We start from the raw sequence: 56,634 nt of genomic DNA, 5'->3' as shown, positions 1-56,634 counted from the left end.
ATCTTGATAATGTTTGATTTCAATAGGCTTTTTCTCAGCTTTCTTCTCAACCTTTTTCAATTGCTCATTTGGTTTTTCATTCTGTTTCTTACGGCCATTGCTACGTCTATCCATATAAGCAGTGGCAGCACTAATCGCGGCTCCACCAAGTGGTCCAGCATAAGCAGTAGCGGCGGCTGTAGCGGCCGAACCAACTGCCGATCCTTTATTTCCACCATTTGATGATTGCGGTTGTCGATTTCTTCTGATATTTTGAATTTTCTTCTGTGCAAAGTTTCCAGCATTTGAAACTACGCTTCCTGTGAATGCGGCCGTTTGCTTGGCCACTACAGCGGCTGGCTTTTCAACTTTCGTTTTATACTGTCTATACATTTGCTGTGGCATTCCGGCATCTACTGTAGTTACGCGGCCGGCTGTAACGAATGAAATAATTTGATCGCGTTTTACAATCACCAGGATCGTAGCTACTGCAGTTAAAAGTACATTTATAAAGTAAGCAGTCGATGATGTTAAAGGGATAAGTGCCTGGATGATTCTCGTAATTAAGAAAGTGAAAAGCATGATCAAACCGGTGAAAGCCTTCATTCCGAATAGTCCAAACATCTTACCAAATACGTTATATGCGCTATTTGAAAGCGCTGGAAGCATTGAAAGCACACAAGCTACTGGAAGGAAGATTGAAAGCCCGATGATAGCAACTTGAATAATGAAATTGAACAATGCCACGAGAAGGAGGGGTGCTCCTAGTATTAAGACGAAAAACATACTCATAAACGCGGTTCCAATGTTGGCAGCTATATTAGCTGTAGTCATGTTTTCATTTTTCAGCTTTTCAACTTCGTTCTGAACGATTTCTTTCTTTTTCTCGTAACCTTCTTTTGAATTTTTAAGAGCTAAAAGCTCATCAATTCGGTTCCGGCTGTCCTTTTTAACATTTTGCTTTTTGTTGATCGTTTTTTCGTTTGTTGTACCGTAATTCATTAAAAGGTAAGGGCGGTATACTGCAAGATCAAAGAAGTTATTTCTCAAAAGAGTAACTGAACCTTCAAGCTCTTTTCCTGGCTTAATATCGGCATCTGCAAGCGGCGTTCCTGTTTTCATAATAACGACTTGGCTTGCATCACTTAATGAGTTCATAGCTTTTAGATAAAAACCAGCGTTTCCAAACCAAACTGCGGCAATGATAGAAACTGTAATCAATTTTAAAGTCATTTTTCCGGCTCTAGAGCCGTTTCTTTGACCAACATAGATTGCAAATATCTGAATGACTGCAATCGTCAGGAACGCGGCTCCAAAGTTGTCTAAAAGCGCCTCCCATAAACTATTACTCACATTGCTGATCTTATCGGATACTGTACTCAAGATATCCAAGCTATAAAGCATCCCTAAACCATCTTCAATCCAGTTTGTAAGGAGCTTTGTTACGCCGAAGAAAGTATTTGCAAGGCTTAGAAGGCCCTTGTCGATTTCTTCACCACTAAAGGGGTTCCAGGACTCTTCTACAAAAGCCACGACTTCGTAATGCGTTAAACTGTATTTTTTACTTTCTAACTTAACGCCACCAACTTCCACTGTTTTCGGTTTATCGTATACTTCGTCTTTTTTCTCGTCAGCAACGGCGATTGTGAAGGGGATAAAAAGAAGAAGTAGGATGGAGACAACAAAAATAATTTTTTTCCAGGGTTTCATAGGCTCACTCCTTGACTATATCTTCGTTTTCAATGTAATCAGCTTCTTTATTATCAAAGTGCTCTGATCCGGCGAATTTCAAAGAGCCATCTTTTAACTTCTGATAACCCTCGGTAATAAAGTCGTTGTCTCTAATTTCATATGTGATGCGGATAAATTGACCTTTATCAAAAATTTCAATCTTAGCATCCGATCGTTCTAATTTATCGATATCTTTTTCAACGCCTGGAGCTTCCAGATCCTCGTTTTCTAATTTAATAGCTTGATTGATTTCATCCGTATATTTAGTGCCATTTCTATAAATTGCGTAGCTACTCAGCAGAGCAAAAGTAGCTACGAAAATAAGAATGAGTGGCAATAACCTCTTTACCATGTAAATTCCTCCTCGGCTTTAGCGGAGTGCGATTTCTCAACCGTTTTGAATGCTTCTTTCCATTCATCGAATAAGCAATCAATAGCGAGCTTCCCTGTACGGCCATAAAAGTCTCGGAATAAGCACTGTCCTTTGGTCATGTTGGACAGTAGATTTATATTATCTTCGGTCTTTTCAAGGCCCATATATTGAAGGATATCGTTACGTTCCGCATCTTCATCAAAAGCAAATCGTGCTCCAAAGTTCCCTTTATCGTCCTCACTTTGAACATCGCCAACTGACTGCGTTACTAGGTACAACTGGTTTTTGTATGAGCGGCCGATCTTACGCATTGATTTGATCAGCTTTTTTCCTCCTCGTGCGTTGGTAAGCATCCAAGCTTCATCAAAAATGATGCTGGTATTGTCATGGCGGCTTTGGCGGCCAAACTTCTCACAGAACTTTGCTAAAGGAATCATTAAGCAAAGGCTTTTTCGTTCGCCATCCTCGTAGTAATGAGGATCGTCATCTTCTTTCGGTAAATCTAAGCCTTCTAATTGTAGGATGTTAACCTTTCCATTTAGTTCAACTGCTTTTGTATTTCCATAGCTGAAAATAAGCTGAAGCACTGAGTTTTGAATCATTTGAGCAAGTAGTTCACCACAACTTTTAATGCTTTGTTCGCTGTGAGCTTGCAAGCGTTCAATTACATGCATGAATCCTACTTTTTCACCTTTTGCTCTTTCTTCAATAACTGCTGTTAAAGCCTTAAGAATTGCTGTTTTCACATCATCTTTACCGTCTAAAGAGTAGATTTGCTCAATAACTGCTTGAGCTGTTTGGTTGGCTTCATATCCTTTTAAGAAAACGATCGGATCAAGTACACCCCAGTTTTCTTTGTTAGAAGGATCAAGTGTAATGTAGTTGAAAGATTCGATTAGTTCTACGAAGCCCGGATATTGCTCTCTAACTGAGGCATCCTCAATAGCTTTTTTAAACCATTCTTCAATTTCATTTTTAGGATCAGTCATTAAAACTTTCGTATCTAAGAATGTTAGATACATAAGGATTAATTTTACTAAGAAGGACTTTCCTTTTCCGGTTTGGCCAGTAATTGCTATATGCGGCGAGTCTGAGTTAGCGCCGGCAATTCCTTCATTCGCAATGAATGGGTGGAATAAAACAATATCTCGACTGGCAGCTATCGCATGATCTAACTGCACTTTATCAATTGTGCGGTCAACCCGGCCCATATAGAAACCGATCTTACTTCCTAATTGATTACCTACTGCAAACAAGTTTTCTGCAAATCCAGCGTGTCCTGTCTCTTGCACCCAGTTCTTTTCAAGCATTAGCGGTTGGCCATGTAAGAATTTATAGAATAACTGCAGCTGGTCGGCCATCGGCCGGACACAATATATCTCAGCACTTTTCAAGCTACGAATAACAGCGTTGGCGCGGCTTCGACATTCTTCTTTGGTTTGGCCAGTAACTACAAATGCGGCAATCCATTTTAGATAAACAATACCTTCATTTCGTAATCCGTTTTGCAGGCGGTTTAGCATGAAACGGTTAGTTGATAATGCATCGTCCTCATCTGCGCCGGCCTGAGCCATTTCTTCATCTGTAACTTTGAATCGTTGTTTTGCCATCGCCACCCGGCGAAGCATAGCGTCTTTTTCTTGGAATTGAGCTTTGATATGACATTCTACTGGAAAAGGGAAGTGTTGAGCTTTTTGGAATAAGTGCGTGTTGGTCATATCTCGCGGCATTTCATCTACGACTATGAAACTTGAGTAAACCTGACCTTCAGGCGTTTGGAGCTTTAAGAAACCCACATGGCTTGAAGGATCGATGATGGTGTTTGTGATATTTGAAACGCCTCGGTTTGTTCTTTCTTCGTTAATTGCATGTTGTAAGTCGCGCATAAAGTTAAAGCGGTTAAGGTAGTAGACCTGATCTTCTTTTAATCGTCTAGCTCCTGGCAGAACGCTTATTTTATCGAATAGCTCCTGCTCATGTTCAATGAATCTATCAAAGAAATCGCTTTGTACTTCTCGCTCGAGTCCTAGCAAACTAACCAGGGTGTCCGTTACTGAAGAAAAAGCATTAGATACGACATCCTTCATTTCAGCGCTTCCTTCAAGCAACTTGCCTTTTAATCTAATAACCATTACAAATTCGTATTCTGTGACAGCGCCTAATTCATCTTCCAGCATCCGGATCGTTTCACCATTGTAGTATTGGCCGATATGCTTTGTTTTTTCGCTGAAATCCTTCTCCATAAGGCTAAAACGGCTGTTTAGATCCATTTGGCGAGGAACCATCTGTAGGTGGATATCCTTGTAAGGAGCTATATCTGACAGAAGATTTTGAAAATTATTCTTACTTTGAATCATCTTGTTATGGTTGGAGGATGCAATCATTTCTGCATCCACCCCATAAAAAGCGTATATATCACCCGACTTTGTTAGCATTAAATTCTCGTTCAACGTTTTGATAGGCGTTTTCAATCTCATTTGCTTCACCATCGCTTTCTTCTTCTTTTGGGTTAACAATTACATCTTCAAAAGTAACTGCTTTTTCGGTATCGTACATGACCTCTTCATCGTTGGAGAATTTCTTTTTCGGAATGTAGATGGTGAAGAAGTACACGCATAAGTCGTATAGATAAAAGTGAAGTTTTTTCCCTTGTGGATCTCTTCTTAATAGAAAGTGAGATACCACAAAGGGAAGGCCCAGGAATACAACTATATTCAAACCGGGCATAAAACCACTTATTGCTAGAAAAAATCCTCTAAACAAAATCATTAAGCCAAGAACCAAGATATAAATAATCAGTCGCATTAACCCTATTCCGAAGGGGAGGCTGTACTCCCCAAAGGAATATATCGTAATCGGATCGTTAAACGTCTTTTTAAAATTATAAGGTTCCATATTAACCTCCGATGATTTTATTTCCGATACCTGAGAATACTGAAAGGATGCGGTCTGGACTTCCGATTGTGAAGAAAACAAGCCCGGCAAGTAATAGGAAGCCGATCAATTTCCCCCAAGATTGTCTAATTGCATACATGATACTGAAAAGAACCAGGACAATAGTAAGTGCGTTACCGCCCTCTGTTTGAATCCATTGACTAACTCCGTTTAAAGTTGGCATTCCTGCACCTAAAGAAGAACCTGCGATCGCTTTTAAAATAAGATTATTCATATTATTTTCCTCCTAATGTATGGGTTAATTTTTTTACAAAGAATTTATTATCAGAGTCTTGCAAAACAATGGTGAAGTTTTCTTTTTGTCTTATATCAAGCTCTTTTTCTTTGAAACTAGCTTCAACCTTTGCAATGTACTCGTTTTTAGTTTTACTTGGATACACCTTGATTGACTCAATTCCCAAAAACTCCTGAACACCGTTTAAGGCTTGTGGCTCATCCATCATGTACATCATTTCGGATTTTGTTTCATTTGCGTATTTTGGGAAAAAGCTTTCTGTTAGCCACTTTTGAATCTTATCGCTTTTATTAATATCAATCAGTTTTTCATCGCTGTAAGGGTTGGCAACGGCGGCCACTTTCTTTCCAGTTAAGTCCGGAATGGCTGAGAAGTAAGGACTTTCAATAACGATGTAGCCATTTTTTACAGCTTTTACAGGGATATTAAGCAGTGCTTCTTTATCCGTTTTCTGTTCTGCTGCTGGTTGCGGCTTATCTTCTTTGTTTTCCTCATCCTTATTTTCTTCTTTGTTTTCCTCCGGTTTAGGTTGCTCGCCCATCGCTACGTTTGTATATGAAACGTGATATTGTAAGATGGCTTTATCAGCCTCGTTTACGGTATTAAATAACTCGTAACCTCTTAAATCGCGGCGGCCTTGAAAATCTCCAAACTCAGGAACCGGAACATCTTCAGCATAGTGTTTTCCAAGTTCGGCCATTTGCTTTGTTCGATCATCGCCGTTTTGAGAAATAGGTACATATGCTTTTACAACTTCGTTTCCGAATCGAATCAACTTAGGACTGCTGTAATCCGATTGGCCTTGGTTTGGATTCTCTTTCATTTCCTTAACAGCGGCTTGAGCTTCTTTGCTTTTATGCAAAGCGTTCTGCGCCCTGGCGAATCCAAGTGCTCCAGTTAAACAAATACATCCAATGATTGCCCATACAACAAAACGAATGCGTTTTACATTCTTTTGTGCTTGAGGTAATGATCTGTTCATCTTTTTCGATCGTTTTATCTTGTTCTCGGCAGTTACAGAGCGGAAAATGGCTTTCACATTATCTGCGAGCTTGTTTTTCATTTTACCCTCCCGTTATAGACTTTTAAGGGTATCGGGTTTCTTAAGCGATCGATAAACATCGCCGTATGGATTTTTAAGTAAGTCGTCTTTAGAAGCGGCTAATATTGGTTTTTCAGATTTTTGACCTTTTAATTGGGTTAAAATACGTTTCCCCATTGATTCGGTATTTCCGATAAATAACACTCGCCAATCTAAGACTGGATGTTCTAATCCAACATCGGCATCAAATTTTTTCATTCGTTCATCGTGCTTAGGACCCCCGACTCCCCCAAAAAAGTGATTATATTGATTTAACTTTCGTATAGTTCCGGTTTTATCAGCATAGGATCTCTCCATTTCAACCATGATGCCGAGGTTTTGATCATCTCTCCCAGGCGTACCAATGATTAAAATGCCATCCGGTCGAATACGGTGTCTTACGATTTTGTTTTCTTCTTTTTCGTAATACTCGAAGTAACCTTTTGCTTCAGATATAAATTGCTTTACTTCGATTACTTCAGGATTATTATTAACCTCAAAACTTTTGATCACTTCAGCAAGAGTAAGAGCATGCATATACCAAATTTGAGGTTCATAGCTCCATTTATTTTGCCAATGAACAATGCCTGTTAGGTTTTCCACTGTTTCAACCCCGAATCGGGCCAACGTATAAACGTTGCTTGATCGGCCCGATCCTGGAGTAATAGGTAGTGCAAATTTAGTGAGATATCCTTCTTTCACTAATTGGTTCAACCTTCTAAAAACACTTAATTCATGCGCTTTTACTTTCTTTTCATCAGCATCTTTCCTAACGTAGATATATTTTTCAATGAAATCTCTACTCAAGTAAATGTGCTGGTGTAAGTGTAATAAAAGCTGTTCATCTTCTACGGATAAAGCTAAAAATTTTCTCATCGGTTCCCTCCATCAATTTGATGTGGAGGGAGTGGTGGTCAACCTTACGAATTTTCACGAATCTAAAATTTAAAGAAAGATTCTTCATCATCTTCAGATTCTATTATTTCAGCGGCCTCTTCCTCGCTCTCGATATTTTCACCGAGTTCGTCTTGAAGGGCTTGCTGTAATTCATCCTTGTCAAGATTAATTGGTGGGTTAACTTGGGATGAACTTTCTACTTCCAGTGGCAAATCCTCTTCGATTTGCTCGCGATCTTTAGCAACATTCTCTAATTTGCCGAAAAAGCTCTCTTCTTCTTCCTCTTCCGGTTCAACCGGATCAGCAGAAACTGCTACTTTTTCAGCAACTGCACCGTACAGATACGCTTCAGTTTGACGATCTATCTCGTATTTATGCAAGCCACCCATGCTTTGAAGCTCCTGCGCTCGCCCAAGCGTCCACTCGTTGGATTGAGCGGTTTGAATTTCATCTTTAAAAGTGGCAACTTCTCCACTTGGAAGATAGCGGTCAAGCGGTGGAACAATAACCATTGTCTGACATGCTTTTTCTACTCCGTCAACTTTATCGATAATTTTAATAGCTGCAACTCGTTTTCGAAGGTTTCGCAAGTCTGATTCACTATATACCGGCTTGTTTTGACCCGGAAGTATGAAAGATGAAGCAGATATTTTTGCGTTTTGCTTACCTTGCTTACAAACGAAAAGGTTACCCGTTACCTCTGTCATAGCCTTAAATAGCTTTTCAGGTAAATCTAAAACACTCTGACAGATAATCCCCAAGGATAAACCTTTTTTACGCTGTTCTCGCACCATGTAATCTAAAATTTCAGCTTTTACCTTTGGTGCTTCATCGATACATAATTGATGTAGTAGAGGTGTAGTGTTTTCGTCTCGCGTATCTGCGACTCGGTAATACAAGTAGGTTAAATAGCTGCCTACCAGCCCAATCTCTTCTTCACTCATCCCACTCATGTCATACAATATTACGTAACCTTCATCCATCCACTTTCTTACTGGAAAATGGAATTCAGTTTGACCAAAAACTCGCTGTAAGAACTGATTGGAGTAGAAAATATCCAACCGGTTCAATAAAGCGACTGCTGAAACATCCATCATCTTTTCAGCTTCTGTTCTCCAAAAAGTAGTTATTGCTCGGTACTTTCCGGTTGCATCAAGCCTTTTAATGATTCCTTCTCGGAAATCCTCATCATATAGAAGAGGACGAATGCCTAGAATTGTATGTTGCTGTCCAGGATCGGCCATCAATGTTCTAATGGCCATTTTCAGCAATCGTTCTGTTTGGGGCGCAGGATCAAAGCTGTCTTTGATGATCTTGAATACGATATCGACAGCCAAATCGTCACTTTCACCTGGCATTTTATGAAGCAAGTTTAATGCCGGTGGGTGATCGGTGTTTCTGAAAGAAATCCACTTGACTTTCTCCCAGTTCACTTTAAACGCAGGCTCTCGGCCTTCTCGTTCTGCTGCTTGTTTTTCCCAAACCTCGCGAGTCATGAGATAGTTGAGCATTATTAGCGCGGTATCCCTGGCTGGATCGATGAATGAAAACCCTGGTGAAATGCCATCTTTCAAGAATTCATCTAGGAAGCTCTTTAGCATTTGGTTTAATAGGGTTGACTTACCCGATCCATTTTCACCGGATAAAAGCCAGTGTTCGCCAAGGTACTGCGGCATTACTCGAACTTCTCTGTCCTTGATTAGCGGATGCAATTGGTAACCGAATAGAAATCCTAGTGGATTAGATAAGACGTTGTATGGTAATGGCTCATACCCTGGTGAGATATGGGGGATTTTATCTTTGAATTTCTCAGATAACCCCTCTTGCCCTAAGTACGGCAGGTGAACCAGGTTCGCCAATTCCGATGACGTCCACAGCATTTTATAAGGATTCATTGAAGGATACGGCTTAACCGAATACCTCCACCGGCGATATTTGATTTCATTAACATCGGCCATCATGGTTGCGATTGCGTTTCCTGTACTTTTTAAAGTAGAAACACCTGGGAAGTGCTCGGTTGCCAGGGAAATAGTCACTTCAAAAGCGACTTCATTTCCTGACATCCTGTGATCCCAGGACTTAATTTCTTCTTTATCGGTATAGGTTCGGTTTTTAAAATCCGTTTTCAGCTTCGCTTTCTTCTGCGCTTTTTCGATTGCTTTTTCAAGTTCTCGGCCGTTATTCGGAGTAAAACCGATTTGCACCCATGTATTCGGCTGCATGTTATTGAAGATAACCGGCAGTTGATCTTCCTTATATCGTGCTAATGAAAGAGTTGCACCATGCTTTTTACGCTTTATTTTCATACGCCCACCGACTGACTTCTTACCAGGAAAGGTTAAGTTGTCAGCTGGATAAAATCCTACCCTCGCATATAGAGAGGATAGATGCGTTTTTAAATAATTCAATCGGTCTGCCGGAGCACCAAGATAGAAGAAAATTTCTTTTTCATCCTGGTGGATAAGGAAGGTGAATCTTTCCTTTCCAAAGACTAATCTGTGGAGAGGACTTCGCCTCGAACCATGAAAACTTCTCATGGCTTGTTGCAATTTCTCCACCGTAATTCCATCTTTGCTATGCGGCAAGACCAGCGTGTAGAGGTACTTTCTTCTATTCCAATAAGCAACAAAAACGGCTCGAATTACCAATAATAGAGCGAAAAAAATCAGCACCAATATTATTCTAGGAAAATATAACGCTGCTGTGTTTTCAATCTCTTTTGTCGGTAAAAAAGTATCAAGCCATGCTCTCTGCTGTGTCCACAAGTACCACCCTCCAACTGCAAATGCACCGATAAATAATTTAACTGTATCGGCCTTGTTGTTCCAGGCAGTGGATAGGATATTCTCTATCGCTTGCTCCAATTGTTCATCCGATTTGGTTCGTTTGAAATTCACTACTTCATCACCTCGTTTTTAGATTGAGAGATGAGTAAATGAATTGGGATGAGTAGACAGAACTTCTGTACTTGTATGCAGTTTTCAAAGGTCGATCGCGGCGATCGTGTGTGCCTCGCCACCGGATATAATTTAAACGTAGTAGTTAGAAAATCATTCCGCAGATGAAAGCAAATTTAAAATTTGTTTCACTGGGAAAGAATTGAATAACTGCTACAATTTAAATATACACCCATTGTTACCCTTTGGCAATACTTTTTTTGAAAAAAATATGTAAATCTAATTAATTATTTTTTTACGTATATATTTCATGTGTATTTACATATTAATTTCATTATCTATTGACATGTAAGATATAATGGAATTTGAACACATTCTGTGGTGGGAGGGTGTTCAACTTTTACGAATTTTCTCTGAGTCCGGCAACGGACTTGGGGAGCTAATTTAAAATTTACAGCAAGAATTCTCATACACACTTTTTGTAACTTGAAGGAAAATGTAGCGGCAAAATTATGGAGATTTTACTCATGCATTTTCTGCGGATTTTACTTTTTATATTCGGATAAAGCTAAACAAAAAAGAGCTGGTCAATTAAACTGACCGGCTCTTTTTTTATTTCAAAATTTATTCAATTCGGTAAGGTAATCGCACAACTCACGATCTACTTCGTGGCCTTTTGTTTCTTGCCAAAAATTAGCGCAATAGTTTATCTGAAATAACATTTTATCTTTATTCCAGTTAATCACTTTCATCTTTACTAGCTTATCCAATTCTCGACCTATATGATTTCTTCCTACGCCACAATTTCGGAAATAGCTCAATTTGGGGATGTATGCAATCCCCTCATTATTTTGCCTAGCTAGAAAAGAAATGAAGGCTATTATCTTAGCCTGACGCTTCGAAAAATTACTTTCACAAAAATTCTTTAATAGTAGATCCATATTTTCTTTTTGTTTGTTAAGATCAATTTTATCCACTCGATCAACCTCCGACTCATATTCCCTACTTTCCCATATGGGAGCAGAATTAATTATGAGCATTCCACCGGAACGTTGACAAGAAAAAAAACAAAAAAACCCAAAATGGTAACTCTTTATGCGTTGGTATTTAAATAGTTCGGCATTTAGAGTTCCTGTTTTGGGAATCTATACAGCTATTTAGTTTAAGTTCGGCTGGTAGCTTTTCAATATCCAGCGTATCAGGGATTTCTAGGTTGTTTTTAGCTCCATAATCTCTTAGGAGTTTTTGAAATTCCTTTTTTGCTCTATATTCTTGCTTCAACATACTCATCATATCAATTTCTCCCTTATAAATTATTTTATCGCCAGCAACCGTATCAGATCGCGGCTATCCATTTTCAACCCACACTGTTTGTCATTTTTGCTTTTCGTTTATCGCATGTTTGAATAGCAATAATTCGAACCTACATTCTATCATCATATTGCGTTCCTTTACAGGTAAGATTAACCTACTTTTCCTGCATAGGTAAGGTCTTACATTGAAAGCGTTTCAAAACAATACGAATAAACGTTTGTCGTATACCCGATTTATTTATCAAATAAACCTGTAAAAGAGGAATTTTTGTTAGTAAATGAAGTTATTTTTATGTTAAAGTAAGAGTTAAAGAGAAATAGATACATATTTAGGGATTTTTTAGTGAAAAAGAGGCATAGTTCTTTTAGAATGTTTTTCCTTAATTAAAAGATTTATACTTTACATATGCAGTAACAATCGGTAGAATGTTGTTAAGTAAACAAGATCAGAAAACGAAAAAAGAGCCTAAGTTGTTGGTGCAACTTAGACTCTGGGTTCCCAACCAATGCTGGCAGGCTCTCGGTTTTAAGGGAATAATTATACGATTTGTAGATTATTAATCTATGTACATTATACACTATCGGTATGTTTAAACACAACAGTTTAGCGTGTTTTTATTTACCAAATATAAAAAAATTTAGTGTATTGTTAAAATTTGTATGTAGATATGCGAACGTATGGTTGGGAACCTTTCTTTTTCTGAAAAATCAGATGAGGAGAGGTTTTTTTTATGGCTAGAAAAAAGAAAGAATTACCCGAACAAATGGAGCAAGGTAAGAAAATTTCAGGAAGAAAAGCAAACAGCGACCGGTATTATCAGTTGTATGAGTTTTTACTTTTTGATCCAACGTACAAAAAGATGACAGCTGAAGCAAAGATGCTTTACGTATTCTTACGAAACAAAACAACCTGGTGCGAAGATCAAACTGAAAAGATTGAAAGTGGAGAGATCGCGGTTAGGGATGAAAGAGAAAGACGCACAAAATCTTACCGTGATGAACATGGCGATATATACTGCATTTCAGATAATACAGAATTAGAGTACATGTTAAACTGCGCTGAGAAAACACTTATAGGCTACAAAACGGAATTACAGTTATACGGATTGCTTTCTGAGGAGCCTACACAGTATGGCCCTAATCGCTTATATGTAAGAGAACCAGCAGAACTTGCGGAAAGATGGGTTCACATAAACGAAATTAACGAACTAAGAGCCGAAAGAAAAGAGGCTACTAGACAGCGGTACGAGAAATTGAAAGAGAATCAGCGCCTTAAGAAAGAGGCAGCAGAAAAAGAGAAGCTCGATAAGCTACGCAAAAAACAAGAAGCGGCTGAGAAAAAGAAAGCAGAGAGAGCGGCTGAAGCAAAAAATAAAAAAGCTCAAGAATCCAGTAATGAAGCGACTTTTGACCCTAACAGTAAAAATGACAGTTACCCTAACAGTAAAAATGACAGTGAGCCTAACTGTAAAAACTACAGTAAAATTCAATCTAATAACTTAACTAATAACTTAATATCTAAAAATAAACCAAATCTATCTCTCTATAGAGACGAAGTGGATCAAACGGATTTACCGGCTCCTGTAAAAGAAAGCATTAAGGAGTTGAGCGAGAGATTGATTGCTAATAATATTTCTATTTTGCAACTAAGTAATATTTACAACATATATGCTGATAAGATGAACGCATTAGCCTTTGCTAGAGAGCTTACTAAAGCTGTAACGAATCCTAAAAACGAAGTTATTCACGATATAGATCGCCTAATGGATACTTATCTTACAAACTATTTGAAAAAGGGTATACCTTCTCAGGCTCCTAATAAAAACGGTCGTACAGAAATGGTTCCTGAATGGCTAAAAGAGAAAAAGCATCTTGAAAATCAGCAAGAAGAAGCCTCAGAATCGGATTTTGAAGAAGAAAAACGCAAGTTAGAGCAGGAATTAAGGGAATTAGACCAAGAGCTAAAATCTAAAAACAACAAGCCTAAACAGCCTACACCAGCGGAAATAGCTCAAGCTCAATATGATGCAAGACAAGAAGAATTAGCAAAAAGACTTGCTAAGTACGATAAATCAGTATTGGCTAACTAATTAAGCGGCTCCTTCCGGGGAGCCATTTTAAAAAAGGAGAGGATACCATGAGAAAGTGTAGCGTAGCTGGCTGTGACGAAACCCACCATGCCAAGGGATACTGCAACTTACACTATAGATCGTTTGTGAAGCATGGAGATCCGTTACAAATATCCAAAAACAAAAATAGAACCTGTAAAATAGATGGGTGCAATGAACCTTATCGAGCAAAAGGGTTGTGTAGAAAGCATTATTTTTCGAATTATTGGAAACAAAATCATGTATGGGGGAATTCAAATGAAAAATGTACAGGTGCAAAAAAGTGATCTTACGAATTATTTGTTGAAAGGTTTAGAGGAATTTAAAGACGATCTTGGCATGAGTAAGCAGGAGTATGCGGCCTTAAAATTATTTTTAGTTATAAACCACGATTCAGGAAAATCTAAAACTATAACTTTTGATGAGTTTATGGAGTATTCGAAGGAAAGCCACGATCACTTGCAAACTTTCGTGAATAGGTTTGAAAATGAAGGTTTAGCCAACAAACAACGTTTTTTCTTGGGTTCTCTAGCAAGGATGTTTGAACAAATGAGAATTTATAAAAGTGAAAAGGCCCAGGGATCTTTTACACTAGAAATAAATTACTCGGAAGATGATTATACAAAAACCTATGCTATTCAGGACAGTTATTGGGGTTTAGAAGTGACAGACTTGAATGATGGCATGGGGCTTATGGAAGTTTTATTAAAAGAAATTAACACAGACGGACTCACTGGTGGAAAGAATGCAGTATATATTAATCTAGATGATCTAAAGAAGGTTTCAACATTATTTTCTGAGATTATAAAGGATTTAGAAAACTAATAAGGGGCTTATCCTATGAAAAAAGAAAAGAATATGATTAGCAATGACGATTTCGCTGTTATTGCTAATCATCGCGTTTTCGATATTGAATTATATATGCTGGATAAAGGTAGCAAGCATCGGGAAGAAAAAGAGTTTTTCCTCACTCTTGAATACGAGGATGTTGAAGCCTGGGCCGATTTCTTTAATGGCCTAGTAGCGGATTTGAAAAAGAGAAATAAACTCGATTAAATTACCCTTGCTCCCGGAGCGCTTCGTGAAGTAAGGTTATACAAACCGGAGTGCTCTAGAAAAATTAACCAGGATGGGAGAAAGAAAATGAGAAGAATAGATGCAGTCGTTTTGATCGAAAGGACGTCAAACCTTTACATCAACGACATAGAAAGAGTGGAAAAGGCAGGCTTATCAGGTATATTCAGCATGTTTCATGAAGTGGTTTTAATCCACGAGCTGGCGCATGCCATTGCAGGCGATACATTCAAGTTTCGCGTAGGCGATAAAATTACGGATACATTTAACCAGCAGTGTGAGACGTTGCTTTCGGAAACGGACGGAGAAAAGCACTTTATAAACTTTGCGATCGGTATGAATCCAGAAATGGCTGAAGAAATTCCAAAGGCAATGAAAATGGCAGCTGTCGTAGATTTAGCCAACCTTAACCTTTCGATGATTCAAAAAATGGTGAAAGTAACGAACGAGGGCGTAGATATGAGAGATTTATTTGAAACGGATTATATCTACAATTGCATGAAGGCGCTGTGCGGATATGAAATTCTTGGCCCATATAGAAACTTTCTAGGAGATCCATCTATAACGCCGCACGATCTACTGGAGGACTTACTTATAATTGATGAGGTCTTGTCTGAAGGGTGATGGTTGTTTTTCACCCTTTGTTACCCCTTTAAATGCCCTCGTAATGAATTTTAAATACCCTAATAATACATAAACCCTTGAAGTGGATTTTAAACCCTTAAAAACAAAAATAAGAAGCCATCCACAGGAAGTGGATAAAATGTGAATAAGAACATGTTTTCGGTTGCATTCGGTAGTAAACCTTTGTTAGAATAAAACTACAGTACAAAATGATTCAATATTCGGACAAAAATATATGGAAAAGGCGGTGAACGAACACCTCACGATATATCTCCGATTTTGAAGAAACAAGCACTGTACATTTCGTCCTTAGACAACTTAATATTGCCAAAAATATGCTAATCTTTATTTACAGAGATTGACTTGACTTTTTGTATATGACAATAAAATTTAATAACCATTGCGAAGTAGTATATATAACCCGAAGAAGAAGTTCCACCATACCGAAATATAGTGTCTTATTATCAAGAGGTTCTTTTTTACACAACTTAATTAAATCCTAAACAAATTAAATCTAAAACTGAATAATTTATTCATCTATACTTGTCTAACCCAATGTATTGAAATAAAAAATAATTGGAATTGAGCCTATTATTTAAACGTTTATTATGCTGAGAACAAAAAAAGAAAACGGCTGTGGATGCCGTTTTTTTTTATGCCTTTTCTTCGGTAGTATCTCCGTTTTCCTTCTGATCGTCACGATCTTCGGCATCCGTATTAGTTAAATCTTTCATATGAGCTATAAGTTTTTCTAGTTGTTCAGGAGTTAATGCCTTTCCAGCTCTATGGAAATCGCCCTCTTCTATAAGTTCAGATAATGGTTTTATAGTATCTAATGTTAAAGGTCTGCCTGGAATATCGGTTTCGCCTATTAAGTATGCCACTGAGGTATCTAAAACTTCTGCTAGTAAATGAATATCTCTTAATAGTGGGAATCTATATCCTTGCTCATAACCTACAACTGAAGCTTTTGTTTTACCTATTAGTTTTGCTATTTTTCCAGTAGATAACCCTTTTATATCACGTAATTCCTTAATCCTGTTGCCTAGAATATTCTCTTCGCCCTCGTTTCTAGGTGGACGCTTATCGCTATTTTGATTGTCTTTTAATTGGTTCATACACTTTTCCCCCATACAAATTAATTCTAAAACTATCTAACATATTTTCGCCTATTTTCTCAGTTTTCCTCTAGGTAATAGCATCCAAGAATGAAGAGCTCATTATAAACAACGGTATCTAATGATAAAAGTTTCTACTTCTTGTATATATTACCTAATTTTAAACAGAGTTTCATCATCCTGTCATCGTATTGTATTCCCATTTGCAACAAAAACATACTACCAAAAGTGATCGACTTATGAAAGTTCTAGCTCTAAAACAGGCACAAAGCGGTGGAAAGCCGGAAAAAATAAGTAGAAAAATACGTCTAAAAAAAAGTTTTTTTGCACATTGCAAAATGACTTGTAATCACCCTAGAACAGAGGTATGATAACACACGTACCGGGGGTAACAACCGGTATAAAGGTAAATAAAAAAAAGAATAGAAGGGTGATCAAACCATGAACCTTGACCGGTTTTCAGTACCAACAGCACTTGAGCTAAAACATTCTAAGGAGTTTTACATTAAGTTTTCTGAGGAGCCGCAAGAAGAATTAAAAACATGCTGCGGTTGCGGTCTAGAAATAGACATTGATGAGGCTTACGTAGAAAGCAAGATATACGATGAGGATTACATCCACGAACTAGACGAATGCATCATCGCGTATTACGTAAAAGAAGGTAGAAAAGACCTGCTCGGCACAAGCAAGTCTCGTAAGGTAATTTAAACAATTTGCAAATCAAATGACCTCGGAGCCAAATGACTTTAACAAAGCGTATTATACCATAAATATTTGGCTCCCCACAATAGGAGGAGTAAAAAATGATATTCAAAACGAAAACGGCACAGAAGATTGTAAACGTAAGCGAAATTACGCACGAGGATTGGCTTTCAACCAGAAAAGGCGGTATTGGCGGCTCTGAAGCGGCGGCCATTGCCGGCGTAAGCAATCCGAAATACAACTCGGCTCTAAAGGTTTTCAATAAAAAACTATCTATAACTGTAGATACAGATTCGCCAAGCGAAGAGGCTGAAATGGGCCACATCATGGAGCCTGTAATACGAAGCGTATTTAAGCAAAGAAACCCACAGTACAAAGTATATCGTAGCAACTTTATGTGGCGCTCAATAGAAACGCCTTTTGTAATAGCCAACGTAGACGGAGTTGTATACTGCCCGGAAAAAGGGTGGGGCGTACTTGAAATAAAGAATATGTCGGAATACCGGCTTAAGGAATTTGGAGAGCAAGAGATACCAATAGAGTTTCAAATACAAATGAGCCATTACCTATACTGCCTGGGCCTTAATTGGGGAATATTCGCGGTATTTATAGGCGGTAACAAGTATAGAGAGTTTTTTATCAAAAGAAACGATGCTTTGATAGAGAGCTTAATCAAAATAGAGCGGAACTTTTGGGAATATCACATTTTACAAGGTATCCCACCGGAGCCGGATGGTTCAGAAGCAAGTAACCAGGCTCTTCAGGAAATCTACTCTGTAGCGGATGCCAAGTCAAAAGACGATGTTCTTGCCTTGCCAAAAGATACAAAAAGCCTAACAGAAGCATACGAGTTCTATAAAGGCGAGGAAGAAAAGATGAAAAAGAAAAAGGACGAAGCCAAGCAACAACTCATGGCGATGCTAGGGCATTATCAAAAAGCGCAGATTGTAGGCGATACAAAGAAAATACATTGGTCTTTCCGTAAAGCCTTTGATGCGGTCAAGCTACGCGAGGAACGTCCGGAGCTATATAAAGAATATACAAAGCCAGCATTTGACGCGGCGGCCTTCAAAAAGGCATATCCAAAAGTACACAGCGAATTCATGACCGAAACAAATTCACGCACATTCAACTATAAATAAGCAAACTATAAACCTCGGAGGTAATCAAAATGTCAAATACAATTAATACTAATAACACAGCAAATATTCTTCAGCAACAAGCGGATAAAGTTGGGGCTAACGCTCCAGCTCCGCACCAAAACAAAGCTCCACAGAAAGCGGCTAGAAATACTTTTGCAGATTTTATGAGAACGGATGAAGTAAAGAACATGGTATCGAAGCTTTTATCGGACGAACGAAAACGCGAGCAATTCATGAGTTCGGTAATAAGCCTTCAAGGGGAAGATAGCAATCTACAAGATGCAACAAGAGGCAGTATTCTAAAGGCTTGCCTAAGAGCGGCCACACTAGATTTGCCAATAGATAAGAACCTGGGATTTGCCTGGGTGATTGCCTATAAAACCAAAGTAAAAGATGGGGATACAACCAGGGAAGTAAAGCTCGCCCAATGCCAGCTTGGATATAAAGCATTTATACAATTCGCTTTACGGACAGGAAAGTACCACAAAATCAACGCCATTCCTATCTACAAAGGCCAGCTAAAAGGCTATAACTACCTTACAGAAGAGTATGAGTTAGACTTTTCGGTCGAACCTTCAAGTGATATAATAGGTTACATGGGGTATTTCAAACTGCTAGATGGCTTTGAAAAAACGGTGTATTGGTCAAAAGCAGATATTGAGGCCCACCGACAAAAGTTTTCTAAACAAGCATACGGATTCGGATGGAAAGAAAACTTTGACGCAATGGCATTAAAAACGGTAGTAAAAGGCATGTTGAACAAGTGGGGGCTACTCACAACGCAACTGCAAAACGACCTTAAAGAAGCAGAAGAAAGCGAACGTATCGATATTACGGACGAGGCTTTTGAAACAGAACCGAATTTACAACTAAATTAAAATATATACAAAGAGGACAGTGCATATACAGCATTGTCCTTTTTTTGTGTTTGGAGGCGTTGGATGAAGAGTTATGCAAACCGAGGAAAAGCGTTTGAAAAGATGATTGTACTAAGCAACAGGCATTATGCAATGAAACGGTGGGCCAATATTGAGAAGGTGGAGCCACCATTTAAAACCCTGGGATATCATCGCCAGTATGCATATGGATACTATGAATCAAGCGGCTTTGTTGATTTTGTAGGCATAGCCAATGGCCGAGCACTTTGCTTTGAAGCTAAATCAACCAATGAGCGGACTCGTTTTCCGTTAAACAACATTAAGCCGAAGCAGTATCAAATATTAAAAGATTGGTATCTACAAGGGAGCATTAGCTTTTTATTAGTGGAATTTGAGAAACGTCAAATCGTGTTCTTGCTTAAATTCAGCCAATTAAAGAAATGGTGGGAGGAATCACTGGAAGGTGGCCGTAAATCAATCCCTTTTGAATGGTTCCATTTCAACTGCCAACGAGTAAAAAACGACCGGGGTATACCTTTAGATTACCTGCAGGCATTAAATATCAACTAAAAATTAAAGGAGCGGATATATATGATAACGAAATTGAGCGCGAAGGAATTTAAAAAGATTGAGGCCCACCTGGAGAAGTATCGGAATTACAAATTAGGAATTGAAAACCTGCAGAAACAATTAAATCATATGTACCCAAAAACAACGGCCACATATGATCTAAGTAAAGAAGGCTCCAGCGGAACGTTTTTGTTTAATAGCAACACTGAAAACTTTGGAATTAAGCGAGCGGAGCTAAGTGAAGCGATCGAGGAAGAAATAGCAGCATACGAAATTATTATTAATAGCATTGAGTCTACATTGGATCTCCTGAATAAAAAGGAGAAGCTGTACGTAGAGCTGAAATATTTTGATAATCTGAAGAACAATCGCGTAGCGGAAGGACTGGATTGCTCTATAAAAATGATGTACAACATTCGTGAAAGTTTTAAGGAAAAAGCACAGCTTTCTCTTCGCAATCTCCTTTTACTAGAAAATTAAGGGGTAACAAGGGGTATAAATAGGTTCACAAAAAGGGTGATGTTTATCGGCTTTAGACGTGTTAATATGGTAGTGTGCAATCCGTACCCCCATATGGATTGCGCTCGTGCTTTTTAGCACATTCTCTAGTCGCCAGTCTCTTCTGAGGCTGGCCGTTTAACCTAACCAAATAGCATGCAAATTGTAAGCAACCTCCTTTTACCAAGGGGAGTGCATCCAATTTGCATGCTTTTTTTATACATTTTTTTCAGGAGGGATTTCATGAGTGGAATTAACGAATTTGTAAAAGAGTACCCCATAGCGGATATAAAACCTCATCCAAACAATCCGCGTGTTCATCCGGACTCTGCGATCGAGAAACTTCAACGCAGCATTCAAGAATTCGGATTTGTAAACCCTGTTCTAATATCTAAAGACGGTATTTTACTCGCCGGCCATGCTCGTATTAAGGCTTCAAAAAGCCAACAACTCGATCATGTACCGGCTTTAATTTTGGATTTAGAAGGCACAAAAGCTGATGCCTACTTAATCGCTGATAACAAACTACAAGAAGAAACCGAGTGGGATTTACCGGTATTAAAGGATTTGCTTGAGGAATTAGACACAGGCGAGTTTCCACTTGAATTAACCGGTTTTGAAATGCCAGAAATAGAAGAGCTACTTACTTACACAAACGATATTGATCCAGGCGAAGCGGCTGACGATGGTTTTGACGAAGAGGCGGCCTTGGAAGATATCGAGGAGCCTATTAGTAAGCCAGGGGATGTTTGGACATTGGGCCATCATCGTTTAATCGTTGGAGATGCTACAAACCCGGACCATCTTGCTAAATTAATGGATGGCCGATTAGCGGATATGGTTTTTACTGATCCACCATACAACGTAGCTTACGAAGGGAAAACAAAAGAAGCCCTGCGTATTCAAAACGATGAAATGAGCAACGATGATTTTTATCAGTTTTTATTTGATTTCTACTCAAACATTTTTAACTTCACAAAAGAAGGCGGCCCGATCTATATCTGCCATGCTGATTCAGAAGGTGTAAACTTCCGATCTGCTATGCAAAACGCTGGCTGGCTCATGAAGCAATGCATCATATGGGTAAAAGATGTTTTTGTTATGGGCCGACAAGATTATCACTGGAAGCACGAGCCTATTTTATACGGATGGAAGCCAGGAAGTGCTCATAAATGGTGGGGCGATCGTAAACAATCCACTGTTTGGGATATTCCTAGACCAAAACGAAACACTGAGCATCCAACGATGAAACCTATTGAACTAGTAGGTAAAGCTCTAGAAAACTCAACGCGTCCAGGGGATTTAATTATTGATACGTTTTCCGGTTCCGGTTCTACTATGATGGCTTGCCAACAATTAGATCGCGTTTGCTATGGAATGGAGTTAGATCCTAAATATGCAGATGTAATTGTTAAGCGTTGGGAAACTTACACTGGAGAAAAGGCGGTGAAAGAGAGTGGCCAGGAAGCTGAAGTTAACGCCTGAACTCATCAAAGAAGCGGTTGACCTAGTAAAAGCCGGTAATTATAACGAAACGGTGTGCCAATATTTAGGTATTGGAGAGACAACTTGGTATCGCTGGATGAAAGAAGGAGAAGCGGCGAAATCAGGCATTAAAAGGGAGTTTTGGGAGTCAATAAAAAGGGCTGAGTCATATGCCGAAATCAGAAACGTGGGCATCATTCAGAAAGCGGCTGAAAAAGCGAAAGATGATCCTAAGTTATGGGTAGCGGCCATGACGTTCCTAGAGCGCAAGTTTCCTCAACGATGGGGTAAAACAGATAAATTTAAAGCAGACCTTAATCATTCCGGGGAGGTGATCGACCGCCATGAGCAAAACCACAATGTCAACATCAAACAAGAAGTCAAGCACACCTTCGATGAGTACGATGAAGTCATCAGCGAAGTCCTTAACGAAAGACGAGCAAGAAGAACTTCAAGTTTACCTGACGATCAAGAGGGTTCTCACTAATCCGTACATTCCGCATAAGCCAACGGTTAAGCAATTAAAGCTGTTGCTATGCGATGCCAGGGAAGCATTGTTCGGTGGAGCCGCAGGCGGTGGTTAGGTAAGTCGGATGCTTTATTAATGGCGGCTTTGCAATATATACACGAGCCTGGTTATGCTGCCATTATGTTTCGCCGTACTTATAAGGATTTAGCCATGCCAGGAGCCTTAATGGACAGGGCGCATGAATGGTTGGATGATACGGATGCTCATTGGAGCGAGAAGGATAAAACCTGGACGTTTCCTTCCGGGGCCACTTTAACCTTCGCGTACTTACAGCATGAAAATGATAAATACAATTACCAGGGTGCGGAGTTTCAATTCGTAGCCTTTGATGAGCTTACTCAATTTGAGGAAAGCCAATATAGATACCTGTTTTCACGTTTGCGCCGATTAAAAGGTTCAAACGTTCCTTTGCGTTGTTATTCTGCTAGTAACCCAGGCGGCCGGGGCCATGCATGGGTGCGACAAAGGATACTAATCGAAGGGCAGAAAAAAGGCAGAGAATTCATTCCTTCTAAGCTAGAGGATAACCCTTACTTAGATACAGAGGATTATGAACAATCTTTAGCGGAAATGTCACAATACGAAATCCAGCAATTAAGGCATGGGGATTGGGATGCTGTACCGGATGGAGAAATGTTTAAACGCCATTGGTTCAAAATCGTAAAAGAAGCTCCTGCCGATGTGAAAATGGTGCGATATTGGGACTTGGCCGCAACGGATAAAAAGAAAGCCACTGATACCACAGCTTATACGGCTGGTGTAAAGATGGGCATGAAAGATGGCCAGTATTTCATTATGGATATGAGGCGCGTTCAATTATCGCCTTTAGCGGTTGAGCAATTGATCAGGCAAACGGCCGAACTAGATGGCGTTGGTGTTCCTGTATGGATGGAGCAAGAGCCTGGTTCTTCCGGGGTAAATACGATTGATCACTACAGGCGCAAAGTTTTAAACGGCTTTGCTTTTTATGGTGATCGACCAACTGGCCCAAAAGAAGAACGTGCTAGACCTTTAGCATCTGCGGCCGAAGCAGGAAACGTATTTGTTGTTGAGGGTACTTGGGTGAATGATTTCCTGGATGAAATCGTAGGTTTCCCTGCTGGCCAATATAAAGATCAGACCGATGTTAGTGCTGCCAGCTTATCTATATTGAACGAAATGAAGGATATGAAACATGCTGTCAAACCTACAATTGGCGGTGTTAAGCGGAGGTAAAGCATGGATGTAAAGAGCTTTTATATACACCGAAAAGATCAGTGGGATTTAAAGGGCGGCCGCCCTATTATTTGCATTCACAAACATTACGATCAAGGGAGCGGATGTGCTCGTATTTTTTGTTTGTGGTTTGATGGATTCAAAATAAAATGCCGCCTTGAAAATCCCTTCAAATATCGTATGTAGGAGGTGAGAACATGGCTTTTTGGGATTGGCTTTCTTTTAGCAAAAAGAGAATAGACAAGGATGTACGAGACATTGTGCGAGCATCAGCAAAAGCCACTATTGGCAACGTTGGTGGCCGGCAAACGAGATCCAAATGGGAAGAACAGTTTCTTTGGTACGATAGCGGCGTTATTATGCGCGATGAGTTGCGTTCTAAAGAATTGCTGGATACCTTAAAAATCATACGCGATATTAATCCGGATGCATCGATGGCCGTATGGAACCTGCTCCGACTCGGTAACTCTCGACATGATGTTGAGGTATTGAAGCCAAGCGGCACAGTCGATAAAAAAGCCACCGATCTATTAAACGACTATGCAAAGCGTATGGGGAAATTGTATGGCGGTGGAGTAGATCAGCTGATCAATGTCCTCTTGCTTACTTTATACACCCAGGGAGCAATTGCCCTTGAGGTGGAAATATCGGAAGGTTCAGATGATGTTGTGGACTTTCATGCGGTTGATCCTAGTCGAGTCGATTTTAGAAGAAACCGCGAAACGAACGAGCTAGAGCTGGTGCAGAGGCAAGAAGATGGAACCTATAAGGTACTAAACCCGGAAACAGTCTTTTACTACGGACAAGATCCGGATATTGATGACCCTTATGGACGATCTCCAAGTTTATCTATCTTGCAAATTATCTTTTTCCAAGTGCAAGTTTTAAAGGATTTGCAAAAGGTAGTGCATCACCAGGGGCATCCACGTTTTGATATTTCAATAGTTGAAGAGGCCATAATTGAAAACATGCCAGATTATGTTAAAAACCAAGGGCCGGATGCAGTTCGAGAGTTTGTTTCAAGCTATATTGCTGATGTAGAAGAGCAAATGGCCAATTTGGAGCCGGACAGCGACTTTTTCCATACCGACAGCATAAAGGTTGATTTAGCTGGTGGCACAAGTAGCGGCCAAATGTTAAATGCTGAAAAGTTAATCGGTATTATTAATCAACAAGTCGTTACGGCATTAAAGCAATTGCCTATTCTTCTAGGACGCAATGAGACAGCCACAGAGACGCATGGTTCCATTCAATGGCAAATATATGTGCGAGGGATTGAAAGCCTTCAGAGGGGCGTAAAACGACTCTTAGAACGTGCATACAATGTCGTGTTGCAAGTTAATGGATTGCAAGGTAGTGCATACATTACGTTTGATAAGCTCCAAACGAGCGATCGTAAAACGGATGCTGAAGCAGAAAACATTGAAACGCAAACGAAAATTGCCCAGGTTAACCAGGGGTGGATTGAAAACGATGAGGCCGCAACAGAAATGGTGGGCCATCCAGCAGTTAACGATCCGATTCCTATAAACCCTGTAGCAACAAGCGTTCAGCCGGAAGAAGGAGATCCAAACGATCAAACCGATCGTACCCTTCGCGTGGTTGGAGGCGTAAAAAAAAACAAAATTTTAGCCGATCCGAATCACTAGATGATTATATAAACGGCATAAACGAGGAATGGTCGTCTGAAATTGCTGATATTGCACAAAAGGCAAGACGAGCTTATTCGCGGTTCTTAAAGAATCAAAAGGCTGAATATATAAAACGTTTAAAGAAAGCGCCGGCTCCACCATCCAGGGTGCTAGTAGATATCCGATCTTTAAAAAGCGTAAAACGCGAGGATGTTCCTGATCCTTCAGATGCTTTTAGGTATTGGGTATTAACAAATATTTTATCTGATTCATATGAGCAAATTTCTTCCTGGAACAAAGAAATATACGGATATATGGAAGAAGCTATGATTCTAGCTGGTTCTCGTTCATTAGCTTCACTCGATGTAGATATTCAATTTAACCCTAGAGATTCATTGATGCTTCGCTGGTTGCAAAATCGTAGCTTCAGGGAGGCTCAACTTATACAAGGAGTTACTGACGAATATGTTATCAATTCTTTATGGAACGCCGTTTATGAGGACTATAGTATCCCTGCAGCAGTTCAATATTTGCAGACTGATTTTGGATTTAGTGAAGGCCGGGCAGAGCGCATAGCTAGGACGGAAATTGTAAGTGCTAGTCGATCGGGCCAATATCATGGCGATCAACAATCAGGCATTGTCATTGGTAAGGAATGGCGCTCGGCTCAACAGGAAAGAACTCGCCCAGGACATAGAGAAGCGAATGGTCAAAAAGTGGCTTTTGATAAACCTTTCTACGTAAAGAATGCAAAAGGAAATCCTGAGCCATTGCAATTCCCTGGCGATTCCTCACAAGCCTCAGCCGATAACACTATTAACTGCCGTTGTTGGTACAAGAGAATTCTAGAGGGCGAGGATTTTGAAGAAACGAATTGAGGAGATATCTTGCAATGAAGCGGTTATTAGTGACGTATGAGTTGAGGGGTGAATTGGTAAGGGCCATGTTAAATCTACCAAGCAAAAAGGGCGTAAAGCCTTTATTAATGCAGTATCACATGGAGAACGATATAGAAGCTATTCGTATTAAAAACATACGAGAATATCCTATCGATCAAAAAGTGCTGCATGTTTGGTATTGCGGCTGAAGGGAGGCCGGTTCCTATGATGTACTTTGTGGGTTTCTTTTTAGGAATTGTCTTAATTTATTTGCTTTTAACAAGCCTATTTTAATACTTGAAGGGAGGTGAAATAATTGAGCGCTTTAGTTCAAATGCCTGTAAGGGTTACTGCTCAACCAATCCAAGAGAACGAGTTGGAGCGAACCTTAGAATTAATTAATCGGCATACATTAGAGCCGGTTGCAGATGCATCGCAAGTTTTTACGTTTTCCGGCATCTGCAGTAACGACCGAATTGACGCTTATATGACGCGTATGGACCCGTTTACCACGCTTAGAAATTACGTGGAGGATTTAAAAAATGGTGTTAGCTTACAAGCTGGCCATGATATTAGCAAGAATCCTTACGGACGCTCATACGATGCTCAATTTTTAACTTCGCATGAAGAAAATTCAGTGCGAGGATTTTGGTATATCCTACGCAACCTGAATATTAACGGCGAAAATACAGACGATACGATCAGAGCTATGAAAGCAGGAATTTTACGCGATTTAAGCGTTGGTTTCGGCGGCGATGATATGTACTATCGCTGTTCAAGCTGTGGTAAAGATTTATTTGATCATGGCTGTTCTCACTTCCCAGGATTAGAGGACGAAAATGGACGCATGGTATCGGCAGTTATCGTAAATGGCCGATTGCGTGAGGTTTCTAGTGTATACAAAGGGGCCACGCCTGGTGCGTTTATTGATAAGGCAAGAAGCTATGCCCAACAAAAACAATTAGATAATCGAGAAGTGCTACGACTAGAGAACGCTTATTCAATCCGACTGGATGATGGTAAGGGTTCTTTTTATATGCCGCAAAATAACTTCTCTGCTGGAGGAGGAATTGTTGCGGATGGTTCAACAACAATCACAGTGCCGAATAAAAGGCAGGAGGAGGATAACAAAATGGGTGAAGAAAACAACCGAACTTATTTTTCACGTAACAACTTAATCGCGGATATCCGTCATGCGGTACGCGAAAACAAAATCGAAAAGGCGGCGATTTATGATGTCTTAGCAGAGGAAGGCGATGCTTTCCGTCAACCTGAAGATATCGAAATCCGTAACGTTCTTGGTAAGGATTTATGCAAACCTGAAGCAATTCGCCAATTAAAGCATGAAGCAGAGCAAGGTCGCCGTTACTTAGCGGATACAATCGATCAAGCTGTAGCTTCTCGCGTTCGCGCTTTTGGTGATACATTCAATGCTGAATCTTATCGTTCAATGCTTGCGAAAAGCGGCGAGATCGATCACATCAAAGAAGAAATCAATGCTTACGAGCGCATGGCGAAAGAGCGTTTCAAGCCAGGACGCCAAACTGAGCCACAACCAATCCCTGGTGAAGATGATAACAACCAGGATGATAACCAAAACAATCGTTTTTCATCAGTAGATGATGACAATTTATTTGATCAAGGAGGCGAAGAATAATGCCACGCGTAGGAGGACATTTACCGGATGATTATGGGTTATCCCTTACAGTTTTAGTGCCAACAGCAAGCACTGAAAACCCTGTAAATACAGGTGATACATTAGTTTTTACAACCGAGGCGGCATATAGCGCAGGCCCGGCGGCGGCTGGTGCGGCAGTTCAATTAATTGCTAAACATCCAGTTAGCGATCCTTACACACCACTTGGCGTTCATGCCTTTGGTTTTTCTCGTGTAAGTAAAGTTAAATTTTCAGGAACTGCGCCAACAATCGGTGCTTCTGTAGCGGCCGATGGAAACGGTGGAGTACAAGCGGCGGCTGAAGGAAACGGCACTCGCGTACTTTATGTTGACGCAGCTGGCGGCTTCTGCGAAGTTGCATTCCCATAAACAAAATAAAAGGAGGTTGATAAAATGGGAGCTTTAAAAGTTAAAAATAGATCAGGAAAAATTATTCAATTACCACAAGGGACGGACTTGCAACGTGCTCTTTCCGAAAAATACGGAACTGAGCCAGCAAAGCATGCTTCGTCTTATCATTATCGCCATTACTTAAAAGAGCAAGGATTGTCTCGTAAGGATGTTATTAGCGCTCTAGGGATTGAGGACATCAATCGCGTTCAAGTAAGAGAATTATTAACCAATGACGGAACTAAGCCATTATTCAACTCGGTTATTGAAGATGGTTTACGCATGGGTTGGGAGCGCGAATCAAACTGGCAGCAGTTAGTAGCAGAAACGATCCAAACAGATCAATTCAGCTATTTATGGTATTTCCTAGACTCTGGTGCTACACCGGAAGAAAAAGAAGAAATGTTTGGCCTTCGTGATATCGGTCAAGGTGCTCCAATTCCGGTCGGCACTATTGGCGTGGGCGAGCAGTCCATTAAGATGCATAAAAGAGGGCGAGGCATTGAATTCAGCGATGAAAGTAAAAGAGCGCCTATTAGTCTAGTACAATTATGGCTCCGCGAACTTGGACGTCAATTAGGCCGCCAATATGAATCCGTTGCTGTAAATCGTCTTTTAAATGGCTATTTTTCAGATGGTAGCGATGCGGCTCCTACTGTTGGAGTTTCTAATGCTTCTGATTGGGGATTAGCTGATATCTTCTACGCGGCGGCATATCAACAGGATACTTTCGGTCAACGTCCGAACCGCGCTATTATGAACTTAGAAACAGCATATAAAATTACATCTTTACGTGATGGAAATTCTTATTTATATCGCGATGAGCTTCAAAATAACGAGTTTGCAGACGTTCTAAACAGCAAGCCATTTATTTCTGATCAATTACCGGATAATCGCATTATTCTTGTAAATACCAATGCGGCGCTTGTTCGTTACCAAGGGAAACCTTTTAGTGTTGAAAGCGATCGAAATGTTAAAACGCAAGTTGAGGGAAGCTATGGTACAGAAATCAGTGAATTCGTTCCGTTTATTCCTGAAGCGCGTATCATCGTTACACTTGACCAAGCTCGCGGTTAATATAACTAAATAAAATATTCAGGTCGGCTAGTATTTGGGCGGCTTATTTGCCATGCCTAAATGCTAGAAACGGCCGTATAGGAGGTTTTTCTAATGGCGAAAAAGTCTCAAACTGAAGAACAAAACGTTGAGCTTTCTGAAACCGAAAAGGATGCTCTTGATGTTCAAAAAGCGGCGGCTGAAAACAAGTCGTCCGGTAAAAAATTTAAATTAGCTGATCCTAAAAAGTCTTACCAAGAAGCGGAGTTTACGCTTGCTGGCGACCAAGAGAAAGAATTACCGGAATACCCATCCGATCAATTAATCGCTCGTATTCGTGCAGGGTTTATTGTAGAGGCATAAACCTATGTTCCTTACCATTGAGGATGCAAAGGCCCTTACTACTTTTGAAGAGATAGCAGGGCTTTCCGATGAGGAAGTACAGCGCTATATAGATCGAGCGGATGGATGGATTCGCCGTACTACAGGCCGTTACGACTTAATGGATACGATCGATGAATATATACAGGAAGATTTGCGCCTCGCCACAATCATGCTGGTGGAATATATATGGTATTGGGATCAAGAGGAACCAAAAGAACAAGCCATTTCTAGGGATGATACAGTGAAAATCGGCTCTTATACGTATGACAAAATGAGGGCCGACTCGCGAGGTAGAACGGGGAATTTGGAGTTAGATATGATTTTAGATTCCCTCAAATATAACCCTGCTGCCTTTCTTTTCCGCACAACTAGGAGGGGCCGTATATGAGGTTTAAAACGCTTCTTGTTCATCGATGTAGCCTTTTAACCACTGGGGAAGCAACCGGCGAGGACGATTATGGTCGGCCTATACCTTCAACGGTGGAAACGATCAATGTACCATGCCGAGTTGACCAGGTTCGGGAGCGTGTAGTTTCCGGGGCTACTGGCGATGATTTTATATTAAACAACACTTTGATTTTAGGAGCCTCAATTCCTATATTCCTAGATACAAAAGTGCTTGAAATAAAGGATTTACAAGGGAACCCGGTATTAGAGGGTTCTTTTTCTATTGAGAATATAAACCCTTTCTACAAAGGTCAAAACCTACATCACTATGAAATTGCTTTGCAAAGGGAGTGAGCGTATGGCCAGGAAGGATAATCTTAAGTTCAACATCGATATTAGCCAGGATTTATACGAATGGGCTGATCCTAAAAAGCTCAAGAAAGCAAGGAGTAAGGCGGTGGAGGCCGCCGGTGTTGTATGGGCCGATGAAACCAAGGAACTTACCCAGGTGGAGAACCATATCGATACTTCTTTGTATATAAATTCAATTGGTTATGTCACAAACTTTCCTGATACAAATAAAAGCGGCCAGGGAAGCCGCCAAGCAACCCAGGCAGACGTTATTCATGAATTAGAGGAAAGTCCTGATACAACTACTTTACGTATTGGTTCGGCCGTTTCTTATGCGGATGACTTGGAGAAAAGATTTGCTTTAATGAATCGCGGCCTGGATAAAGCCAAGCCAAGAATGGAGCAAGTTTCTGATTACCAAGTGAAAAAAGCACTCGGCCTTTTATAAGTTCAACTAAAGTTAAACTTAATGTTAAAATGGAAAATTTAAGTTGAACTTGAAATAAAACTGTTAACCTACTTTTAGCCTTTTCAGGCATTTCTTTAGTGAGCGGAAATGCGACAACTGATAGGGGTAACATAGGGTAGTTCAACTCTAGTTCACCTTAAATTTTAAGTTCAACTTGTAGGAGGTAAAGATGGAGCGGCCAAACCTTACAAATAGACCAGGAGCACCTCCACCACAATCGGCCAGGCCGTACTATAAAGCACCTTGTATGCATCGATATAAGCACATTGATACATGCAAGTTTCGTATTACAGAGGGCATGGCCTACAAGTGGAAGGTGGTGGATCGCTTCTTTTGCGAGAAGTGTTTAACTACCAAAACAAAAGAAAGCTTTTATGAGGTGGGGGAGTATAGATGATTGATTACGTTGACGTCATTCCTCCAGTTCGAAAATTACTTGCTTCGCTACTAGATGTGAAAGTTTACGGTAATACATGGCCGACTAATATAAACACCATCCTTCCGGGGGTGCTTGTGCGTACTACTGGCGGCACTGATTATACGCGAATTCAACTAGTAGCAAGGGCAAACGATGACATAGCGGCCATGCAAAACGTTATTAAAGCCATGAACGCTTTGGAACGTAATGCTGCCGATATTCAAGGGTTGAGAATTCTGTGGCTAGAAAGGGAAGCAAACCCGATCGCAACGCCGGATGTGGACACTGGAAAGCCGGAAGCCTGGTGCTTTATGCGAATGGAGCACATGGAAGCATAGACTAGGAGGTTATTAAAATGGCAGAAGAAAAAAACGAGACGAAAAAGTCTGCAACAAGTTCAACTAGTTCAACTCCTTCTAAGATTCAGGTTGTTGGTCCAGTTGATAATAATAGCGGTTCAAGTATTTTGCGTTTTGTACGCGATGCTGAAAGTAAAGCGCCTATCGACATTGTTCCTGGCCAAACATTAACAGTGGGTGGCAATAGCGGCGATGTAACAAAGGCCGAAGCAGAGCGCTTATTATCATATACTCGATGGGAATTTAAGGAGGTAAATGAATAATGGCTGATATCTATAAAGTTAATAGTGGAAATATCGTTGGTGGGGCTGGCCGTTTGGTTTGCAAACCTTATGATGGTACTTTCCCTGCAAGTATTGATGAAGTAATGGATTTAGCTTCTCCGTTTAATTTAAAAACAGGATGGCGCGATCTTGGAGCTACAGTTGATGGCATTTCTACATCTCGTGGCTTTGATTCAGACGATTTCGAAGTAGATCAATATGTAGGTGCAATTGATAGTTCAATTACTGGATGGAATCATTCACTAGAAACGCAATTGGCTGAAAATACAGTGGAAAACCGCCAGCTTTCATTGATTGGTGGAACGATTATTGAAACGCCTCCGACTTTAGGAACGGCAACAACATTAACGGCGGCTTCTGCAGTAAATGCATCTATTATTTCTGTGACTACAGCAACAGGAATTACACCTGGAACCTTCGTCCAGGTATCTGAAGGTGCAAACGTAGAAATGCGACAAGTAAATCGTGTAACGGGCAATACAGTTTATCTAGAGAAGGCTTTATCAAAGGCTTATACGACTGCTGCTAGTGTACGCCCTGTTACTAAATTAGGAAGTCGCCGCATCGGATTCGGTACGGTTCAGAATATTCCTGAGTACACTTATGCTCTAATTAGCCAAAAGAAAGATGGCTCTTTATACATGGCCGTATTCCGTAAATGTAAGGTTACTGGCGATGACAAAGAGCAGACGTATGAAAAGGGGAAAAGAACGATCCCGTTGTCGCTTAATGCCTATCCTGTAGATGGCGTTCCTACTGAAGAGAACGTTTATTTTGAAGTAGAACAGCTGACTGCCACTCCCTAAGAGAGCAGGAGAATACTTTGACGTAGCGCTGGTTTATGATGCCGGCGCTGGTCAATTTTATTCGCCTGCGGTTGATGGCAAAGGCTTTAATGAAGCCACTGTATATATTAATTCATCAGCCAGCGGAACGCTTGACGTAGATGTTTCACCTGATGGTCAAAACTTTACGGATCATGGAACGATGGCTGTAAGTGCTGGTATTACGGCGGTTTATAACTTGCCTTTAGATAGCACGAACAAATTTCTCCGATATAGCGTAACCGGCGCGGCAACAGATAATGTTACCTCATCGGTTGCTTTGAATTAGGGGGGATATAAATGGCAGATACTTATCCAAACTTTGCGGCTTTAGCGGCGGCGAGAAGTTATAGAACGGATTACTCTTTATCTATGAAACAAGGTAAATCCGGCATTGTATATTTCACGCCTCATGGCGGTGGTATTGAAACCGGGTGCTCAGAGCTGGCAGAGTTTTCGGCTGATTTAGATGATTCATATTATATGTTTGAAGCTAAACTATCATCCGGGAACGGGGTGCTTCATATCACTTCGACCAATTTTGACGAACCAAATGCAAGGAGATTTATTCCTAAGCATGATATAGCGGTTTCTTATCATGGCTATGGAGACTCGGCAGTGAAAAACACCAAAATTGGCGGCCTAGATTCTCAGTTACGAAAGTTTGTAGGTGAGGAATTTACTGCTGCAGGCATTCCTTGGGAGCAGGAACCCGAAGGCAGTAACATTGCTGGCGCGGAACCGGACAACATCGTAAATGTAACTAGACGAGGAAAAGGCGTTCAATTAGAGATTTCTACTCTACAGAGGACGTCTTTTTTTGGTACAAATACCGGTGCTCAACGCCGAAATACAACAAACCAGGAATTTTGGAATTACGTGAATGCAGTGAAACGCGCGGTTGCGCGGCATAAATCAACTTTTTATTAAAAATTGGGGGATAAATACACATGGAAGAAATTCTAAATCGACTAGACGATAAAAAAATTATTGGAAAGGTAACTCTAACAGACGGAGCTAAGTTGTCCGTACCCAAGTTATCTCTTTCAAAGATCATTTCTGTTGTAAAGTTTATCGGTACAGATGGCGCTCGCCTCTATGCTGATATTCGTGAATTATTGCTAGATGAAACAGTACAAGGTGTGGAGAAGCTAACTCTTGTTATGGCTGAATTACAAGAGAACCAGCTTATTCACATCTTTTCTATTTTGCTTGACCTTGAAGATGAAGAGGCGCTTTCTCTTGATATTAACGAAATGCTAGACGTTTTATTGGTATACATTGAGAAAACAAACATCAAAAAAACTTTTTTGCAAATCCGGACTCTGTACAAGGCTCTGTACAACAAAGAGATGCCAACGTTCAAGGAGATCCTCAACGATCTATTTCCTCCGGAGGAATTAGAGAAGGCCAAAGCGGAAGCGGCACAAGCAAAATCGGCTTCAATGCCGACAGCGATGCCGGCAACGGACTCACCTGGCGAGAACTAATTGAAATACTAGTTTCTCAAATTGAGTTTGTTTCGGCGCAATTCGGCTATACCGAAGAATACGTGATGGAGCATACCTTAGACTGGCTTAATGCTAAGTTCAAGCATGCCCAACGTATGAAATGGGAGCAATCTCAAGAAAGAGTATGGGAAGGCGTGAAAAGTCTTTTAGTTACACTGGATGTTGCCTTTAATAAAGGGAAATCGGTTGATAAGATCATGCCTTCTTCATACGATGAGGCCATTTCGCAAGATGAAGAAAGAAAAGAAAGAGAAAGCACCTTCGTTCAAGGACAATGGTGGGTTAAAGAATAAAAATCTTCTCCTGGTAAAGCAGGGGGAGATTTTTTTATTTGTCTAAAAGGAGGTGGAAGCGTGGCAGATACAGGTGGAAGTAATATTAATATTACAGCCAGTGATAGGCAAGCGCGGCGCACCATCGCATCATTCTTCCGTTCTGTAGAATCGCAAGCGCGGCGGTTTTCTAGGACTATGGATAGTACAAACCCTGTTGGTAATATAGCGGATTCCTTTGACGATTTAGGTGATCATTTCGATGATACATTTGAGGATATGGAGAATCGATCCAGGGGTTTTTATGATAGATGGGGGAATTACCACCGGAGAACAACTAGCACCATAGGGAGAGCCATTCGTGATCTACCGGAGCATTTAAAGCCATTCCATCAATCCTTAGATGATACTCGAAAACATTTAAGGAGCCTTAATTATGTAACTGTAAGCCTTGATGAAATGAGCGAGGCAGCTGTAAAATCCCAGGTTGCTATTAGTAAGGTGGGAAGTGTAGGAGCTGGCGGTAAAAGAGGAATTAAGATCATCAACGAGTTAAATAAATCCGTCAAAGAAACGCAACTCGCAATCCTGGGCCTTAACAGAGACGGTACTGTAAAAATATCGACTGAACAAACAGAAGATCGTTTGAAAGAGTTTCGGAGAGAAATCGAAAAAACAAAGGACGATTTAGAGGAACTTCGAAATGCTGGCGATTTTGCATCGTATGAAGCAGGAATGACCGTTGTTGAAAGAAAGCTCCGGGATGTCGATGAAGCAATGCGAGCGGCGGCTAGAGGTGGCCCAAGGTATACAGCAATGCTTGAACGCTTGGGTATTAATACAGCCGATGCTATGAACCGGGCGGCCATTGAAATGGAAGCCTACAAGGACACTTGGATTCGGAACATTCAACTGATGGAAAACCGAAAAGGGCAAGCTCAAAAAATGCTGGAGATTGTTCCGCAGACTTCTTCTATTCAGCGGATCGATTCGTTCTTTTTAGGAATTGGTATGCGTCTAGAAAAAATGGCGAAACAAAGCACTGCTGCCAGCATAGCCCTTCGGCAATTAGGGCCGGAAGCATCTATGAAGGATCTACAAGATCGAGTCATGATGATTAATATGGGCCTTATGCGAATGCAAATGGTAGCAATGGCGGCCGGAGTTGCTCTCGCCGGATTTACTGCAGTTATGTTTAACGCGGCTAAAGGCCCAAGCGTGGCTGATGTATTGCAAGAGCAAGCTGATGCGATGGCGAACTATCAAGCAGAGTTAGCAAGTCGGACGGAAGCAATAGAGAGCACCTGGAACATCTTTGAAAAGATACAGCTTGAGAAAACGACTCCAGGCAAGCTAATGTCGAACTTGACCGGCCAGGTTAATGCTATGAAGCAGTGGAACAAGAACCTATCTAGTATTGCTTCTCGAACCAGCACTGATTTTGCAAACTACCTTAGTAATTTAGGGCCGGAAGCGGCTGGTCAAATAGCAGCATTAAATAAAATGAGTGATTCGGAGCTTAATAAATACGTGGCTTTATGGCAGGAGAAACATCGCCTGGCAAGAACGCGAGCCACAAGTGAGCTGGCCCAATTAAAACAAGAAACGGATCAAAAGATCAAAGAACTACAGAATAGCTTAACCCCATTAGGAATTTCATTAGCAAGAGCGCAAGGAGCCTGGGCGCAAGCCTTGGGGCCTTTTGTTGATATATGGGGACGAGTAGCGGCGAAGATACTTGATGCAAGTACAGCGCTGGCAAACTTCATCAATCGTATGAATCAAGCGAACGATGATATAAGTCAAATGGGCGGCATGTTTGCTTACCTTGCAACAGCCATTACCTTGCTACTTTCACCAATGGCAATCGGTATAGGGAGAGCGGCTTCGTTTGCGGCGGCCTTTGGTTCTATGTGGATGATGATCGGCCCACTAATTCTTGGTTTAACCAGGATTATAGGGATTGCCAGCGTACTTTCGGCGGCCATAGTTGTCGTTGTTGGTTCCTTAATGAAAATGTGGGGCGCTTCAGAGAACCTCAGATCGTCCGTAGCGAATACTTTTACTCAACTTAAGCAAATAGTATCTAGTGCGATTGCGCCTCTTGTACCGGCTTTAAATAAGCTGAGAACAACAGTTATGTCAGCGCTCAATAGTATGGTAGGTGCTCAGAAAGCAGGTTCTTTCTGGCAGGCGATGGGCGATATTCTAGCAAGGGTAATAAACTTTGTTGTAAGTGCGCTTCTCCCTAAATTCCGGGCTGGCCTTGAAGCGGTGGTTGGTTTTATTGTTCAAATAGCACCAAAAGTCGGAAAAATGGTTCAAGCAGTAGCTGGCTTTATCAAGGTGCTCGTTTCTACAGTAACCAATGGAAACACGCTCATAGGTAAGATATTCCGAGTGGCCTGGACGGTTATAGAATTTATCATCAAGGGAGCCTGGGCCAATATAAAAGGCATCGTGACTTCGGGAATCGCTATTATAACCAACATTTTTCAGCTTTTCACTAACTTGCTTCAAGGAAACTGGAAAGCGGCATTCGGCAATTTAGTTGCGATTGTAAAAAATGTGCTTATTTTCATTTGGAATTACATCAACCTTATGGCACTCGGCCGGATACTAGGAATATTTAAATCTTTCTTTGTTGGCGGCATTGCTTTATTTAAGTCAGGGTTCGGAAAGATCAGTTTTAACGTCCAATATTTCATGTTGGCTATTCGTGAGTTTATCGAAAAAACATACACGCGTCTTACTACAGCCACAGGAAATGCCTTTAAATCAATGCTCAACTGGGCGCGGTCGATCCTTAGTTCAATGTGGTCGTTTATCCGATCAATTTTTACTACGATCTATAATTTCTATGCCAATATCATGCGTAGAACGTACATCGCTTTTTCTCAAGGGTGGTCAGGAGTCAAATCTCTTACACTATCATTCCTAAAAGCGGTGTGGGGCTTTATCCAGTCTTACTTCAAGTTTATTTATAATTTCTACGTCAATATCCTTCGCAGAATTTTTGTGATTTTCCAGTCGGGGTGGCGCGGAATTTATAACCTAACAATGAGCATTTTTAAATCGGTGTATAGCTTCCTGAGATCAATTTTTTCAAGCATTTATAGCACTATTTCTTCGGCCGTAACTCGAACGCGTCAATGGGTTTCTAATGGGTGGACTGCCCTTTGGAATCAGACAAAGACAATTTTTGGAAATATCAAAAAGTGGACATCTAAAACTTTTGACGACATCGTTACGAACGCCAAGAAGCTCCCAGGCCGCATAGGACAAGGGATTAAGAACATGGCTGGTTCCGTAAAAGGAGGCACTCTTGCTCTTGCGAATACATTAGCAAATGCCCTTGGAAAAGGAATCAACGGAGCAATTGGCGGTTTGAACTGGGTACTAGGTAAAATCGGCGTGGACAAAAAGATTCCAAAATGGCCGGTTCCTCAATACAAACGAGGAACGGCAGACCACCCCGGAGGATGGTTTATAGCCGGAGATGGAGGTCAAGAGGAATTAATCCAATTTGCTGATGGCCGAGTTACACTAAGCCCGGCAAAGGATACCTTGTATTATGGCGATAAAGGAACCCAGGTGCTAGATGGGCCAACGACTAAGAGGTTAAGAGATTCAGGTCTAATTCCTGGATACGATTCCGGTGTCGGTAAGGCTCTGAAGAAGAAAGCATTAGCAGCATTAGCTGCCACTAAATCCGTTGCTGGAAAGGCAAAAGATAAGGTGGTAAGTACGTCTAAGAAGGCAAAAGATTTAACTTTAGATGTATTTGAATATATGAGCAAACCAAAAGAGCTGATGGCAAAAGTATTTGCTAAGTATATCCCTTCGCTTCCTAAGATCGGCGGCGGCTTTGGTGATATTCTAAAAGGCTCTATTTCTATGGTGAAAGAGAAATCAATTTCTTATATTAAGAAGCAATTGAGTGAAGGCATAGGCAGTGCTGGTGGGTTCATGATGGGTTCCGGTAAAGTATCCGGCAACGTAACATCATGGATTAAGCAGGCCATTGCCATTACAGGTTCGCCAGGTTCTTGGCTTGGGCCATTGAGCACCATCGCCATGAAAGAATCAGGCGGACGTACCGGGCCAAGTACGATTAATAGATGGGATATCAACGCGAAACGCGGTATTCCTAGTATGGGTTAACAATTCAGCTCCTTTATATCGCGAGGTATATCGAAAACGCATTAAACTGCTGGAAACTCCTTAGAGCCTATTAAACTACAACGTAACTGGAAACGGTAAGCGTGAATGTTTAAAAATTAATAGGATTGGACAATCAGCATCGAAACTCCTTTCGTGGAGGACGTTCAACGACTATAATATGCGGGACTCCCCTTACAGAGTTCAAGGTATAGTCTAGTCCCTTTTAAATATGCAGAAATGCAGGGTATCAACGTTAATGCAAACCATAGGCCCAACATTTAATGCCTTCAAAAAACCTGGCTTAAATGACATCATGAACCCGGTACACAATGCTGTAGCGGCTATTAACTACATCAAAAAACGCTATGGAAATCCTTTCAATACACCAGGGATTCGTTCAATGGCAAGGGGCGGCCCATATAAAGGCTATAAATTCGGAGGAATCATTAATTCTCCGCAAATAGCAGCACTAGCTGAAAATGGAAAGCCTGAAGCTGTTGTTCCGTTGGTAGGAAGAGCAATGGACCCGTTTGCTGTGGGTGTAGCTGAAAAATTAGGAGAAATATTCAATTTGAATGTTGCAGATCGCGGAAACGGCAGTCCATATGTATTCCAGGTCAATCTAAATGGCCGACAAGTTGCTGAAGAAGTATTTAGAGATATCAATGAGCTTCAGCAAAGAAGTGAAACGCGTTCGAAACGCTCTAGAGGGGAGGTAGGATTGTAATGTCCTTTATGTTTAAAGGAATTTCATCAGAGAACTATTTTGAAGTCGGGAAAATACAAAGAAGTTTACTGCCTCCAATTACAAGAAATACGGTACAAATCCCTGGGCGACCAGGGGAAGTGCCGCAAAGCTCCAGTTTAGGAATGGCGAAGTTTACTATTCCTATTCGGATAAAAGAAGAAAACGTGTTTAGTTTTAATGAAGCCAAACGAGTGATTGCTCGTTGGCTTTTTTCTGATAAACCGGAGGAATTTATCCTTACGAAAGAACCGGATATTTATTACAATGCGTATTTAGAAGGAGAGACGGATCTAGACGAGATCCTCAAAGTCGGAAAGGGTACGCTTAACTTTATTGCTCCTGATCCATTGGGGTTTGATCGTATTGAAACAATAGGGAAATTAATCAGCGAGTCAAGCCAGGTCAAGATTGGCGGCACTTATAAAACCTTTCCATATTTAAAATTCACAGTAAAAAGGGATATAACTTTTTTAGCTTATATGGGGCCGAATGAAAAGGATTCTGTGGTTTTAGGAAGTGAGGTCGACATAGATACGCAAACGGCCAAGCCAAAGGAAGAACTAGTCTTTGATGATGATATGGATTCATTAACTGGATTTGGTTGGAGCGCCGGTTCCACTATCATTGATGGCGGCCAGGTCGCCGGAGAGATGATAGCAACCAACCAGACTTTTACTTATAACGATATTGGAACTGGAACAAAGTGGCATGGCCCTGCTATTAAAAAGGGGTTAACTACACCATTAGACGATTGGAAAGTAGAGTGCTGGCTTAAATTTGATACTACGAAAGATCCTAAGATGATCGCCAGGGCCGAGATTTATCTCATGGACGTGAATGGAGCTGTAATCGCAAAATTTGCTTTAAAAGATATATACCGCGATATTGCCAATACAACAACGGAATTCCGAGCTGGTGATATATCTACTGGCCAATACATCATTAAATCATGGGGAGCTAAACGTGGTGTCTATAACAACTTTTGGGGCCTGTTGTCTTTAAAAAAGGTAGGTAAAACTTACGAATGCTACATTACGAAAATCGTTAACGGAAAGCATACAACACGTATGTTTAAGCGATATACCGATGTAAAAAGTAAGTATAGCACTCCCAAATTGGCACAAATAGAGCTTCATATCGCTGGTACTGGCACGAGTCCTATTCCTACGAACGATCGGATTAACTTTGATCGGCTAAAAGTATGGAAAGTAAACACGCTCGCTCAACCAGCAGAGGTTCCTTATATAGCAAGGGCTGGCGATGTAATAGAGCTAGATCATTACACAAAAGAAGTCTTGCTGAACGGCCAGCCAAGAAAAGATTTGCTTGATCCTATATCTAAACTTTTTCCTATGGAGGGCAATAGCGCGGTTACTATTTATCCATTCGATGCCGTTACAGCAGAGATTTCTTATAGAAGTAGGTGGCTTTGATGTATATTTTAGAACGCGACACGATTATCGGGGAATTGGAGAACGATGGAAGTGGTGCGGCTTCATATTGGGATGATTTCATCGAGGAAAAGCTCAATGACGCGTACCTTACGCTTACATTTAAGATGGATGCAAACCACGAAACGGCGGCCTTGATGGTAGGTGACAGACGTATTGTCGCACCGGATGAGGATGGCCGTCTTCTTATGTTCCGAGTTGAAGAGGTAAAAGATAGAACGGAACAAGATGGCAGCCATTATAAAGAAGTATATGCCGAGCACATTGCCCTGGAGCTTCTAGGGAAAATCATTCGACCGACTACGTATAGTGGCTATACAGCAGAGCAGTATTTTGGTTCTATTCTTGAAAATACAGCCTGGCGGTTAGGGGAAATTGAATGGTCCGGAACCGGCGATGTGGTCATCGATGAGTATTTGAATGCGATCGAAGCCATTATCCAGGGCCGGTCAGTTTTTGGTGGTGATCTACGTTATAGAGTAGAATTTACCGGGCCTACAATATCTGCTCGATACATTGATTTACTTGAAAGGCGTGGTGAAAATCGCGGTGACCGCATTGAATACGCCTATAATATGACCGGGTTGACCAGGACTGAAGATACAAAGGAGCTGTATACAGCTTTAATTGGTATTACGCAAAGTAATGATGAAAACGGCGGCTATATGACCTTTGCTGATGTAGAAGCAGATGATAAGCCTTTAAACCAGGATTGGATTGGCGATGAAGATGCACTGCAACGTTATGGGTTAGAAGTGAACGGAACTTTGGCGCACTATTTTGGAGTTTATACGTATGATGGCCCGGAAGAATTAACGCCTAAATTGCTTCTTAATAAGACGCGAGAGGTACTAAAAACAAAATGTACACCAAACTATACTTATGAAGTCACAGCTAAAAAGCTCGGTGAATTGACAGGTTTGAATCCTAATGATTTTCGTCTAGGAGATACCATTACTATTCAAAACCTAGATTTAGAGCCTCCTCTGTTGTTAGAAGCGCGAATTGTTGAAGCTAAAACGCCTATTGAAGATAAAGACGAGGCTGAGTACGTAATCGGGGAATACCGGGATATTTATAGTGAGCATCAATATGCCATCTTAAAAAGGTTGCGAAATACGTATTTACGTGAATCCGCAAAGTGGGCAGAAACCGGTGCGAAGGTTATCCGAAGCAATTATCCCCCGGACGATCCAACTGCGGTGTGGATTGATACCTCCGGCGCAACGGATATCGTTAAAACTCTAAACCCTGAAAACGGCATGTGGGAAAAGGCCGCACCTACTTTGGCCGAGGAAATCCTATATAAAAATGGATTTACACTTGAATCATTACGTCCTGCCCAGGCTGGCGCTGATATAACGAGCTTAAATACGGCGGCCGATACTAGCAAAGTCGCTGGTACAACAGCAAGTGCGGTTCGTGATAATGCTTCAAGTGGTGCTCAGGCCAATTCTAAAATAGTCAAAGATGTCGGCTCCGGTACGCTTGAAAGTACGTCAGGTTCTCAAACAAAAGCTAATACGGCTCAAACAAAAGCCGAATGGTATGCCAGCGTAAAAACCGGCGTGAATTTAATTTCAAATATCACTGATCTTGCGTTGCCCGATCCGTATGTATGGGAAATGGGCGATACACCGGATGGAGTACCTGGGCCATTACTTAAAAAACAATATGTAGCCGGGGGAACAATTAATAATGCAAATCTAATGTTTCCTTCGATCAAAGTAGATCCTACGAAAACATACTTGTTTGAAATCTATGTAAAAGCTATGGATACAAATAGCTCTTATTGGTTGGGGAGAAAAGAATATCTTGCTGATCAAACCACCGAAAACCAAAGTGGGAATGGGCCGAATATGGTTGGCGGCCGAACACCAACGGCCAGCGATGTAGGCGTATGGAAAAAGCATTATTGTATTATTGCTCCGCATAATGCAGGGATTGCAGACAGCCATACGGTTACGGATTCGCCTTTAACACCGGATACAGACCATAAGTTTTTTAACGCTAATACGGCTTATATCAAGCCAAAAATCAGTTTAACTTATGCTCCGAAAGATGCGGCGCAAGGCTCTCTTATGTTTGCAACAAAATTTAGAGTAAGTGAAATATCTAGTGATGACTCGGTGTATAAAGCTATTCAGTCAAGCTCTAATACGGCTGAAGAAAATGCTAAAAATCATGCTGATAGTGTGGCGGCCACAGTAGAAGCAAATGCCAAGGAATACGCCGAAGATGCCAGCAATATCAAGGTGGGAACGTTGTCAGCTGATCGCCTATATGGGCAAATTCTAAGTGGTAAAAAAATGTACATTGTGGATCTCGATGCAGGAAATATTGTATCGGGCTTTTTGAGTTTCAGTATGGCAAAAGGTGGAGTTTTACGCCTGGGAAGCATTCAAGATGGAAACGGAGTGCTTCAGGTATTATCCGATACAGAAACCGTTATTGGTGAAATAAACGGATTGACCGGGGCTTCATTTACAACGGTTACAGCCGGGGATATTATTTCAGACAGCGTTGTTAAAAGAAATACATCTAATTTAAGTTTTTTTGTTGATCCAATTAATGGTGATGATAACAACGCCGGAAATAACTGGACGTACCCTCTTAAAACGATTCAAGAAGCCATCAATAGGGTTCCTAAATATAACGAAGGTCTTATTACAATTCAAACTCACTATAGTAATGCAACTAACATTACTGAAGAGGTTAAAATAGAAGGCTTTATCGGGAAAGGCTCCTGGGTGATCGATTTTCAGAGAACAACGAATACGCTCAATGGCTCCATTGCGATTTTACAAACCCAACAGGAAGTTACAATCAAGCGCGGAAGATTTGTGGCAGCAGGAAACTATGGTTATTGTGTATATGCTTTGCAGTCAGTTTCTTTTACGGTCGACAGTTGCGTTATGTATTGCAATGGAAGTATTGATTCTTACGGCGTATATGCAAATAGTTCATATGGTCGCGTACTCAGTACAAAAATTTACGATGCAAAACCGGCGGCCATTTGCTCCGGCTATGGTTCGCAAGTTGAAGTTAGGGATTGCGATGGAACTGGAAACAATCGTGGTTTGTGGGTTCTTGGCCCATCCGTTATTTCCGGGCCTAAAGATGGCACAGCGCCATCAGGAACTGCAAATACTTTCTCTTCTGATGGAGGGCAAATTACATCAAGTTTTACATTCCCATCATCTGCTCCAACAGAAACGCCACCGGCTCCAGACAAGACGTTTACATTTAAATCAACATCCAGTCAATCTTGGCGCGATACGTATGGCTGGAGAAGCGACAATAATTACGTGTACCAAGGCGAATGGTCCGGTGGAGGAAACCATCGCGGTCTATGGTTCTTCAATAGCGCAGATATTCGCGCTAAATTAGCTGGTTTAACAATTAAGCGAGTTCGTATTTCAGTTACAAGACTTTCTAAAGGCGGGAGTAGCTCGGCTCAGAAACCAACGTTTTGGATGCATAGCTATGATTCACCACCTAGTGGAACGCCTTTATTGGCTGCGTCATTTACCAGCGCGACTTCTTTCGCATGGGGTGATCCGGCTAAATGGGTAACTCTTCCGAACAATTACGGGAATGATCTTAGAGATAATTTGAGAAAAGGAATTGCCTTATTTAACTCGGATAGAGCGCCTTATATGTTGTTTAGTGGTTCGGCTACATTAGAAATTGTTGCAGGATCATAATTAAAAATTGGAGGGAACATTATGAAGATCATTATTTTTAACAGCGAAAACCAGGTATTAGATATCTTTTTAGCAGACGACATCGAAATTGAAGGAAATACAATTAGTTTTGACGGAAACCAGCTCGGCGGCCTTCGCGCTAATTACATCGTTGTTGACGATGATCAAACGGATGTACAGATCGGCGGTAAAATTCCTGAACTACTAAAAGAAAAAGATAAGAAGGATCAATTTTATAAAAAGGATCCTGTGAACGAATTTCAAAATCAAATAGATTCATTACAACAAGAAAGTACTATGCAACTTGAGGCCATTGCAGATATTTATGAACTATTAATGAATGGAGGTACAAAATAATGGTTATGATTTACGTTTTATTAGTTGAAAAAGGATTAAGAACGATTGACCAAGTACCAGCAAATTTACGCCCGGAAGTGGAACGCGTTTTATTGGAACGTCAAAATGCCAATTCTGAGCAAACATCTACACAAAGCGAGTGATTTTATGACTAGTCGAATCCCTATAGTAGATTTGTTTTTGTCCATCGTTTCCTTATGGTGGGCTTTTATTTGTTTTGCAAATAACAAGCTGTTCGATAATTTCCCCGGATTATTTAGGGTTTTTTCGCAAATAGCCGATGAAAAAACATGGGGATTTGTATTTGTAACTGCTGCGTCTGTAAAGATAATAGGCGTGGCTATTCAAAGAAAGTGGGTTAGAAAATTAGGTCTAACCCTTTCCGCACTGCTTTATGGGATTATTTCCTCCAGCTTCTTTTTATCCGAGTCCCCTTTATCTATTAGTGCAGGAACCTATTTTGCAATGACGGTTCTAGCTATATGGGGCATCCGAGAGGTGAAGTTTAGTGACGCATGACACGGTATTAGTATTAAAAGAAAGAATGCGCCGGCTTGAGGCTGATCTATTAGAGATCAAAGGCGAAGTTCGATCGCAAGGAAACGAAATTGATGTATTGGATAATGATAAAAACATCATTCTTTATCGCTTAGAACAAATTCAAAGACAATTAGATTCAATTTCAGCCACGCTGTCCAAAGATACCGGATGGCGTGGTTTTTTTATAGATTTTTTAAAGGCGGCCGCCCAAATTGCCGCATTGGTGGGCGCTGGAAAGTTTATATTTTGAGAGGGTGAAATAAATGCAAAGTCGTAGTAAACAAAACGTATTAGGTATTGATGTCAGCCACCATAACGGCGTGGTTGACTGGAAAAAGGTTGCTGGTGACGGATATAAATTCGTATACCTTAAACTTACCGAAGGAAAGAGCTATGTCGATAAAACAACTTACAATAATTATATAGCTGCTAAGAATGCTGGTTTACGAGTGGGATTTTATCATTATGCTCATGTAAATAATGATCCAGTAGCAGAGGTTAATTTCTTTCTTCAAAAGTTAGCAGATATGAAGGCTGACTTGCCGCACTGCTTGGATTTAGAAGAGAGCAAGGGTAAATCAAAGGCCCAAATTACAGCCTTCGCTTTAAAATGGATGGAATACCTGCAGCAGAAAACAGGAATCACACCTCTGCTTTATACAGGCTATTCGTTTATGGGGAACTTTTCAAATACAATGGCAAAGTATCCGTTGTGGGTTGCTCGCTATGCTGGTGGTTCAAAGCGTGTACAAGGTTTTAATGCTCCAGGATCGTCTACAGTTTGGAGAAGTTGGGCCATGTTTCAATTTACCGATTCCGGCAAAGTAAACGGCATTAAAGGCAATGTCGATATAAACGAAATGGATATTACTTTCTTTAAGAGTATCGATTCAGGAATAAGCCTTGTTGGTGATGCAAACCCACCTTCCTCTTATCGTAAAGGAGATAGCGGTTTAGGGGTAAAAGAGTTACAGCAAAACCTATTAAAATTGGGTGAAAAGCTCCCACGATACGGCGCTGACGGTTCTTTTGGAACTGAATTAGAGCAGGCAGTAAAATCATTTCAGGCAAGAAATAAGTTAGATCCAGACGGTATTGCCGGCAAACTAACCCTGGCCAAGATTGCTGATCAAATTAATAAACTAAATAAGCCGAAGGAAGAGGATCTACCAAAGGTTACTTCTCTAGGAGATAAATACTCGTTCCAGGTTAGAGCTAAAAAGGATATTGGTGTCTATAAATATTCTAACCTTGCGGAAAATCAGCGCATCATAAAAAAGGACACCGTATTTTCCGTTTACGGCTATACGGAAGGTGTAAAAGCCTATTCAGTCCCTGGAGGATTTGTTCAGGCACAGGACGTTGATACATTAGCTGTAAATATAAAAACCGGCGGCTTGAGCCAAAAGATGGAGAACGAGTTTCGTATATTCCTAAAAGCCGAGGGTATCGATAGCGAATTAGAATTATACGCAAAGGGAAATCCATCTGCCGAAATTACAGTGGGTGGTATTGATCTAGTGAAAGTGAAGCAATTCCTAGACAATAAAGGATGGTGGTATCGATGAGCCAAATCAACTGGAAGGTTCGATTTAAAAATAAATTATGGGTATCTTCGTTTATTTCTCAAACGCTGCTATTAATCCAGGCTATTATTCTTGGACTGGATAGCTTACATGCCATCCATATAAATATAGAAGCGCTGGATGCCTGGGTTAAATGGCTACTCGGTATTTTAAATGCTGTATTGGCCTATTTAACGTATTTGGGGATTGTTCAAGATCCTACTGTTGAAGGTGTAGGAGATTCCGCAAGGGTAATCAATCGGGAAGAGCCAGCGCCTAAAAATTCAAATAAGTTTGTATAAACAAAAAGCCGGGACTCCTTTTGTAGAGGAATCCCGGCTTTTTTACATGTGTGAGTTTTTACTATAAATAAGGGTCGTTACTCATTATACATATTGTTATACCGATTGTAAAACTTTCTTCTATTTGCATATTGCAAAGTGGTTAAAACAGAGCTATGATGTTCATGCCTTGGTAATTAGGCAATATGCAAATCAAAAGGAGATATGAAAAATGACTAAAAAACAGCTTCACATGGCACTGAGAACGCTGAAAAAAGAACTGCAAACGATTAATACTTTTAATGACTACGTAACCATTTCATTAAAGGGCCACAAGGTAACAAAAGCCTTATTTGAAAAGGGTATTAGTAAAACCGATATGAAACTTATATTAGCCTGGGAAGCGGCGAAAGAAGCGGCAAGAAGCCAGGCAATACAAAACGGAGCGGCTTAAAATAAGCCCTCTTTTTTTTGTTGCTTGCATAATGCCAAGCCTATATTCATCACTTTTATTTGCATAAGTGCAATTTGCATATTGCCAATAGACATAAAACGCGGTATGATGGGAATAGAGTTCATTTGCTTTTATGCAAATAGGAGGTTTACGAAATGACGAATAAGACTGCAGATAAATTAGATATGAATAAATTCACTAGGGTAAGTGCCAAGGTCGCAATCGACATGAGAAACGAAGCGAACAAAGAAGAAAAGGGTGCTCTCGTATTAATGAGCAGCATTAACGTAGCGGATTATCTTGGGAAATCTCGTCAGTGGGTTGATTGGGCGATCGTTAACTTAAAAGGTTTTCCAAAGCCGATCGTAGAGGTTAATCGCTATAAAGGCTGGTTACGAAATGAGATTTTAGATTTTGAGGAAGAGTACGGTTCCTTATTAAAAATAAAAGACTCTAAAAAGAAAGAAAAAAATGAGCAATAAGTACCGGTAACAAACGGTAAACAAAAGCGTTTATTTCTGATATAGTAGGGGTAAGTTATTAGCATACTCATTTCATTGCATGCTTGCCATGAAGCACCTTTCTATTCTATATAAGCCGTTTTAGAATATTAGTAAGTTGAATTTGATTGACCACCTTTTGCATAAGGAGGTATCCGATTCTATCTCCAAGAAAAGCCCAGGGACAAATGTTTAAGCCTCATTTGTTTCCTGGGCCTTTTTGGTTTCTACAGCACAAAAAAAGCTCCTGCGTTTGCAGGGGCCTTTTTATCAGTGCATTTCTAGCCTTACTAATATGGTGCGGCCGGTTACGTATTGGCCGTTGCTTATTTCGTATCCTTGCTCTTCGGCGTAGTAGTAAAAATCGTGGTACTCTTGAGCGCCTTTCAAATACGCATATCCCACTCGTAATATCTGCTGTAATTTTCTTTCTAAGCGATCAATATTCATCTTTATTCTCCCTTTCCCATACGATATTGTTATCTCTATTGTTATAGCGTACCGCCATAATGTTTGGGTTCTTTTCTGCAAAGGCTATTATATACTTTTGCATTTTATTAAGGCTTCTATATTGGCCGCCGGTATAAGGGGCCTCTTTTCCGTTGGTATAGATTAAAGTAAACATTTTATCTTCTCCTTTTCATTTGCATATTGCCAAATACCTTACAAACACATCATACCTCTGAAAAATCAGAATTGCAACATAATAGTTTACAATCGGTATAACTTTTTGATAAGATAATAAGTGGTCAAGGAGATTCCAACATCCTTCCAATTTCTCATGTTTTTTGATTTACGCGATGATTTTTTCATAGTTTGCTTTTCTTTTATTAGCTATGGGGCTAATGTTGTAAATCCTTCTTGTTATAGTGGTTAAAGTGTGGATACGGTCAAGCTTTTACGCAAAGAAAAAACCTCCGAGTCATGACGGGGGTTTTTCTTTGTTTTTCTTTTCTTTTTTCCTCTTCGTTTCTCCACCTATTCTTCCTTACAGATTTCAAAAACGCTTCTATTACTTATATACGTCTATTCCTACAGCGGTAATATTAATGAAGTAAATAATCGTTATTTGCCGATGTAGATTTTCAGTAGGTACAATCTCGATTATTAAGACGTCACCGGCTTCTTAGCTTCATATTCTCGTACTCTTTTATAAAAAGTGGATTTGCTCATACCTAGAGCCTTGAAAGCCTGGACAGCCGTAATTTCGTGGCTTCTCCATTTATTATAGGTTTCTAGGAACACCTCATCTATTTCCATTTTAGGGCGGCCATATGCTTTCCCTGCTGCCAGTGCAATATCAATTCCCTCGCGTTGGCGCTTACGGATAGCATTACGTTCTTGTTCGGCCTGGAAAGAAAGAATATATAAAACTAGCTCGGCTACAAAGTTCCCTAAACTATCCTTATACTTTCGAGTATCTAAAATATCCTTGTTATCTAGTACAACAATATCTACGCCCATATCTTTGTTTATTTCGCGCCATTCTCTTGCAATCTCTTCTCGGTTACGTCCGAACCGATCCAAGGAGTGAATATACAAAACGTCCCCTTCTCGAAGATATTTCTTTAAATCTTGATATCCGGGCCGATTGAAATCTTTTCCCGATTGCTTATCTTCGAAAATTTTGTCTATCTCCATTTTTTCCATCTCTTTGCGTTGACGTTCCAAATTTTGGTCTTTGGAACTTACACGTATATATCCAACATTTGAACCTGGCATTTTACATCGCTCCCCACAGCGTTATAAATTAACAATATTTAACTATTGTAATAGAATTATACCAATTACGTGCTAAAAAGTACACGAAATAACGCGCACGTTCTTTTATTATTTTTGGACTTTTTAAGACGGTTGTTTTTATAGAGTTTTATAGAAGTTTTTTTGTCCTAAAAAGTCTACTTTTTTGCACCACAGATTTTACCAATTATATAAATTTAATTTTCAGATAATTATAGGCGCTTTTTTAAATGTGCCTGTTGCCATGTACATTTTCCTATTTACCGAATGTTACCTCTTGGGGTACAATTAACGAAGATAACCAAAACAAATAATTTTACTCATTATTAGGAGGAATTAGCATTGAACGTTAAACCACTTGGAATTGTAAGAAAGATAGATGAACTCGGCCGCATCGTTATTCCGAAAGAAGTTAGACGTCAACAAGGATGGACGACAGGTACTCCAGTAGAAATGCTTGGAAGTGAAGATGGAGTATTTATTCGCCCTTACTCTATCGGAGATCAAGACGCAGTTATTAGAGCATTAGAAGCTAAGAAAAGTTTTGTAGAAGATGTTCGTGTGAAAAAAGCACTCGATCTAGCTATTAATACATTTAAGTAAGGAGAGGATATATTTCCTCTTCTTTTTTATTTGCATATTGCCAAACGGTAACAACCGGTATATAATGTATTTAGAAACATATTCCATAACAAGGAGCTAAACTATGAAAACTAAATTATTAAAAGCTGTGGCGGCCCTGGCGGTTCCGGTTGTATTTTCCCTTTCTGGTTGCAGTGCATCCGACTTCACCACTTCACCACCTCAGAAAACGCAGGATGAGCCAAAGCAAGAGCAAACTTCTACTTCTACAGAATATGACGTAAAAATTGATTTCCCGGAGGATCGTTACCCTTTAACGGCCAAGCATATTAAAGATGCTATAGCTGATGGGCAGGATAAGATTTGCACCATTGATCGAGCTGGCGCAGATGAAAATAGGAAACTCTCATTAAAAGGCGTTCCTACTAAACCAGGATACGATCGTGACGAGTGGCCAATGGCGATGTGCGAAGAAGGCGGCCAAGGTGCAGACATCGAGTATATTCCTCCTTCAGACAATCGCGGCGCAGGCTCTTGGGTTGGCAATCAGCTTGAGCAATACGAAGATGGAACAAAGGTATATATAGAAGTTCAATAATAAGGAGGAAATCATTCATGTATAAATTAATGACGGATATTTTGACTGTAGCAAATAAAGAAGAGGGTACGCCGGATCTTGAGCATTTTAAAAAAGTCATAAATGAATTTAGTCAATCACGAGAAGTAAAAAATACTAAAACTCGCGTTGACTTAATTTTGTTAGTAGCCGGGCTGTTGGATTGGAGCGAAGAAGAATTCCAGGATGTTTTAAATCGCTTTGCAAGTATTCAATTTAAAGATAAGACAGGCATGGATATTGAACAATTTATTTCTTCTACAAAAAAACAAAACTCTAAAGACGTTCATTAAGGGAGGAATTGAGCATGGCTACTGAAAAAGGGTATATAGCTAAATGTATTAATGCAGGGGGGACTGTTAACCTAAAAATAAATAAGAGGTATTATGTTTATCCAAATGGAAAAGATACAGTTTATGTTTCCAAAGAATTTCATCCGAAAAAAGCACACTTTGGTTGCTATTATACATCGTATTTCGAGTTACTGGATGAGATCCCGGAAATGGGAGAGGCAGCAGAACCGGAAATGACTCCAGCTGTAGAATTAGAAGCTGAACCTGAGAATTACGAGCAAACTAGTCTTTTTTAAGGGGGGAGCTAAATGAATAAGCAAATGGACTTTAAAACGTGGATGAGAGAAGTAAAAAACATTGATGTATCTATTCTAAGGATGGCAACTCAAACATGGGATCGCTATCTTGACGAGTACAATGAATATAAATATGGCAAAAGAGAAAAGGCCCACTCATAGAGGGGTCTTTTTTATATGTCGAAAAAATCATCCGGCTTCTTTCCTTTATCGATCGAGCGAATTGTTTTCATTACCTTTTTTAAAACAATTGAACCCGGCACATATTCTTTATCCGTACAGAGCCTCCACATTGTAGCCATAGAAACCTTGCTATGTTCAGCAAAATCCTTTTGTGTAATCCCTTCCCTATCAAGCCATTTCCCAAATTTCGAACGCTTTGGGTTTTTCCACCATGCCATTTTAAATACCTCCTTTTTATAGCATTCTGTCCATTACACTTAAAAATATAAGTATTAATTTTAATTTTTTAAGTATAGTGGACAGGCGGCCATCAATATACTTTATTAAGACGTCAAAACGGACGTCAAAACACAAAAAGGGGCTGTTTTTAATGAATAAAGAGCTTGCGATTGCGTTATTATCACAAAAAGGTGTGTATTTGACGTCAGAAGGAAAACGAATCCTACAGGACTTAATTAAAGAAAAAACCTTACAGGAGGCAAAATAAAAAGCCATTTTTGATAAAAGGAGGAAAATTAGTGTATAGACCAACTGTAAGGTATGCGGATGAATATAAAACGTATGTTGATGAATTGTTTCAGGCAACTTCGCTCGATCGAAACCAAATTTTACGTGCAGCACTTTTTTCTGCTGCCTACTCAAAAGAATTTCATGATATTATTCTACGCTTCAAAAAGAAAGACGTCCCCACTCCCTCGCCTGGATGGAGCCTTGGGGATTCCCGTTGGTGGCGGTATCAAGATGTAGAAAAAGAACAAGAAGAGAGGGACCTCAATGCTTACGATCGCGGAAAAGGAAGTTATGAGAAGGATAGCGCGGCTGGCAATAATGGAGGAGGAAATGCTTCACGAAATGAGCCAACACAAAAAGCGCCGGTTCCACGAAAGGCCGAGAGACGAACTGGGCCGTTGGCTTCCGAACGAGGGAGGGACGTCATTCGAGGAAATGGAGGAGGAATTACAATCCGACTCTCCTAGAAAAATAAAAGTGGTCCGCAATAAAGAACGGCCACATACGTATGACGTCAAAGATACAGGATTTAATATAGAAGATTTAAAATCATTGCTGGCAGTAATCGGTGTATTAGGGGCGTTTCTACTGGCGGTTTTCACATAAAAAAAGAGCCTATATAAATAGACTCTCTCCTCGATTTCTTCTACCTGAAAATTGTGTGCAATAAAATCATAACAAATATGAATGCTTGCGGCAAGAGCCATCGGATATACTGGCATGTGTATAGATGGCTCTTATTATATTTATGTCATATTCCATAAAAAAAGTTCATCTTTTTTTATTTGCATATTGCCAAAAGGAGAAAACAGAGGTATGATGTGTTCGTAAGGTAATTAGGCAATATGCAAATACAACTATATGGAGGAATTCAAATGAAAGAACAAATTTACAACAAAATCGAGGACTTAAACTTTCAAATCTTAGAAGGTATGAAAATGCTAACACAAGCAAGAGAAGAATTGCAGAAAGATCAATATAGCAAAGAGCAATTAGAAGCTCTACGAAACATTGTAACTTTTTACGAAGAAAGACTAGAGGATCTAAAAAGCCAGATCGAAGAGCAATGGAACGAACTAAATAAAATCAACAAAGAGTTGATTGGATAAGCAAGAGCCTGCCGAATAGCAGGCTTTTTTCTTGTTCAAAAAGTTTGTTTATTTATCATTTGCATATTGCCAAATTAATAAAAGAGAGGTATGATATAGAAGTAAGGTATTTGGCAATATGCAAATAAAAGGAGGAAGCACAAATGAACTTACAGGAAAAAATCAAAGCTAAGATTCAAGATAGCGTAAAAGAAAAGGTAAATAATAATATACCGATGAGTGTAAAAGATATGGTATACGAAGTAAGAAAGCATGGCGCAGTAAAGGTAGACTCAAGATACGAAGCGGAGGAAATTAAAAAGGCCGGCGAAGAGCAAGCCTACGAATTCCGCATTAGAAAGAGCGGCTGGAACTTTCTCGTAATAGACGCAGAAGCGTAATAAACCCTGGGGGCTTCGGCTCCCTTTCTATATAAAGGTGATTTAACAATATGCAAATAGCGGAGGGAAAACAAATGAATAACGTAAAAAGCGGCACATTTTTACTGATTGAAACTAAGGATATGGAAGTGAAAATAAGCTCGGTCATACAGACCTTGCAATTGGCCCTGGTTGATACCAAGGAGCGAGACTTCCTTATACAAGAAGCCATTCACCAATTACAAGATACAAAATTAAATTTTTAATAGCTAGAAAACCACCTGACAAAAAGGTGGTTTTTTTGCTCATAATTGACAAGTTTTTCTTGCTTTTTCAATATCAAATTAGTAAAATATTACTTGTACCGGTAACATACGGTATAAAAAACTTAATAAGGAGACTAGAGAATGATGCTAAAAAAATTGGGTGGTATTGCATTAATTGGCGGTTTAGCAGTAGGTTTGATTGGGGGAGCACCTACTGCACATGCGGCGGCCAAGGACGACTTAATCATCGTAAATAAGCATTACAACAAATTAATGTACTTGCAAAACGGGTATGTTAAACAGGAAAGTAAGGTGGGTACAGGGCGTTCTTGGGAATTAACACCGGTTGGCCACTTTAAGGTAGTTCAAAAGATTAAGAACCGGCCATATTACAAGAAAAACATTCCTGGAGGAGCACCAAATAATCCACTTGGCGCACGTTGGTTAGGACTTAGCGTACCAGGCTCATCTGCATCAAAGGCCGGTAGCGTATACGCGATTCATGGTAACAGCAATCCTTCTTCGATCGGCGGCTACGTAAGCTCCGGGTGCATTCGTATGTATAACGATGAAATTATTAAGATGTACGACCAAGTTCAAAAAGGCACACCGGTAGCGGTAACTAATAGCGAGAAGTCGTTCCAGGAGCTTGCTAAGATATATGGTTACAAGATTAAAGGCTGGAAAACTAAATAAGGGGGTCATTGGTATGAATGAGCACCAAAAAAAGATTAGAGAGATTACTAGGTACTTAGAAAAGAAAGGCTATTCTAGTGTGGAATTTGATATGGATTTAGCGGAGATAGGGAGCGATGATAGACATTATTACTTCTATGCAACTCCGGATCATGATCCGAATTTCAAGTGGCATATAGTAATTAAAGATACAGGCAAGGGCGAGGAAGGGTTTGAGATTACCCCAAAAACGCGTGAGCCGAGACGATATGGTTTTTATTAACCAATAAGGGAAGGCATAAAAGCCTTCTCTTTTTTTTAAAACTTTTCATTTGCATATTGCCAAACGGTAACATACGGTATATAATATAAGCGTAAGGTAATTATTAACAAGGAGGTAGCAGATCAATGGCAGCAGAACAACTGGATATATTCGGCTGGGTGGATGAAGGCATGGCACAGCCGAAAAAACCCAAAAGCAAGCCGAAGAAACCAAAGCCTAAACCAAAGCCAAAAAAGCCTGTAGAAACAAAGCTGGAGCCGAAGAAGCTCAAGCTAAAACTGAAAACAGGCGAGGTTGCTTATCAGTGTATGGAATGCGATGACGAACCTACGATATACGATCGCATAAAGCCTATGGCGAAATGCCCTGTATGTAACGTACTTCTAGAGGTTGTGGATGAAAAAATACCTGAAATTAAAATGGAGGCGACTAAAGGATGGCTATGACAATGACTTTAACAGCGAATTCGGATTGGATGAAAATTTACTTATATGCGACTCAACTTGCTTTTGATAACGGTATCGACTTACCGAGTAATATAGACGATTGGAGTAGCAAAAAGCTCCTTAACTATATAGCACGAACTGAGAAAGAGTACGGAAAACTTTCAGCGATTATGTAAGCTAGGAAGCCAGGTCTTACCTGGCTTTTTTAGATCAAAGGGGAGTATTGCAATGGCTTCTAAAATATTATGCGTTGTATTAGTTGTTTTTGTAATTACAGCACTTTCAGGAATAGCATTAAAACTTGAAATTGTAGAGCTAATAGGAGAAATCGGTTCACTGGCAATGGGAACCATGCTATATCAAACAATATCTGATGGGGGAAAAGAAGATGAAATTTAATCTGTGGGATTTTCTAATGATGAATATATTCGTAGAGGAGGAGAGACGAAAGAACGCTCGAAAAGAAGTCAACCCGGAGCACAAGAAGCCGCGTATATGGCCTATAGTCATTGGATGGCTTGCATGTAGTTTTTTATCGGGAATAGCAACACTTTTTGAATTAAAAACGCTGGTGGTACTGACTAATGTTGCTGGTATCGGCCTAAGTATCCTATTTATCAGAGCATTAATAAAAAGGTTATCAAAAAGATGAACGGCTTTTTACTGGCATTTTCGATGATGTTCATGCCATTCTACTTTTCTATAGTATTATCGGTGATTATAAAGGCAGTGTTTCTGTTTAAAGAGCGAGGGTATATGAAGCCCTTTCTAATGATAGGCGGCGCGATTATAACCCTTCCTCCAGCAATAACTTTCTTTAGTCATATGTTGCAACAACTGGAAAAGGCTTTATTATAGTCGTATGGGGAGGTAATTTAAATGTTTTATGGTAATTTCACAATAGATTCGGCACTCTTTTATTTAAAACAACTTATAGGAATTATTGCAGTGCTTGTAGCCATGCAATATGGATTAGGGAAAATAAAGATGGATAAGGGTTTATTCATTATGTATCTCTTAGGAGCTACAATGGGTTCATTGCTTATTGTGACGGGTATTGAATTGTATTTAGATGGAACGATATCATTTAAATAAATCGGAGGTAATGAAAATGACAGAGGAAAAAGAAAGAAATTTATCTTACAAAGAAGAGCATGGATTTACGGAACCATCTGTATTACCGCGTGAGTGGCAAATGATAATAGTAATAGGAT

71 protein-coding genes and 1 pseudogene (1 of these 72 only partly in view) are annotated in these 56,634 nt (G+C 40.2%); 57 read left to right on the top strand and 15 right to left on the bottom strand.

Going from position 1 to position 56,634, the window contains the following annotated elements:
• The 10 genes from WKH56_RS33330 to WKH56_RS33285 form a co-directional block, all read right to left on the bottom strand.
• Positions 1-1,689, bottom strand: the 5' portion of a protein-coding gene (locus WKH56_RS33330) for a CD3337/EF1877 family mobilome membrane protein (RefSeq protein ID WP_342837688.1). It extends 216 nt beyond the left edge of the window; only the first 1,689 of its 1,905 coding nucleotides appear in the window; its start codon is at positions 1,687-1,689; its stop codon lies beyond the left edge, outside the window.
• 4 nt (positions 1,690-1,693) lie between these two features.
• Positions 1,694-2,062, bottom strand: coding sequence for a hypothetical protein (locus WKH56_RS33325; RefSeq protein WP_342837687.1), 369 nt, complete (start codon positions 2,060-2,062; stop codon positions 1,694-1,696).
• A complete protein-coding gene (locus tag WKH56_RS33320; protein WP_342837685.1) occupies positions 2,056-4,440 on the bottom strand; it encodes an ATP-binding protein in 2,385 nt (794 codons plus the stop codon). The genes WKH56_RS33325 and WKH56_RS33320 overlap by 7 nt, the downstream gene beginning before the upstream one ends.
• Positions 4,441-4,498: 58 nt before the next feature.
• Positions 4,499-4,978, bottom strand: coding sequence for a conjugal transfer protein (locus tag WKH56_RS33315; RefSeq protein ID WP_342837683.1), 480 nt, complete (start codon positions 4,976-4,978; stop codon positions 4,499-4,501).
• 1 nt (position 4,979) lies between these two features.
• Positions 4,980-5,252, bottom strand: coding sequence for a TcpD family membrane protein (locus tag WKH56_RS33310; RefSeq protein WP_342837682.1), 273 nt, complete (start codon positions 5,250-5,252; stop codon positions 4,980-4,982).
• Position 5,253: 1 nt separating this feature from the next.
• Complete coding sequence (locus tag WKH56_RS33305; RefSeq protein WP_342837681.1) at positions 5,254-6,336, bottom strand: conjugal transfer protein; 1,083 nt, start codon at positions 6,334-6,336, stop codon at positions 5,254-5,256.
• Positions 6,337-6,348: 12 nt separating this feature from the next.
• Positions 6,349-7,230 carry a replication-relaxation family protein gene (locus tag WKH56_RS33300; protein WP_342837680.1) on the bottom strand — a complete coding sequence of 294 codons (882 nt, stop codon included), beginning with the start codon at positions 7,228-7,230 and terminating at the stop codon, positions 6,349-6,351.
• A gap of 62 nt (positions 7,231-7,292) precedes the next feature.
• The gene (locus tag WKH56_RS33295) at positions 7,293-10,148 is read right to left on the bottom strand and encodes a type IV secretory system conjugative DNA transfer family protein (protein ID WP_342837679.1); all 2,856 of its coding nucleotides are present in this window, start codon (positions 10,146-10,148) and stop codon (positions 7,293-7,295) included.
• Between the two features lie 617 nt (positions 10,149-10,765).
• Entirely contained in the window at positions 10,766-11,125 is a 360-nt protein-coding gene (locus WKH56_RS33290; RefSeq protein WP_342837677.1) for a replication protein, read from the bottom strand.
• Between the two features lie 130 nt (positions 11,126-11,255).
• Positions 11,256-11,441, bottom strand: a complete 186-nt coding sequence (locus WKH56_RS33285) for a hypothetical protein (RefSeq protein ID WP_342837675.1) — start codon at positions 11,439-11,441, stop codon at positions 11,256-11,258.
• A gap of 751 nt (positions 11,442-12,192) precedes the next feature.
• Between WKH56_RS33285 and WKH56_RS33280 the strand changes: the two genes are divergently transcribed.
• From WKH56_RS33280 to WKH56_RS33265, 4 genes are all read left to right on the top strand, one after another.
• Positions 12,193-13,551: a hypothetical protein gene (locus WKH56_RS33280; protein WP_342837673.1), complete on the top strand. Its 1,359-nt coding sequence runs from the start codon at positions 12,193-12,195 to the stop codon at positions 13,549-13,551.
• A 183-nt stretch (positions 13,552-13,734) separates the two neighbouring features.
• Positions 13,735-14,394, top strand: a complete 660-nt coding sequence (locus WKH56_RS33275) for a hypothetical protein (RefSeq protein WP_342837672.1) — start codon at positions 13,735-13,737, stop codon at positions 14,392-14,394.
• Positions 14,395-14,409: 15 nt separating this feature from the next.
• The gene (locus WKH56_RS33270) at positions 14,410-14,625 is read left to right on the top strand and encodes a hypothetical protein (protein WP_342837670.1); all 216 of its coding nucleotides are present in this window, start codon (positions 14,410-14,412) and stop codon (positions 14,623-14,625) included.
• Between the two features lie 87 nt (positions 14,626-14,712).
• Positions 14,713-15,267, top strand: coding sequence for a hypothetical protein (locus WKH56_RS33265; RefSeq protein WP_342837668.1), 555 nt, complete (start codon positions 14,713-14,715; stop codon positions 15,265-15,267).
• Between the two features lie 653 nt (positions 15,268-15,920).
• On the opposite strand, the gene WKH56_RS33260 is transcribed toward WKH56_RS33265, so the two are convergent.
• The gene (locus WKH56_RS33260) at positions 15,921-16,385 is read right to left on the bottom strand and encodes a helix-turn-helix domain-containing protein (RefSeq protein ID WP_342837667.1); all 465 of its coding nucleotides are present in this window, start codon (positions 16,383-16,385) and stop codon (positions 15,921-15,923) included.
• 441 nt (positions 16,386-16,826) lie between these two features.
• Between WKH56_RS33260 and WKH56_RS33255 the strand changes: the two genes are divergently transcribed.
• From WKH56_RS33255 to WKH56_RS33075, 37 genes and pseudogenes are all read left to right on the top strand, one after another.
• Positions 16,827-17,093 carry a hypothetical protein gene (locus WKH56_RS33255; protein ID WP_342837666.1) on the top strand — a complete coding sequence of 89 codons (267 nt, stop codon included), beginning with the start codon at positions 16,827-16,829 and terminating at the stop codon, positions 17,091-17,093.
• 95 nt (positions 17,094-17,188) lie between these two features.
• Entirely contained in the window at positions 17,189-18,229 is a 1,041-nt protein-coding gene (locus WKH56_RS33250; RefSeq protein ID WP_342837665.1) for a YqaJ viral recombinase family nuclease, read from the top strand.
• Positions 18,230-18,258: 29 nt separating this feature from the next.
• Positions 18,259-19,107 (top strand): recombinase RecT, encoded by an 849-nt coding sequence (locus WKH56_RS33245; protein WP_342837664.1) that lies wholly within the window; start codon positions 18,259-18,261, stop codon positions 19,105-19,107.
• A 63-nt stretch (positions 19,108-19,170) separates the two neighbouring features.
• Positions 19,171-19,677: a Holliday junction resolvase RecU gene (locus WKH56_RS33240; RefSeq protein WP_342837663.1), complete on the top strand. Its 507-nt coding sequence runs from the start codon at positions 19,171-19,173 to the stop codon at positions 19,675-19,677.
• Between the two features lie 21 nt (positions 19,678-19,698).
• Entirely contained in the window at positions 19,699-20,157 is a 459-nt protein-coding gene (locus WKH56_RS33235; protein ID WP_342837662.1) for a hypothetical protein, read from the top strand.
• A 261-nt stretch (positions 20,158-20,418) separates the two neighbouring features.
• A complete protein-coding gene (locus WKH56_RS33230; RefSeq protein WP_342837661.1) occupies positions 20,419-21,660 on the top strand; it encodes a site-specific DNA-methyltransferase in 1,242 nt (413 codons plus the stop codon).
• Positions 21,632-22,147, top strand: a complete 516-nt coding sequence (locus WKH56_RS33225; RefSeq protein ID WP_342837660.1) for a helix-turn-helix transcriptional regulator — start codon at positions 21,632-21,634, stop codon at positions 22,145-22,147. Before WKH56_RS33230 ends, WKH56_RS33225 begins: the two co-directional genes overlap by 29 nt.
• 48 nt (positions 22,148-22,195) lie before the next feature.
• Positions 22,196-23,404 (top strand): phage terminase large subunit, encoded by a 1,209-nt coding sequence (gene terL / locus WKH56_RS33220; RefSeq protein WP_342837659.1) that lies wholly within the window; start codon positions 22,196-22,198, stop codon positions 23,402-23,404.
• Between the two features lie 3 nt (positions 23,405-23,407).
• A complete protein-coding gene (locus WKH56_RS33215; protein ID WP_342837657.1) occupies positions 23,408-23,590 on the top strand; it encodes a hypothetical protein in 183 nt (60 codons plus the stop codon).
• Positions 23,591-24,042: 452 nt separating this feature from the next.
• The gene (locus WKH56_RS33210; protein WP_342837655.1) at positions 24,043-25,053 is read left to right on the top strand and encodes a hypothetical protein; all 1,011 of its coding nucleotides are present in this window, start codon (positions 24,043-24,045) and stop codon (positions 25,051-25,053) included.
• A 149-nt stretch (positions 25,054-25,202) separates the two neighbouring features.
• Positions 25,203-25,913 carry a phage minor head protein gene (locus tag WKH56_RS33205; RefSeq protein ID WP_342837653.1) on the top strand — a complete coding sequence of 237 codons (711 nt, stop codon included), beginning with the start codon at positions 25,203-25,205 and terminating at the stop codon, positions 25,911-25,913.
• Between the two features lie 14 nt (positions 25,914-25,927).
• A complete protein-coding gene (locus WKH56_RS33200) occupies positions 25,928-26,122 on the top strand; it encodes a hypothetical protein (RefSeq protein ID WP_342837651.1) in 195 nt (64 codons plus the stop codon).
• 107 nt (positions 26,123-26,229) lie between these two features.
• Positions 26,230-27,570, top strand: coding sequence for a hypothetical protein (locus WKH56_RS33195; protein WP_342837650.1), 1,341 nt, complete (start codon positions 26,230-26,232; stop codon positions 27,568-27,570).
• Positions 27,570-27,959 (top strand): hypothetical protein, encoded by a 390-nt coding sequence (locus WKH56_RS33190; RefSeq protein ID WP_342837648.1) that lies wholly within the window; start codon positions 27,570-27,572, stop codon positions 27,957-27,959. Before WKH56_RS33195 ends, WKH56_RS33190 begins: the two co-directional genes overlap by 1 nt.
• Positions 27,960-27,983: 24 nt before the next feature.
• The gene (locus WKH56_RS33185; RefSeq protein ID WP_342837647.1) at positions 27,984-29,057 is read left to right on the top strand and encodes a phage major capsid protein; all 1,074 of its coding nucleotides are present in this window, start codon (positions 27,984-27,986) and stop codon (positions 29,055-29,057) included.
• A 93-nt stretch (positions 29,058-29,150) separates the two neighbouring features.
• Entirely contained in the window at positions 29,151-29,399 is a 249-nt protein-coding gene (locus WKH56_RS33180) for a hypothetical protein (protein WP_342837646.1), read from the top strand.
• 4 nt (positions 29,400-29,403) lie between these two features.
• Positions 29,404-29,808, top strand: coding sequence for a head-tail connector protein (locus WKH56_RS33175; RefSeq protein WP_342837645.1), 405 nt, complete (start codon positions 29,404-29,406; stop codon positions 29,806-29,808).
• Positions 29,805-30,161 (top strand): hypothetical protein, encoded by a 357-nt coding sequence (locus WKH56_RS33170; protein WP_342837644.1) that lies wholly within the window; start codon positions 29,805-29,807, stop codon positions 30,159-30,161. Before WKH56_RS33175 ends, WKH56_RS33170 begins: the two co-directional genes overlap by 4 nt.
• Before the next feature lie 4 nt (positions 30,162-30,165).
• Positions 30,166-30,606, top strand: coding sequence for a hypothetical protein (locus WKH56_RS33165; protein WP_342837643.1), 441 nt, complete (start codon positions 30,166-30,168; stop codon positions 30,604-30,606).
• A gap of 414 nt (positions 30,607-31,020) precedes the next feature.
• The gene (locus tag WKH56_RS33160) at positions 31,021-31,383 is read left to right on the top strand and encodes a hypothetical protein (protein WP_342837641.1); all 363 of its coding nucleotides are present in this window, start codon (positions 31,021-31,023) and stop codon (positions 31,381-31,383) included.
• A 17-nt stretch (positions 31,384-31,400) separates the two neighbouring features.
• A complete protein-coding gene (locus WKH56_RS33155) occupies positions 31,401-31,667 on the top strand; it encodes a hypothetical protein (RefSeq protein WP_342837639.1) in 267 nt (88 codons plus the stop codon).
• Positions 31,667-32,494 carry a hypothetical protein gene (locus WKH56_RS33150; RefSeq protein ID WP_342837637.1) on the top strand — a complete coding sequence of 276 codons (828 nt, stop codon included), beginning with the start codon at positions 31,667-31,669 and terminating at the stop codon, positions 32,492-32,494. The genes WKH56_RS33155 and WKH56_RS33150 overlap by 1 nt, the downstream gene beginning before the upstream one ends.
• Positions 32,495-32,812: 318 nt before the next feature.
• Positions 32,813-33,442, top strand: a complete 630-nt coding sequence (locus WKH56_RS33145; protein ID WP_342837635.1) for a poly-gamma-glutamate hydrolase family protein — start codon at positions 32,813-32,815, stop codon at positions 33,440-33,442.
• Between the two features lie 20 nt (positions 33,443-33,462).
• Positions 33,463-34,002, top strand: coding sequence for a hypothetical protein (locus WKH56_RS33140; RefSeq protein ID WP_342837633.1), 540 nt, complete (start codon positions 33,463-33,465; stop codon positions 34,000-34,002).
• Positions 34,003-34,067: 65 nt separating this feature from the next.
• The gene (locus tag WKH56_RS33135) at positions 34,068-34,316 is read left to right on the top strand and encodes a hypothetical protein (RefSeq protein WP_342837631.1); all 249 of its coding nucleotides are present in this window, start codon (positions 34,068-34,070) and stop codon (positions 34,314-34,316) included.
• Between the two features lie 60 nt (positions 34,317-34,376).
• Positions 34,377-38,459, top strand: coding sequence for a hypothetical protein (locus tag WKH56_RS33130; RefSeq protein WP_342837629.1), 4,083 nt, complete (start codon positions 34,377-34,379; stop codon positions 38,457-38,459).
• A 253-nt stretch (positions 38,460-38,712) separates the two neighbouring features.
• Positions 38,713-38,964: pseudogene (locus tag WKH56_RS33125) on the top strand (lysozyme family protein); the annotation flags it as partial.
• Between the two features lie 230 nt (positions 38,965-39,194).
• Positions 39,195-40,640, top strand: coding sequence for a distal tail protein Dit (locus WKH56_RS33120; protein ID WP_342837627.1), 1,446 nt, complete (start codon positions 39,195-39,197; stop codon positions 40,638-40,640).
• The gene (locus WKH56_RS33115) at positions 40,640-44,365 is read left to right on the top strand and encodes a phage tail spike protein (protein ID WP_342837626.1); all 3,726 of its coding nucleotides are present in this window, start codon (positions 40,640-40,642) and stop codon (positions 44,363-44,365) included. The genes WKH56_RS33120 and WKH56_RS33115 overlap by 1 nt, the downstream gene beginning before the upstream one ends.
• 21 nt (positions 44,366-44,386) lie before the next feature.
• Positions 44,387-44,722, top strand: a complete 336-nt coding sequence (locus WKH56_RS33110) for a hypothetical protein (protein WP_342837625.1) — start codon at positions 44,387-44,389, stop codon at positions 44,720-44,722.
• Positions 44,722-44,865 (top strand): CD1375 family protein, encoded by a 144-nt coding sequence (locus tag WKH56_RS33105; RefSeq protein ID WP_342837623.1) that lies wholly within the window; start codon positions 44,722-44,724, stop codon positions 44,863-44,865. The genes WKH56_RS33110 and WKH56_RS33105 overlap by 1 nt, the downstream gene beginning before the upstream one ends.
• 4 nt (positions 44,866-44,869) lie before the next feature.
• Positions 44,870-45,241 carry a hypothetical protein gene (locus WKH56_RS33100; RefSeq protein ID WP_342837621.1) on the top strand — a complete coding sequence of 124 codons (372 nt, stop codon included), beginning with the start codon at positions 44,870-44,872 and terminating at the stop codon, positions 45,239-45,241.
• A complete protein-coding gene (locus WKH56_RS33095) occupies positions 45,231-45,512 on the top strand; it encodes a hypothetical protein (protein WP_328139623.1) in 282 nt (93 codons plus the stop codon). The genes WKH56_RS33100 and WKH56_RS33095 overlap by 11 nt, the downstream gene beginning before the upstream one ends.
• Before the next feature lie 13 nt (positions 45,513-45,525).
• The gene (locus tag WKH56_RS33090; RefSeq protein WP_342837617.1) at positions 45,526-46,830 is read left to right on the top strand and encodes a GH25 family lysozyme; all 1,305 of its coding nucleotides are present in this window, start codon (positions 45,526-45,528) and stop codon (positions 46,828-46,830) included.
• Positions 46,815-47,129: a phage holin gene (locus WKH56_RS33085; RefSeq protein WP_342837616.1), complete on the top strand. Its 315-nt coding sequence runs from the start codon at positions 46,815-46,817 to the stop codon at positions 47,127-47,129. Before WKH56_RS33090 ends, WKH56_RS33085 begins: the two co-directional genes overlap by 16 nt.
• 211 nt (positions 47,130-47,340) lie before the next feature.
• Positions 47,341-47,562, top strand: a complete 222-nt coding sequence (locus tag WKH56_RS33080) for a hypothetical protein (protein ID WP_342837615.1) — start codon at positions 47,341-47,343, stop codon at positions 47,560-47,562.
• 155 nt (positions 47,563-47,717) lie between these two features.
• Positions 47,718-48,044, top strand: a complete 327-nt coding sequence (locus tag WKH56_RS33075; RefSeq protein WP_342837614.1) for a helix-turn-helix transcriptional regulator — start codon at positions 47,718-47,720, stop codon at positions 48,042-48,044.
• A 288-nt stretch (positions 48,045-48,332) separates the two neighbouring features.
• On the opposite strand, the gene WKH56_RS33070 is transcribed toward WKH56_RS33075, so the two are convergent.
• The 3 genes from WKH56_RS33070 to WKH56_RS33060 all read right to left on the bottom strand — a co-directional run bounded on the left by WKH56_RS33070 (position 48,333) and on the right by WKH56_RS33060 (position 49,784).
• Complete coding sequence (locus WKH56_RS33070; RefSeq protein ID WP_342837613.1) at positions 48,333-48,512, bottom strand: hypothetical protein; 180 nt, start codon at positions 48,510-48,512, stop codon at positions 48,333-48,335.
• Positions 48,502-48,687, bottom strand: a complete 186-nt coding sequence (locus tag WKH56_RS33065) for a hypothetical protein (protein WP_342837611.1) — start codon at positions 48,685-48,687, stop codon at positions 48,502-48,504. Before WKH56_RS33065 ends, WKH56_RS33070 begins: the two co-directional genes overlap by 11 nt.
• Before the next feature lie 482 nt (positions 48,688-49,169).
• A complete protein-coding gene (locus tag WKH56_RS33060) occupies positions 49,170-49,784 on the bottom strand; it encodes a recombinase family protein (RefSeq protein ID WP_342837610.1) in 615 nt (204 codons plus the stop codon).
• A 360-nt stretch (positions 49,785-50,144) separates the two neighbouring features.
• On the opposite strand from WKH56_RS33060, the gene WKH56_RS33055 reads away from it, so the two are divergent.
• The 5 genes from WKH56_RS33055 (at position 50,145) to WKH56_RS33035 (ending at position 51,751) form a co-directional block, all read left to right on the top strand.
• A complete protein-coding gene (locus WKH56_RS33055) occupies positions 50,145-50,405 on the top strand; it encodes an AbrB/MazE/SpoVT family DNA-binding domain-containing protein (protein WP_342837608.1) in 261 nt (86 codons plus the stop codon).
• Between the two features lie 103 nt (positions 50,406-50,508).
• On the top strand, positions 50,509-50,982 hold the full coding sequence (locus WKH56_RS33050) for a NucA/NucB deoxyribonuclease domain-containing protein (protein WP_342837606.1): 474 nt from the start codon (positions 50,509-50,511) through the stop codon (positions 50,980-50,982).
• 17 nt (positions 50,983-50,999) lie between these two features.
• Positions 51,000-51,293 (top strand): hypothetical protein, encoded by a 294-nt coding sequence (locus WKH56_RS33045; protein ID WP_342837605.1) that lies wholly within the window; start codon positions 51,000-51,002, stop codon positions 51,291-51,293.
• A gap of 14 nt (positions 51,294-51,307) precedes the next feature.
• Positions 51,308-51,589: a hypothetical protein gene (locus WKH56_RS33040; RefSeq protein ID WP_342837604.1), complete on the top strand. Its 282-nt coding sequence runs from the start codon at positions 51,308-51,310 to the stop codon at positions 51,587-51,589.
• A gap of 12 nt (positions 51,590-51,601) precedes the next feature.
• Entirely contained in the window at positions 51,602-51,751 is a 150-nt protein-coding gene (locus WKH56_RS33035) for a hypothetical protein (RefSeq protein WP_342837603.1), read from the top strand.
• An 11-nt stretch (positions 51,752-51,762) separates the two neighbouring features.
• Here the strand turns inward: WKH56_RS33035 and WKH56_RS33030 are convergent, their stop codons facing one another.
• The gene (locus WKH56_RS33030) at positions 51,763-51,990 is read right to left on the bottom strand and encodes a transcriptional regulator (RefSeq protein ID WP_342837602.1); all 228 of its coding nucleotides are present in this window, start codon (positions 51,988-51,990) and stop codon (positions 51,763-51,765) included.
• A gap of 300 nt (positions 51,991-52,290) precedes the next feature.
• Between WKH56_RS33030 and WKH56_RS33025 the strand changes: the two genes are divergently transcribed.
• The 11 genes from WKH56_RS33025 (at position 52,291) to WKH56_RS32975 (ending at position 56,515) form a co-directional block, all read left to right on the top strand.
• A complete protein-coding gene (locus tag WKH56_RS33025) occupies positions 52,291-52,749 on the top strand; it encodes a hypothetical protein (RefSeq protein ID WP_342837601.1) in 459 nt (152 codons plus the stop codon).
• 408 nt (positions 52,750-53,157) lie between these two features.
• Positions 53,158-53,391 (top strand): hypothetical protein, encoded by a 234-nt coding sequence (locus WKH56_RS33020; protein ID WP_342837600.1) that lies wholly within the window; start codon positions 53,158-53,160, stop codon positions 53,389-53,391.
• 143 nt (positions 53,392-53,534) lie between these two features.
• Positions 53,535-53,771: a hypothetical protein gene (locus WKH56_RS33015; protein WP_342837599.1), complete on the top strand. Its 237-nt coding sequence runs from the start codon at positions 53,535-53,537 to the stop codon at positions 53,769-53,771.
• Positions 53,772-53,845: 74 nt separating this feature from the next.
• On the top strand, positions 53,846-54,016 hold the full coding sequence (locus WKH56_RS33010; RefSeq protein WP_342837598.1) for a hypothetical protein: 171 nt from the start codon (positions 53,846-53,848) through the stop codon (positions 54,014-54,016).
• A gap of 156 nt (positions 54,017-54,172) precedes the next feature.
• Positions 54,173-54,712: a L,D-transpeptidase gene (locus WKH56_RS33005; protein ID WP_342837597.1), complete on the top strand. Its 540-nt coding sequence runs from the start codon at positions 54,173-54,175 to the stop codon at positions 54,710-54,712.
• 13 nt (positions 54,713-54,725) lie between these two features.
• The gene (locus WKH56_RS33000; RefSeq protein WP_342837596.1) at positions 54,726-54,974 is read left to right on the top strand and encodes a hypothetical protein; all 249 of its coding nucleotides are present in this window, start codon (positions 54,726-54,728) and stop codon (positions 54,972-54,974) included.
• 125 nt (positions 54,975-55,099) lie between these two features.
• Entirely contained in the window at positions 55,100-55,420 is a 321-nt protein-coding gene (locus tag WKH56_RS32995) for a hypothetical protein (protein ID WP_342837595.1), read from the top strand.
• Complete coding sequence (locus WKH56_RS32990; protein WP_342837594.1) at positions 55,411-55,596, top strand: hypothetical protein; 186 nt, start codon at positions 55,411-55,413, stop codon at positions 55,594-55,596. Before WKH56_RS32995 ends, WKH56_RS32990 begins: the two co-directional genes overlap by 10 nt.
• Positions 55,597-55,648: 52 nt before the next feature.
• Complete coding sequence (locus WKH56_RS32985; RefSeq protein WP_342837593.1) at positions 55,649-55,819, top strand: hypothetical protein; 171 nt, start codon at positions 55,649-55,651, stop codon at positions 55,817-55,819.
• Complete coding sequence (locus tag WKH56_RS32980; protein WP_342837592.1) at positions 55,809-56,072, top strand: hypothetical protein; 264 nt, start codon at positions 55,809-55,811, stop codon at positions 56,070-56,072. The genes WKH56_RS32985 and WKH56_RS32980 overlap by 11 nt, the downstream gene beginning before the upstream one ends.
• Positions 56,073-56,299: 227 nt before the next feature.
• Positions 56,300-56,515: a hypothetical protein gene (locus WKH56_RS32975; protein WP_342837591.1), complete on the top strand. Its 216-nt coding sequence runs from the start codon at positions 56,300-56,302 to the stop codon at positions 56,513-56,515.
• The last annotated feature ends 119 nt before the right edge of the window (positions 56,516-56,634 follow it).

It is taken from the genome of Priestia sp. SB1 (assembly GCF_038898415.1).
Note: the sequence above shows the minus strand (reverse complement) of the source record. Positions and strands in the feature narration are given on the sequence as shown.

Bases quoted from the DNA above. Each gene is read 5' to 3' on its own strand.
- WKH56_RS33325 (WP_342837687.1), bottom strand. From the start codon at position 2,062: ATGGTAAAGAGGTTATTGCCACTCATTCTTATTTTCGTAGCTACTTTT.
- WKH56_RS33320 (WP_342837685.1), bottom strand. From the start codon at position 4,440: ATGATTCAAAGTAAGAATAATTTTCAAAATCTTCTGTCAGATATAGCT.
- WKH56_RS33315 (WP_342837683.1), bottom strand. From the start codon at position 4,978: ATGGAACCTTATAATTTTAAAAAGACGTTTAACGATCCGATTACGATA.
- WKH56_RS33310 (WP_342837682.1), bottom strand. From the start codon at position 5,252: ATGAATAATCTTATTTTAAAAGCGATCGCAGGTTCTTCTTTAGGTGCA.
- WKH56_RS33305 (WP_342837681.1), bottom strand. From the start codon at position 6,336: ATGAAAAACAAGCTCGCAGATAATGTGAAAGCCATTTTCCGCTCTGTA.
- WKH56_RS33300 (WP_342837680.1), bottom strand. From the start codon at position 7,230: ATGAGAAAATTTTTAGCTTTATCCGTAGAAGATGAACAGCTTTTATTA.
- WKH56_RS33285 (WP_342837675.1), bottom strand. From the start codon at position 11,441: ATGATGAGTATGTTGAAGCAAGAATATAGAGCAAAAAAGGAATTTCAA.
- WKH56_RS33280 (WP_342837673.1), top strand. From the start codon at position 12,193: ATGGCTAGAAAAAAGAAAGAATTACCCGAACAAATGGAGCAAGGTAAG.
- WKH56_RS33275 (WP_342837672.1), top strand. From the start codon at position 13,735: ATGGGTGCAATGAACCTTATCGAGCAAAAGGGTTGTGTAGAAAGCATT.
- WKH56_RS33270 (WP_342837670.1), top strand. From the start codon at position 14,410: ATGAAAAAAGAAAAGAATATGATTAGCAATGACGATTTCGCTGTTATT.
- WKH56_RS33265 (WP_342837668.1), top strand. From the start codon at position 14,713: ATGAGAAGAATAGATGCAGTCGTTTTGATCGAAAGGACGTCAAACCTT.
- WKH56_RS33260 (WP_342837667.1), bottom strand. From the start codon at position 16,385: ATGAACCAATTAAAAGACAATCAAAATAGCGATAAGCGTCCACCTAGA.
- WKH56_RS33255 (WP_342837666.1), top strand. From the start codon at position 16,827: ATGAACCTTGACCGGTTTTCAGTACCAACAGCACTTGAGCTAAAACAT.
- WKH56_RS33250 (WP_342837665.1), top strand. From the start codon at position 17,189: ATGATATTCAAAACGAAAACGGCACAGAAGATTGTAAACGTAAGCGAA.
- WKH56_RS33245 (WP_342837664.1), top strand. From the start codon at position 18,259: ATGTCAAATACAATTAATACTAATAACACAGCAAATATTCTTCAGCAA.
- WKH56_RS33240 (WP_342837663.1), top strand. From the start codon at position 19,171: ATGAAGAGTTATGCAAACCGAGGAAAAGCGTTTGAAAAGATGATTGTA.
- WKH56_RS33235 (WP_342837662.1), top strand. From the start codon at position 19,699: ATGATAACGAAATTGAGCGCGAAGGAATTTAAAAAGATTGAGGCCCAC.
- WKH56_RS33230 (WP_342837661.1), top strand. From the start codon at position 20,419: ATGAGTGGAATTAACGAATTTGTAAAAGAGTACCCCATAGCGGATATA.
- terL (WP_342837659.1), top strand. From the start codon at position 22,196: ATGCGATGCCAGGGAAGCATTGTTCGGTGGAGCCGCAGGCGGTGGTTA.
- WKH56_RS33215 (WP_342837657.1), top strand. From the start codon at position 23,408: ATGGATGTAAAGAGCTTTTATATACACCGAAAAGATCAGTGGGATTTA.
- WKH56_RS33200 (WP_342837651.1), top strand. From the start codon at position 25,928: ATGAAGCGGTTATTAGTGACGTATGAGTTGAGGGGTGAATTGGTAAGG.
- WKH56_RS33190 (WP_342837648.1), top strand. From the start codon at position 27,570: ATGCCACGCGTAGGAGGACATTTACCGGATGATTATGGGTTATCCCTT.
- WKH56_RS33185 (WP_342837647.1), top strand. From the start codon at position 27,984: ATGGGAGCTTTAAAAGTTAAAAATAGATCAGGAAAAATTATTCAATTA.
- WKH56_RS33180 (WP_342837646.1), top strand. From the start codon at position 29,151: ATGGCGAAAAAGTCTCAAACTGAAGAACAAAACGTTGAGCTTTCTGAA.
- WKH56_RS33175 (WP_342837645.1), top strand. From the start codon at position 29,404: ATGTTCCTTACCATTGAGGATGCAAAGGCCCTTACTACTTTTGAAGAG.
- WKH56_RS33170 (WP_342837644.1), top strand. From the start codon at position 29,805: ATGAGGTTTAAAACGCTTCTTGTTCATCGATGTAGCCTTTTAACCACT.
- WKH56_RS33165 (WP_342837643.1), top strand. From the start codon at position 30,166: ATGGCCAGGAAGGATAATCTTAAGTTCAACATCGATATTAGCCAGGAT.
- WKH56_RS33160 (WP_342837641.1), top strand. From the start codon at position 31,021: ATGATTGATTACGTTGACGTCATTCCTCCAGTTCGAAAATTACTTGCT.
- WKH56_RS33155 (WP_342837639.1), top strand. From the start codon at position 31,401: ATGGCAGAAGAAAAAAACGAGACGAAAAAGTCTGCAACAAGTTCAACT.
- WKH56_RS33150 (WP_342837637.1), top strand. From the start codon at position 31,667: ATGGCTGATATCTATAAAGTTAATAGTGGAAATATCGTTGGTGGGGCT.
- WKH56_RS33145 (WP_342837635.1), top strand. From the start codon at position 32,813: ATGGCAGATACTTATCCAAACTTTGCGGCTTTAGCGGCGGCGAGAAGT.
- WKH56_RS33140 (WP_342837633.1), top strand. From the start codon at position 33,463: ATGGAAGAAATTCTAAATCGACTAGACGATAAAAAAATTATTGGAAAG.
- WKH56_RS33135 (WP_342837631.1), top strand. From the start codon at position 34,068: ATGGAGCATACCTTAGACTGGCTTAATGCTAAGTTCAAGCATGCCCAA.
- WKH56_RS33120 (WP_342837627.1), top strand. From the start codon at position 39,195: ATGTTTAAAGGAATTTCATCAGAGAACTATTTTGAAGTCGGGAAAATA.
- WKH56_RS33115 (WP_342837626.1), top strand. From the start codon at position 40,640: ATGTATATTTTAGAACGCGACACGATTATCGGGGAATTGGAGAACGAT.
- WKH56_RS33110 (WP_342837625.1), top strand. From the start codon at position 44,387: ATGAAGATCATTATTTTTAACAGCGAAAACCAGGTATTAGATATCTTT.
- WKH56_RS33105 (WP_342837623.1), top strand. From the start codon at position 44,722: ATGGTTATGATTTACGTTTTATTAGTTGAAAAAGGATTAAGAACGATT.
- WKH56_RS33100 (WP_342837621.1), top strand. From the start codon at position 44,870: ATGACTAGTCGAATCCCTATAGTAGATTTGTTTTTGTCCATCGTTTCC.
- WKH56_RS33090 (WP_342837617.1), top strand. From the start codon at position 45,526: ATGCAAAGTCGTAGTAAACAAAACGTATTAGGTATTGATGTCAGCCAC.
- WKH56_RS33085 (WP_342837616.1), top strand. From the start codon at position 46,815: ATGGTGGTATCGATGAGCCAAATCAACTGGAAGGTTCGATTTAAAAAT.
- WKH56_RS33080 (WP_342837615.1), top strand. From the start codon at position 47,341: ATGACTAAAAAACAGCTTCACATGGCACTGAGAACGCTGAAAAAAGAA.
- WKH56_RS33075 (WP_342837614.1), top strand. From the start codon at position 47,718: ATGACGAATAAGACTGCAGATAAATTAGATATGAATAAATTCACTAGG.
- WKH56_RS33070 (WP_342837613.1), bottom strand. From the start codon at position 48,512: ATGAATATTGATCGCTTAGAAAGAAAATTACAGCAGATATTACGAGTG.
- WKH56_RS33065 (WP_342837611.1), bottom strand. From the start codon at position 48,687: ATGTTTACTTTAATCTATACCAACGGAAAAGAGGCCCCTTATACCGGC.
- WKH56_RS33060 (WP_342837610.1), bottom strand. From the start codon at position 49,784: ATGCCAGGTTCAAATGTTGGATATATACGTGTAAGTTCCAAAGACCAA.
- WKH56_RS33050 (WP_342837606.1), top strand. From the start codon at position 50,509: ATGAAAACTAAATTATTAAAAGCTGTGGCGGCCCTGGCGGTTCCGGTT.
- WKH56_RS33045 (WP_342837605.1), top strand. From the start codon at position 51,000: ATGTATAAATTAATGACGGATATTTTGACTGTAGCAAATAAAGAAGAG.
- WKH56_RS33040 (WP_342837604.1), top strand. From the start codon at position 51,308: ATGGCTACTGAAAAAGGGTATATAGCTAAATGTATTAATGCAGGGGGG.
- WKH56_RS33035 (WP_342837603.1), top strand. From the start codon at position 51,602: ATGAATAAGCAAATGGACTTTAAAACGTGGATGAGAGAAGTAAAAAAC.
- WKH56_RS33030 (WP_342837602.1), bottom strand. From the start codon at position 51,990: ATGGCATGGTGGAAAAACCCAAAGCGTTCGAAATTTGGGAAATGGCTT.
- WKH56_RS33020 (WP_342837600.1), top strand. From the start codon at position 53,158: ATGAAAGAACAAATTTACAACAAAATCGAGGACTTAAACTTTCAAATC.
- WKH56_RS33015 (WP_342837599.1), top strand. From the start codon at position 53,535: ATGAACTTACAGGAAAAAATCAAAGCTAAGATTCAAGATAGCGTAAAA.
- WKH56_RS33010 (WP_342837598.1), top strand. From the start codon at position 53,846: ATGAATAACGTAAAAAGCGGCACATTTTTACTGATTGAAACTAAGGAT.
- WKH56_RS33000 (WP_342837596.1), top strand. From the start codon at position 54,726: ATGAATGAGCACCAAAAAAAGATTAGAGAGATTACTAGGTACTTAGAA.
- WKH56_RS32995 (WP_342837595.1), top strand. From the start codon at position 55,100: ATGGCAGCAGAACAACTGGATATATTCGGCTGGGTGGATGAAGGCATG.
- WKH56_RS32990 (WP_342837594.1), top strand. From the start codon at position 55,411: ATGGCTATGACAATGACTTTAACAGCGAATTCGGATTGGATGAAAATT.
- WKH56_RS32985 (WP_342837593.1), top strand. From the start codon at position 55,649: ATGGCTTCTAAAATATTATGCGTTGTATTAGTTGTTTTTGTAATTACA.
- WKH56_RS32980 (WP_342837592.1), top strand. From the start codon at position 55,809: ATGAAATTTAATCTGTGGGATTTTCTAATGATGAATATATTCGTAGAG.
- WKH56_RS32975 (WP_342837591.1), top strand. From the start codon at position 56,300: ATGTTTTATGGTAATTTCACAATAGATTCGGCACTCTTTTATTTAAAA.